The sequence below is a fragment of the Serratia sp. CY47280 genome (assembly GCF_052168655.1).
GTDB classification, from domain to species: Bacteria; Pseudomonadota; Gammaproteobacteria; order Enterobacterales; family Enterobacteriaceae; genus Serratia; species Serratia bockelmannii.
In genome coordinates this window covers 1,803,625-1,859,276 of record NZ_JBJNMG010000001.1, presented here as the reverse complement: position 1 = coordinate 1,859,276, position 55,652 = coordinate 1,803,625, and the positions used below count along the sequence as shown (strand labels likewise).

52 protein-coding genes, 6 tRNA genes and 1 other RNA gene (1 of these 59 running past the window's edge) are annotated in these 55,652 nt (G+C 58.0%); 32 read left to right on the top strand and 27 right to left on the bottom strand.

Annotation, left to right across the window (positions count from 1 at the left end; translation table 11 throughout):
* Positions 1-901 carry the 3' portion of an ethanolamine ammonia-lyase subunit EutB gene (locus ACJ8J4_RS09020; RefSeq protein WP_164068663.1) on the top strand. Its footprint begins 485 nt before the window's first position, so the window shows 901 of its 1,386 coding nt (coding positions 486-1,386); its start codon lies beyond the left edge, outside the window; it ends in the stop codon at positions 899-901.
* Positions 898-1,689: an ethanolamine ammonia-lyase subunit EutC gene (gene eutC, locus ACJ8J4_RS09015; protein WP_164068665.1), complete on the top strand. Its 792-nt coding sequence runs from the start codon at positions 898-900 to the stop codon at positions 1,687-1,689. The genes ACJ8J4_RS09020 and eutC overlap by 4 nt, the downstream gene beginning before the upstream one ends.
* On the opposite strand, the gene ACJ8J4_RS09010 is transcribed toward eutC, so the two are convergent.
* Positions 1,668-2,570, bottom strand: coding sequence for a LysR family transcriptional regulator (locus ACJ8J4_RS09010; RefSeq protein WP_197835683.1), 903 nt, complete (start codon positions 2,568-2,570; stop codon positions 1,668-1,670). The genes eutC and ACJ8J4_RS09010 overlap by 22 nt on opposite strands.
* Positions 2,571-3,020: 450 nt before the next feature.
* Here ACJ8J4_RS09010 and budA point away from each other — a divergent pair, with 450 nt between their 5' ends.
* The 3 genes from budA to ACJ8J4_RS08995 all read left to right on the top strand — a co-directional run bounded on the left by budA (position 3,021) and on the right by ACJ8J4_RS08995 (position 7,248).
* The gene (gene budA / locus ACJ8J4_RS09005) at positions 3,021-3,800 is read left to right on the top strand and encodes an acetolactate decarboxylase (RefSeq protein ID WP_049205414.1); all 780 of its coding nucleotides are present in this window, start codon (positions 3,021-3,023) and stop codon (positions 3,798-3,800) included.
* A gap of 32 nt (positions 3,801-3,832) precedes the next feature.
* Complete coding sequence (alsS, locus tag ACJ8J4_RS09000) at positions 3,833-5,518, top strand: acetolactate synthase AlsS (RefSeq protein WP_167324494.1); 1,686 nt, start codon at positions 3,833-3,835, stop codon at positions 5,516-5,518.
* 143 nt (positions 5,519-5,661) lie between these two features.
* Positions 5,662-7,248: an ABC transporter substrate-binding protein gene (locus ACJ8J4_RS08995; protein ID WP_048324631.1), complete on the top strand. Its 1,587-nt coding sequence runs from the start codon at positions 5,662-5,664 to the stop codon at positions 7,246-7,248.
* A gap of 28 nt (positions 7,249-7,276) precedes the next feature.
* On the opposite strand, the gene ACJ8J4_RS08990 is transcribed toward ACJ8J4_RS08995, so the two are convergent.
* The 9 genes from ACJ8J4_RS08990 to ACJ8J4_RS08950 all read right to left on the bottom strand — a co-directional run bounded on the left by ACJ8J4_RS08990 (position 7,277) and on the right by ACJ8J4_RS08950 (position 12,181).
* Positions 7,277-8,083 carry an ABC transporter ATP-binding protein gene (locus ACJ8J4_RS08990; protein WP_089181180.1) on the bottom strand — a complete coding sequence of 269 codons (807 nt, stop codon included), beginning with the start codon at positions 8,081-8,083 and terminating at the stop codon, positions 7,277-7,279.
* Positions 8,084-8,100: 17 nt separating this feature from the next.
* Positions 8,101-9,138, bottom strand: coding sequence for an iron-enterobactin ABC transporter permease (gene fepG / locus ACJ8J4_RS08985; RefSeq protein ID WP_049205407.1), 1,038 nt, complete (start codon positions 9,136-9,138; stop codon positions 8,101-8,103).
* A complete protein-coding gene (gene fepD / locus ACJ8J4_RS08980; RefSeq protein WP_025303766.1) occupies positions 9,138-10,193 on the bottom strand; it encodes a Fe(3+)-siderophore ABC transporter permease in 1,056 nt (351 codons plus the stop codon). Before fepD ends, fepG begins: the two co-directional genes overlap by 1 nt.
* A gap of 214 nt (positions 10,194-10,407) precedes the next feature.
* The gene (fepB, locus tag ACJ8J4_RS08975) at positions 10,408-11,415 is read right to left on the bottom strand and encodes a Fe2+-enterobactin ABC transporter substrate-binding protein (protein WP_049294910.1); all 1,008 of its coding nucleotides are present in this window, start codon (positions 11,413-11,415) and stop codon (positions 10,408-10,410) included.
* Between the two features lie 207 nt (positions 11,416-11,622).
* Positions 11,623-11,729, bottom strand: a non-coding RNA gene (locus ACJ8J4_RS08970) — RtT sRNA.
* A gap of 75 nt (positions 11,730-11,804) precedes the next feature.
* A tRNA-Lys gene (locus ACJ8J4_RS08965) sits at positions 11,805-11,880 on the bottom strand.
* Positions 11,881-11,887: 7 nt separating this feature from the next.
* A tRNA-Val gene (locus ACJ8J4_RS08960) sits at positions 11,888-11,963 on the bottom strand.
* A 38-nt stretch (positions 11,964-12,001) separates the two neighbouring features.
* Positions 12,002-12,077, bottom strand: a tRNA-Val gene (locus ACJ8J4_RS08955).
* Positions 12,078-12,105: 28 nt separating this feature from the next.
* Positions 12,106-12,181 (bottom strand) — tRNA-Val (locus tag ACJ8J4_RS08950).
* 294 nt (positions 12,182-12,475) lie between these two features.
* On the opposite strand from ACJ8J4_RS08950, the gene gltX reads away from it, so the two are divergent.
* Positions 12,476-13,891 (top strand): glutamate--tRNA ligase, encoded by a 1,416-nt coding sequence (gltX, locus tag ACJ8J4_RS08945; RefSeq protein ID WP_025303764.1) that lies wholly within the window; start codon positions 12,476-12,478, stop codon positions 13,889-13,891.
* 67 nt (positions 13,892-13,958) lie between these two features.
* Here the strand turns inward: gltX and ACJ8J4_RS08940 are convergent, their stop codons facing one another.
* Positions 13,959-14,744, bottom strand: coding sequence for a formate/nitrite transporter family protein (locus ACJ8J4_RS08940; RefSeq protein WP_043143749.1), 786 nt, complete (start codon positions 14,742-14,744; stop codon positions 13,959-13,961).
* A gap of 308 nt (positions 14,745-15,052) precedes the next feature.
* On the opposite strand from ACJ8J4_RS08940, the gene ACJ8J4_RS08935 reads away from it, so the two are divergent.
* Both ACJ8J4_RS08935 and ACJ8J4_RS08930 read left to right on the top strand, forming a co-directional pair.
* Positions 15,053-15,128, top strand: a tRNA-Ala gene (locus ACJ8J4_RS08935).
* Positions 15,129-15,188: 60 nt separating this feature from the next.
* Positions 15,189-15,264, top strand: a tRNA-Ala gene (locus ACJ8J4_RS08930).
* A gap of 119 nt (positions 15,265-15,383) precedes the next feature.
* Here the strand turns inward: ACJ8J4_RS08930 and ACJ8J4_RS08925 are convergent.
* A complete protein-coding gene (locus ACJ8J4_RS08925) occupies positions 15,384-16,571 on the bottom strand; it encodes a NupC/NupG family nucleoside CNT transporter (RefSeq protein WP_004936373.1) in 1,188 nt (395 codons plus the stop codon).
* Positions 16,572-16,948: 377 nt separating this feature from the next.
* Between ACJ8J4_RS08925 and ACJ8J4_RS08920 the strand changes: the two genes are divergently transcribed.
* On the top strand, positions 16,949-18,184 hold the full coding sequence (locus ACJ8J4_RS08920) for an Nramp family divalent metal transporter (RefSeq protein WP_149570106.1): 1,236 nt from the start codon (positions 16,949-16,951) through the stop codon (positions 18,182-18,184).
* Between the two features lie 41 nt (positions 18,185-18,225).
* On the opposite strand, the gene ACJ8J4_RS08915 is transcribed toward ACJ8J4_RS08920, so the two are convergent.
* Complete coding sequence (locus tag ACJ8J4_RS08915; protein WP_025303761.1) at positions 18,226-18,636, bottom strand: DUF2502 domain-containing protein; 411 nt, start codon at positions 18,634-18,636, stop codon at positions 18,226-18,228.
* Between the two features lie 223 nt (positions 18,637-18,859).
* Positions 18,860-19,849 carry an L-glyceraldehyde 3-phosphate reductase gene (mgrA, locus tag ACJ8J4_RS08910; protein ID WP_099816968.1) on the bottom strand — a complete coding sequence of 330 codons (990 nt, stop codon included), beginning with the start codon at positions 19,847-19,849 and terminating at the stop codon, positions 18,860-18,862.
* A gap of 188 nt (positions 19,850-20,037) precedes the next feature.
* Between mgrA and ACJ8J4_RS08905 the strand changes: the two genes are divergently transcribed.
* On the top strand, positions 20,038-21,699 hold the full coding sequence (locus ACJ8J4_RS08905) for an alpha-keto acid decarboxylase family protein (protein ID WP_197832400.1): 1,662 nt from the start codon (positions 20,038-20,040) through the stop codon (positions 21,697-21,699).
* On the opposite strand, the gene ACJ8J4_RS08900 is transcribed toward ACJ8J4_RS08905, so the two are convergent.
* On the bottom strand, positions 21,696-22,565 hold the full coding sequence (locus ACJ8J4_RS08900; protein ID WP_169541137.1) for a LysR family transcriptional regulator: 870 nt from the start codon (positions 22,563-22,565) through the stop codon (positions 21,696-21,698). The two genes, ACJ8J4_RS08905 and ACJ8J4_RS08900, sit on opposite strands and share 4 nt — an antisense overlap.
* A 96-nt stretch (positions 22,566-22,661) precedes the next feature.
* On the opposite strand from ACJ8J4_RS08900, the gene ACJ8J4_RS08895 reads away from it, so the two are divergent.
* Positions 22,662-23,114, top strand: a complete 453-nt coding sequence (locus ACJ8J4_RS08895; protein WP_025303757.1) for a multidrug/biocide efflux PACE transporter — start codon at positions 22,662-22,664, stop codon at positions 23,112-23,114.
* 66 nt (positions 23,115-23,180) lie between these two features.
* On the top strand, positions 23,181-23,873 hold the full coding sequence (locus ACJ8J4_RS08890; RefSeq protein ID WP_025303756.1) for an aspartate/glutamate racemase family protein: 693 nt from the start codon (positions 23,181-23,183) through the stop codon (positions 23,871-23,873).
* Here the strand turns inward: ACJ8J4_RS08890 and ACJ8J4_RS08885 are convergent.
* A complete protein-coding gene (locus ACJ8J4_RS08885) occupies positions 23,870-25,117 on the bottom strand; it encodes an ion channel protein (protein WP_025303755.1) in 1,248 nt (415 codons plus the stop codon). The genes ACJ8J4_RS08890 and ACJ8J4_RS08885 overlap by 4 nt on opposite strands.
* A gap of 310 nt (positions 25,118-25,427) precedes the next feature.
* On the opposite strand from ACJ8J4_RS08885, the gene glk reads away from it, so the two are divergent.
* Complete coding sequence (gene glk / locus ACJ8J4_RS08880) at positions 25,428-26,390, top strand: glucokinase (RefSeq protein ID WP_025303754.1); 963 nt, start codon at positions 25,428-25,430, stop codon at positions 26,388-26,390.
* Positions 26,391-26,460: 70 nt separating this feature from the next.
* Here glk and ACJ8J4_RS08875 read toward each other — a convergent pair whose 3' ends face one another.
* On the bottom strand, positions 26,461-27,690 hold the full coding sequence (locus ACJ8J4_RS08875; protein ID WP_025303753.1) for an L-lactate MFS transporter: 1,230 nt from the start codon (positions 27,688-27,690) through the stop codon (positions 26,461-26,463).
* 396 nt (positions 27,691-28,086) lie between these two features.
* On the opposite strand from ACJ8J4_RS08875, the gene ACJ8J4_RS08870 reads away from it, so the two are divergent.
* Positions 28,087-28,413, top strand: a complete 327-nt coding sequence (locus ACJ8J4_RS08870) for a DUF2502 domain-containing protein (protein ID WP_043140261.1) — start codon at positions 28,087-28,089, stop codon at positions 28,411-28,413.
* A 4-nt stretch (positions 28,414-28,417) separates the two neighbouring features.
* On the opposite strand, the gene ACJ8J4_RS08865 is transcribed toward ACJ8J4_RS08870, so the two are convergent.
* From ACJ8J4_RS08865 to ACJ8J4_RS08855, 3 genes are all read right to left on the bottom strand, one after another.
* Positions 28,418-29,152, bottom strand: a complete 735-nt coding sequence (locus ACJ8J4_RS08865; RefSeq protein ID WP_025303751.1) for a LytR/AlgR family response regulator transcription factor — start codon at positions 29,150-29,152, stop codon at positions 28,418-28,420.
* On the bottom strand, positions 29,149-30,840 hold the full coding sequence (locus tag ACJ8J4_RS08860; RefSeq protein ID WP_043140258.1) for a sensor histidine kinase: 1,692 nt from the start codon (positions 30,838-30,840) through the stop codon (positions 29,149-29,151). The genes ACJ8J4_RS08865 and ACJ8J4_RS08860 overlap by 4 nt, the downstream gene beginning before the upstream one ends.
* 99 nt (positions 30,841-30,939) lie before the next feature.
* Positions 30,940-32,184, bottom strand: a complete 1,245-nt coding sequence (locus ACJ8J4_RS08855; protein ID WP_049203742.1) for a DUF1479 domain-containing protein — start codon at positions 32,182-32,184, stop codon at positions 30,940-30,942.
* A gap of 168 nt (positions 32,185-32,352) precedes the next feature.
* Between ACJ8J4_RS08855 and ACJ8J4_RS08850 the strand changes: the two genes are divergently transcribed.
* The 3 genes from ACJ8J4_RS08850 (at position 32,353) to ACJ8J4_RS08840 (ending at position 34,876) form a co-directional block, all read left to right on the top strand.
* Positions 32,353-32,892, top strand: a complete 540-nt coding sequence (locus tag ACJ8J4_RS08850; protein ID WP_049207371.1) for a GNAT family N-acetyltransferase — start codon at positions 32,353-32,355, stop codon at positions 32,890-32,892.
* 119 nt (positions 32,893-33,011) lie between these two features.
* A complete protein-coding gene (gene alaC / locus ACJ8J4_RS08845; protein ID WP_016926818.1) occupies positions 33,012-34,241 on the top strand; it encodes an alanine transaminase in 1,230 nt (409 codons plus the stop codon).
* A gap of 110 nt (positions 34,242-34,351) precedes the next feature.
* Entirely contained in the window at positions 34,352-34,876 is a 525-nt protein-coding gene (locus ACJ8J4_RS08840; RefSeq protein ID WP_262237767.1) for a cytochrome b, read from the top strand.
* Between the two features lie 66 nt (positions 34,877-34,942).
* Here the strand turns inward: ACJ8J4_RS08840 and ypdK are convergent, their stop codons facing one another.
* From ypdK to ACJ8J4_RS08825, 3 genes are all read right to left on the bottom strand, one after another.
* Entirely contained in the window at positions 34,943-35,017 is a 75-nt protein-coding gene (ypdK, locus tag ACJ8J4_RS08835) for a membrane protein YpdK (protein ID WP_099782600.1), read from the bottom strand.
* Between the two features lie 558 nt (positions 35,018-35,575).
* Positions 35,576-36,013, bottom strand: coding sequence for an antitoxin HicB (locus ACJ8J4_RS08830; RefSeq protein WP_025303746.1), 438 nt, complete (start codon positions 36,011-36,013; stop codon positions 35,576-35,578).
* A gap of 83 nt (positions 36,014-36,096) precedes the next feature.
* On the bottom strand, positions 36,097-36,549 hold the full coding sequence (locus ACJ8J4_RS08825) for a DUF805 domain-containing protein (RefSeq protein ID WP_043140239.1): 453 nt from the start codon (positions 36,547-36,549) through the stop codon (positions 36,097-36,099).
* Between the two features lie 283 nt (positions 36,550-36,832).
* Here ACJ8J4_RS08825 and mltB point away from each other — a divergent pair, with 283 nt between their 5' ends.
* The gene (gene mltB, locus ACJ8J4_RS08820; RefSeq protein ID WP_060447968.1) at positions 36,833-37,921 is read left to right on the top strand and encodes a lytic murein transglycosylase B; all 1,089 of its coding nucleotides are present in this window, start codon (positions 36,833-36,835) and stop codon (positions 37,919-37,921) included.
* Positions 37,922-37,979: 58 nt separating this feature from the next.
* On the opposite strand, the gene ACJ8J4_RS08815 is transcribed toward mltB, so the two are convergent.
* Positions 37,980-39,131 carry a porin gene (locus tag ACJ8J4_RS08815; protein ID WP_025303743.1) on the bottom strand — a complete coding sequence of 384 codons (1,152 nt, stop codon included), beginning with the start codon at positions 39,129-39,131 and terminating at the stop codon, positions 37,980-37,982.
* 396 nt (positions 39,132-39,527) lie between these two features.
* Here ACJ8J4_RS08815 and ACJ8J4_RS08810 point away from each other — a divergent pair, with 396 nt between their 5' ends.
* From ACJ8J4_RS08810 to ACJ8J4_RS08800, 3 genes are read left to right on the top strand one after another with little or no spacing between them, the layout of a single operon-like run.
* A complete protein-coding gene (locus ACJ8J4_RS08810) occupies positions 39,528-39,818 on the top strand; it encodes a hypothetical protein (protein WP_264383673.1) in 291 nt (96 codons plus the stop codon).
* A 46-nt stretch (positions 39,819-39,864) separates the two neighbouring features.
* Positions 39,865-40,788 (top strand): DMT family transporter, encoded by a 924-nt coding sequence (locus ACJ8J4_RS08805; protein WP_049203765.1) that lies wholly within the window; start codon positions 39,865-39,867, stop codon positions 40,786-40,788.
* 3 nt (positions 40,789-40,791) lie between these two features.
* Positions 40,792-41,094, top strand: coding sequence for a hypothetical protein (locus tag ACJ8J4_RS08800; RefSeq protein WP_049294901.1), 303 nt, complete (start codon positions 40,792-40,794; stop codon positions 41,092-41,094).
* A gap of 11 nt (positions 41,095-41,105) precedes the next feature.
* On the opposite strand, the gene dsdC is transcribed toward ACJ8J4_RS08800, so the two are convergent.
* The 3 genes from dsdC to ACJ8J4_RS08785 all read right to left on the bottom strand — a co-directional run bounded on the left by dsdC (position 41,106) and on the right by ACJ8J4_RS08785 (position 44,359).
* Positions 41,106-42,035 carry a DNA-binding transcriptional regulator DsdC gene (gene dsdC / locus ACJ8J4_RS08795; protein WP_264383672.1) on the bottom strand — a complete coding sequence of 310 codons (930 nt, stop codon included), beginning with the start codon at positions 42,033-42,035 and terminating at the stop codon, positions 41,106-41,108.
* A gap of 441 nt (positions 42,036-42,476) precedes the next feature.
* Entirely contained in the window at positions 42,477-42,728 is a 252-nt protein-coding gene (locus ACJ8J4_RS08790; RefSeq protein WP_025303738.1) for a CsbD family protein, read from the bottom strand.
* Positions 42,729-42,862: 134 nt separating this feature from the next.
* Positions 42,863-44,359, bottom strand: a complete 1,497-nt coding sequence (locus tag ACJ8J4_RS08785) for a helix-turn-helix transcriptional regulator (RefSeq protein WP_264383671.1) — start codon at positions 44,357-44,359, stop codon at positions 42,863-42,865.
* A 228-nt stretch (positions 44,360-44,587) separates the two neighbouring features.
* On the opposite strand from ACJ8J4_RS08785, the gene ACJ8J4_RS08780 reads away from it, so the two are divergent.
* The 11 genes from ACJ8J4_RS08780 (at position 44,588) to ACJ8J4_RS08730 (ending at position 55,370) form a co-directional block, all read left to right on the top strand.
* Complete coding sequence (locus ACJ8J4_RS08780) at positions 44,588-45,559, top strand: TIGR04086 family membrane protein (protein ID WP_043140216.1); 972 nt, start codon at positions 44,588-44,590, stop codon at positions 45,557-45,559.
* A gap of 1 nt (position 45,560) precedes the next feature.
* Positions 45,561-45,782, top strand: a complete 222-nt coding sequence (locus ACJ8J4_RS08775) for a hypothetical protein (RefSeq protein ID WP_025303735.1) — start codon at positions 45,561-45,563, stop codon at positions 45,780-45,782.
* Between the two features lie 682 nt (positions 45,783-46,464).
* Positions 46,465-47,265, top strand: coding sequence for a helix-turn-helix domain-containing protein (locus ACJ8J4_RS08770; RefSeq protein WP_025303734.1), 801 nt, complete (start codon positions 46,465-46,467; stop codon positions 47,263-47,265).
* 20 nt (positions 47,266-47,285) lie between these two features.
* Complete coding sequence (locus ACJ8J4_RS08765) at positions 47,286-48,560, top strand: lactonase family protein (protein WP_264383670.1); 1,275 nt, start codon at positions 47,286-47,288, stop codon at positions 48,558-48,560.
* A gap of 647 nt (positions 48,561-49,207) precedes the next feature.
* Positions 49,208-49,414, top strand: coding sequence for an AlpA family transcriptional regulator (locus tag ACJ8J4_RS08760; RefSeq protein ID WP_148941052.1), 207 nt, complete (start codon positions 49,208-49,210; stop codon positions 49,412-49,414).
* Complete coding sequence (locus tag ACJ8J4_RS08755) at positions 49,411-50,262, top strand: hypothetical protein (RefSeq protein WP_442516061.1); 852 nt, start codon at positions 49,411-49,413, stop codon at positions 50,260-50,262. The genes ACJ8J4_RS08760 and ACJ8J4_RS08755 overlap by 4 nt, the downstream gene beginning before the upstream one ends.
* Before the next feature lie 31 nt (positions 50,263-50,293).
* Complete coding sequence (locus ACJ8J4_RS08750; RefSeq protein ID WP_442516060.1) at positions 50,294-51,295, top strand: P2 family phage major capsid protein; 1,002 nt, start codon at positions 50,294-50,296, stop codon at positions 51,293-51,295.
* A 103-nt stretch (positions 51,296-51,398) separates the two neighbouring features.
* Positions 51,399-52,028, top strand: coding sequence for a host cell division inhibitor Icd-like protein (locus ACJ8J4_RS08745; protein WP_442516059.1), 630 nt, complete (start codon positions 51,399-51,401; stop codon positions 52,026-52,028).
* Positions 52,029-52,037: 9 nt separating this feature from the next.
* Entirely contained in the window at positions 52,038-52,292 is a 255-nt protein-coding gene (locus ACJ8J4_RS08740) for a hypothetical protein (protein ID WP_089197282.1), read from the top strand.
* A complete protein-coding gene (locus ACJ8J4_RS08735) occupies positions 52,279-52,686 on the top strand; it encodes a hypothetical protein (RefSeq protein ID WP_442516058.1) in 408 nt (135 codons plus the stop codon). The genes ACJ8J4_RS08740 and ACJ8J4_RS08735 overlap by 14 nt, the downstream gene beginning before the upstream one ends.
* Positions 52,686-55,370: a DUF927 domain-containing protein gene (locus ACJ8J4_RS08730; RefSeq protein WP_308333562.1), complete on the top strand. Its 2,685-nt coding sequence runs from the start codon at positions 52,686-52,688 to the stop codon at positions 55,368-55,370. Before ACJ8J4_RS08735 ends, ACJ8J4_RS08730 begins: the two co-directional genes overlap by 1 nt.
* Positions 55,371-55,652 lie beyond the last annotated feature (282 nt).

The following is a 55,652-nucleotide window of genomic DNA, read 5'->3' as shown; positions in this document are numbered from 1 at the left end:
CAATCACCCGACCGACAGCCTGCAGGGCATCGCCGCCAGCATGCTGGACGGCCTGCTGTACGGCAGCGGCGACGCGGTGGTTGGCATCAATCCGGCCAGCGACAGCCTGCCACTGCTGGAAAAGCTCAACTACATGCTGGACGACGTGATCCAGCGCTTCGCCATTCCCGCCCAATCCTGTGTGCTGACCCACGTGACCAACACGCTGCGGCTGATGGAGCGCGGCGCACCGGTGGATCTGGTGTTTCAGTCGATCGCCGGTACCGAAGCGGCCAATCGCGGTTTCGGCATCAGTCTGGCGCTGCTGGCGGAGGCGCAGCAGGCGGCGCTGAGCCTCAAGCGCGGCACGTTGGGCGATAACGTGATGTACTTCGAAACCGGGCAGGGCAGTTGCCTGTCGGCTAACGCGCATCACGGCGTCGATCAGCAGACCTGTGAGGCGCGTGCCTATGCGGTGGCGCGCCATTTCTCACCGCTGCTGATCAACACCGTGGTGGGGTTTATCGGCCCCGAATACCTGTATGACGGCAAACAAATTATCCGCGCTGGGCTGGAGGACCACTTCTGCGGCAAGCTGCTCGGCCTGCCGCTGGGTTGCGACGTCTGCTACACCAACCATGCCGAAGCCGATCAGGACGACATGGACACGCTGCTGACGCTATTGGCCGCCGCCGGGTTGACGTTCCTGATCGGCGTACCGGGCGCGGATGACATCATGCTCAACTACCAAAGCACCTCGTTCCACGACGCGCTCTATATCCGAGAGCTGCTGGGGCTGAAGCACGCGCCGGAGTTCGCCGCCTGGCTGGCGGCGATGAACATCACCGACGAACGCGGGCGGCTGCGCGACGCCGCCGCCAATCACCCGCTGTTGCTGGCGCTGCAGGGAGAACGGACATGAGCAAACCGGTTCACGTCAACAGTTGGGATGCGCTGCGCGCCTTTACCGACGCGCGCATCGCGCTGGGGCGCACCGGCGCCAGTCTGCCGACCGACGAGCTGCTGCGCTTCGGCCTGGCCCATGCCCAGGCGCGCGACGCGGTGCATCAGCCTTTCGACAGCGAGCGGCTGGCGGCGGATCTGCACGATGCCGGTTGGCCCACGCTGGCGGTGCACAGCCAGGCTGGCGACCGCGCCGCCTACCTGCGCCGTCCGGATCTGGGGCGGCGATTGGCGCCGGATAGCCGCAGCCTGCTGCTTGGTTTACCGCCGCGCCGCGTCGATCTGCTGCTGGCGGTGGCGGACGGCCTCTCCTCCAAGGCGGTGCACCGCCAGGCGCTGCCGTTGCTGCAAGCGCTGCGGCCCTATCTCGATACGCTGGGGCTGACCGTGGCACCGGTGGTGCTGGCGCATCAGGCGCGGGTGGCGCTGGGGGATGAGATCGGTGAATGCCTGCAGGCTCGGGCGGTGGCGATGCTGATCGGCGAACGGCCGGGGCTGTCGTCGCCGGACAGTCTGGGCATCTATTTGACCTGGGGACCGAGCGCGCGCAGAACGGACGCCGAGCGCAACTGTATTTCCAACGTACGGCCCGAGGGGCTGGATTACCCGCAGGCGGCGTTCCGCCTGGCCTGGCTGCTGGAGCAGGCGTTCAAGCGGCGGCTGAGCGGCATCGAGTTGAAGGACGAGAGCGACAATCCGGCGCTGCACGGCAGGGTGACGCCGCGTTACCCCCAGCTGGGCGGCTGACCGATGGTTTGCTGCAGCAGGGTGGTGAAGGCCGCCAGCCGGGCGGACACTTTCGCCATTGGCCGCAGCAGATAGATGCCTTGCTGCTCATGGCGCGGATCTTCCAGCATTTGCACCAGTTGCCCGTGCTGCACGTCCGGCCCCACTACCCAGTTGGGCAGAAAGGCGATGCCGAGGCCGAGCAGCGCGGCCTGACGCTGCGCGGTGAAGTCGTCGCAGCGCAGCGCCATGGTGCAGCGGTTCATCAACGCCGCGTCGAGGATCTGCGCCCAGCAGGCCGGCTGCTGCTTGTGGTAGCGGGCGATCAGCCGATGCTGCGGCAGCGCTTCCAGATCGGCCGGCAGGCCATAGCGGGCGACGTAGGCGGGGCTGGCGCACATGACCCAGCGTTGGGTGGCGATGCGGCTGGCGTACAGCGCGCTGTCCTTCTGCTCGCCGATGCGGATGGCGGCGTCCAGCCGCTCCTGGGTCGGATCGGTCTGGCGTTCGGTCAGATCGAGATCGACCCACAGCTGAGGGTAGCGTTCCGCCAGCGTCGGCAGCAGCGGCAGCACATAGGTTTTGCCGAAGGTCGGCAGGCAACTGATGCGCAGCGTGCCCTGCGGCGTTTCGTTCAGCGCGTTCAGCTCGGCGCGAAGGCCGGTAATGTCCGTCATCAGCGCGGCGGCGCGTGTCAGCAGCAGCTCGCCGGCGTCGGTCAGCAACAGGCCGCGGGTGGAGCGCACGAACAGCGTCGCGCCGAGCGCGCTTTCCAGCGCATCGATATGGCGCACCAGCGAAGAAGGCACCATACCCAGCTGGCGCGCGGCGGCGGAAAAGCTGCCCAGGTGGGCCACGTCGAGAAAAATTGGCAGATGTTCTACATAGCGGGCGTCATTCATTTTTGCATTATATGCAAAAGCGTTTCTTATGAATACCCGCTTCTCTGCCGGCGGCGCGGCGGCTACTCTGGCTGCGGGTTGACGACGGGCTTCAACGCCGCCTTATCCCGGCCGTATAGAGAGAAAACGCATAAACCTCGCGGCGCTTAGCACTAAATAACAGATGTTTTTCCCAGGCTGCGCGAGCCGCCTGCGGAGTTGATAGTCGCTCCAACACCAGATTAACCGTTCAATTTGATATCCGATCCAGCATTAATGATTAGTGAGCCTTTACTTTCACTCATCATGCTGTTGACTCTGGATATCGGCCGGCCAGCCGTGCCGGTTTTTTTGTCGCCTCAGGCTGAATCGTTCCAACTGATGAACGCACCTGAGAGGCATCTTGGCCCGCCGTCGGTGGGTCTTTTGAACGCGCGGAACCGCGATCCCGCGCTGGTGGAGGAGTTAGTCATGAACGAAAAACACGGGTGTTCCTGTGCGCGCCATTTGGCGCAGGGTTTTGCCAGGCAGTCGATCAACGCCGGGGAGGGCGAAATCTATCAAATCTCGCTGATGAGCGCGCTCATCGACGGGGTCTATGAGGGCGAAACCACCATTGCCGAGTTGCTCAAACACGGCAACTTCGGCCTCGGCACCTTCAATCATCTGGACGGTGAACTGATCGCTTTCGATCGGGAAATACACCAGCTGCGCGCCGACGGCAGCGCCCGGCCGGCCGGCCTGCAACAGAAAACCCCCTTCGCCGTCGTCACCTTTTTCCAGCCCAGCGTCAGCCAGCAATTCGACCGGCCGATCACCAAGGCACAGCTGCACCAGTGCATCGACGAACAGGTCGCCTCGCCAAACCTGTTCTGCGCGGTGCGGGTGGACGGTGAGTTCAGCCATGTCGAAACCCGCACTGTACCGCGTCAGGAACGGCCTTACCGCCCAATGCTGGAAGCGATAGAAGAGCAGCCGACCTTCTCGTTCCATCAGCGGCGCGGCACGCTGGTCGGCTTCCGCTCGCCGGATTACATGCAGGGCATCGGCGTGGCCGGCTATCACGAACACTTCGTTACCGACGACCGCAGCGGCGGCGGCCACGTACTGGACTACCAGCTCGATCATGGCCGTTTGCAGTTCGGCGTCATCACGCGTCTCAATCTTCAGTTACCGCATGATGCGGATTTCTTGCGCGCCAACCTCTGCCCAGAGGATTTGGATCGCGCGATTCGTTCCGCCGAGGGCTAACCCCGGCGATCGTTTTCTTAGGAGGTGGAACCATGGCACAGGAAAAAACAGGCAATGACTGGCAATGCGGCGCCGATTTGGTGGTGAAAAACCTGGAAGCGCAGGGCGTCAAACACGTTTTCGGTATTCCGGGCGCCAAGATCGACCGGGTGTTCGACTCGCTGGAGGACGCGCCGTCGATCGAAACGGTGGTGGTGCGGCATGAGGCCAACGCGGCCTTTATGGCGGCGGCGGTCGGCCGCCTGACCGGCAAGGCCGGGGTGGCGCTGGTCACCTCCGGGCCGGGCAGCTCCAACCTGATCACCGGGCTGGCGACCGCCACCTCGGAAGGGGACGCGGTAGTGGCCTTCGGCGGGGCGGTGAAGCGCGCCGACAGCCTGAAGCAGACGCACCAGAGCATGGATACCGTCAGCATGTTCCGGCCGGTGACCAAGTATTGCGCCGAAGTGCATGCCGGTTCGGCGATTTCCGAGGTGATCGCCAACGCCTTCCGCCGCGCCGAGTTCGGCCGGCCGGGGGCGTCGTTCGTCAGCCTGCCGATGGATATCGTCAATGAACCGGTCAGCGCGCCGGTGCTGGCGGGCTGCCGCTTGCCGCGCATGGGGGCCGCCGCGGCAGACGACATTCAGGCGGCGGTGAAACTGATCCGCCAGGCCAAATGCCCGGTGCTGCTGCTGGGCTTGCAGGCCAGCCGGCCGGAGAACAGCGAGGCGGTGCGCCATCTGCTGTACCGCACCCATATGCCGGTGGTCGGCACCTATCAGGCGGCGGGGGTGATCGACGTCAACCACTTTGCCCGTTTCGCCGGCCGCGTCGGCCTGTTCAACAACCAGCCGGCCGATCAGCTGCTGCAGAAGGCCGATCTGGTGGTGAGCGTCGGTTATGATCCGATCGAATACGATCCCTGCATGTGGAACAGCCACGGGCGGCTGAAGCTGGTGCATATCGACGTGCTGCCGGCGGATATCGATACCTGCTATCGGCCGGACGTCGAGCTGGTGGGCAACATCAGCGCTACGCTGAACATGATGACCGAAGCGTTCACTGAGGCGGTCTGCGTGCCGCCGGAAGTGGAGCTGATCCTCACCGATCTTGGCCGCCAGCGCACTGAACTGGCGGAGCGCGCCGCCCGCCGCGGCGGCATGCCGATCCACCCGCTGCGCATCGTCAAGGAGCTGCAGGACATCGTCAGTGACGACGTGACGCTGTGCGTGGACATGGGCAGTTTCCACATCTGGATCGCCCGCTATCTTTACAGCTTCCGCGCTCGCCAGCTGTTGATCTCCAACGGCCAGCAAACCATGGGGGTGGCGCTGCCGTGGGCCATCGGCGCGGCGCTGGTGCGCCCCGGCGACAAGGTGGTGTCAATCTCCGGCGACGGCGGCTTCATGCAGTCGAGCATGGAGCTGGAGACCGCGGTGCGGCTGAAAAACAACATCGTGCACGTGATCTGGGTCGATAACGCTTACAACATGGTGGAAATGCAGGAAGTGAACAAATACCAGCGCAAATCCGGCGTGGAGTTCGGGCCCATTGACTTCAAGGCCTATGCGGAATCCTGCGGCGCGGTCGGTTTCGCCGTGCAGTCGGTGGAAGATCTGCGGCCGATGCTGCGCAAGGCGATGGCGATCCAGGGACCGGTGGTGGTGGCCATTCCGGTCGACTACGCCGATAACTATAAGCTGATGGCGCAGATGAACTTTAGCCAGATGATTTAATTTCATCATCCTCGCGCCGTTTCACCGGGGCAGGCCGCTTGCGCGCCTGCCCGTTTTTATGCGCGGAATTTATCCTTTACATCGCTAACTGCATGATTTATTGCTATCCGTTGGGCTGTTTTTTCACCACTGGGGATAGCGCAATGAAAAGAAAAGCAATAACGATCGGGCTGCTGGCGTTGGCGATTGCCGGCGGCGCGCGGGCCAATACGCTGGTCTACTGTTCCGAAGGCTCGCCGGAAGGCTTCAACCCGCAGCTGTTCACCTCCGGCACCACGGTAGACGCCAGTTCGGCGGCGATCTACAACCGGCTGGTGGATTTCAAACCCGGCACCGTCGAGCTGCAACCCAGCCTGGCGGAAAGCTGGGAGGTGAGCGAAGACGGCAAGCGCTATACCTTCCATCTGCGCAAGGGCGTGGCATTCCAGAGCAATAAATATTTCACGCCCACCCGCGATTTCAACGCCGATGACGTCATCTTCTCGTTTATGCGCCAGAAGGACGCCAACAACCCGTATCACAAGGTCTCCAACGGCGCCTACACCAACTTCGAGTCGATGGAGTTCGGCACGCTGATTGACCGGATCGTCAAGGTGGATGACCACACCGTGCGCTTTGAACTCTCCCGCGCCGAGGCGCCGTTCGTCGCCGATCTGGGCATGTATTTCGCCACCATTTTATCGGCGGAATATGCCGACGCGATGCTGAAGGCCGGCACGCCGCAGCGGGTGGACAACGATCCGATCGGCACCGGGCCGTTCCAGCTGGTGCAGTACCAGAAGGACGCGAAAATCCTCTACAAGGCGTTCGATCGTTACTGGGAAGGCAAGCCGAAAATCGATCGGCTGGTGTTTTCGATCACGCCGGATGCGACGGTGCGTTACGCCAAGCTGCAAAAGAACGAGTGCCAGGTGATGCCGTTCCCCAACCCGGCGGATCTGGCGCGCATGCGGCAGGACGGCAACCTTCAGGTAATGGAAAAATCCGGCTTGAATATCGGCTTCCTGGCGTTCAACACCCAGAAGAAACCGTTGGATAACGTCAAGGTGCGCCAGGCGTTGGCGCTGGCGGTCAACAAGCCGGCGATCATCGACGCGGTGTTCCACGGCGCCGGCCAGCCGGCCAAGAACCTGCTGCCGCCGACTCAATGGGGCAGCAACGCGCAGCTTGAAGACTACCCGTATTCGCCGGAGCGTGCGAAGCAGCTGTTGCAGGAGGCCGGGTTGGGGCAGGGCTTCGATATCGATCTATGGGCGATGCCGGTGCAGCGGCCCTATAACCCCAACGCCAAGCGCATGGCGGAGATGATCCAGGCCGACTGGGCTAAAATCGGCGTGCGCGCCAAAATCGTTACCTTCGAGTGGGGCGAGTATTTACAGCGGATTAAAAACGGCGAACACCAGACCGCGCTGATGGGCTGGACCACCGCCAACGGCGACCCGGACAACTTCTTCGGCCCGCTGTTCACCTGCGCTTCGCTCGGCGGCTCCAACTCGGCGAAATGGTGCTACAAACCGTTCGACCAGCTGATCCTGCAGGCGCGCGAAGAGAACGATCATGCCAAGCGGGTGGCGATGTACCAGCAGGCGCAGGTGATGATGCACGATCAGATGCCGGCGCTGATGATCGCGCACTCGACCATCTTCGAACCGGTGCGCAAGGAAGTGAAAGGCTACGAAATAGACCCGTTCGGCAAACACATCTTCAAGCAGGTGTCGCTGGAGAAGTAACGAAAAGGCCGGGGTAACCCGGCCTTTTTCATGCGTGCGGCGCGTCGCAGTGGTAGCGGCCGCGCGGGATCACCAGCGGCGTGTGGGACAGCGGATCGTCGATGATCATGCACGGCATGCCGAACACCCGTTCCACCAGCTCGGCGGTAATGATCTCCGCCGGGTTTCCCTCCGCCACGATCTTGCCGTCGCGCATGGCGATGATGTGATCGGCATAGCGGCAGGCGTGGTTGAGATCGTGCAGCACCGCGATGAGGGTTTGGCCGCGCTCGCGGTTGAGCTGGCGGAACAGATCCAGCAGCTCTATTTGGTGCGCGATGTCGAGGTAGGTGGTTGGTTCATCCAGCAGCAGCAGCGGCGTTTGCTGCGCCAACGCCATCGCCACCCAGACGCGCTGGCGCTGTCCGCCGGACAGTTCGTCGACGCTGCGGTCCGCCAGCTGGCTGACGTTGGTGGCCGCCATGGCGGCTTCCACCGCCTGTTTGTCGGCCTGCGTCCACTGTTTCAACAGGCTCTGGTGCGGATAGCGGCCGCGCGACACCAGGTCCGCCACGGTAATGCTGTCCGGTGCGATCGAGGTTTGCGGCAGCAGCCCAAGCTCGCGCGCCAGCGCCTTGGTGGCGAAGCTGCTGATGTTTTTGCCGTCCAGCATCACCTCGCCGGCGCTGGGTTTCAGCAGGCGGCACAGGGCGCGCAGCAGCGTCGATTTGCCGCAGGCGTTCGGCCCGACGATCACCGTGAAGGCGCCATCGGGGATCGCCACGCTCAGATCGTCAGCGATGATTTTATTGTCGTAGCCCAGCTTCAGGTGCGAGGCGTGCAGGCGGTGGCTCATGGCATTATCACTCTTCATTATCTGCGGGCCTCACGGATGAGCAGCCAAATCAGGTACAGGCCGCCGATGCAGACGGTCACGACCCCGACCGGCAGTTGGATCGGCGCGAAAAGATGTTGGGACACCACGTCGGCGCTGAGCAGCAGCGCTGCGCCCATCAGCGCCGATGACGTCAGGGTGACCGAGGATTGTCCGGCCAGGCGGCGGGCGATCTGCGGCGCCGCCAGCGCGATAAAGGAAATCGGCCCGGCGGTGGCGGTGACGGCGGCGGTGAGGGTAACGCCGAACAACATCAGCCACAGCCGGCTGCCTTCGGCGTTCACGCCCAGCGCGCGCGCCGTGTCGTCGCCCATTTCCAATAGCTGCAGCCGTTTGCCCATCAGCAGTGCGGCCGCGGCCGCCAGCACGATGAACGCCGTGGCGGGCTGGGCTTTCTGCCAGGTCATGCCGTTGAGCGAACCGGCCTGCCACATGGCGGCGTCCATGGCGCGCTCCAGCGAAGCGGTGATGATCAGCCAGGTATTGGTGGAGACCAAGACCGCGCTGATGGCGATGCCGACGATGATCAGCCGGAAGCCGGCGATGCCTTGCCGCCAGGCCAGCAGGTAGATGGCCAGCGCGGCGAGAATGCCGCCGGCCAGCGCGCCGCCGGCGATGTAGTAATAGCCGCCGTTGAACAGGGTGATGGCGATCAGCGCGCCGGTGTAAGCCCCCATGTTAAAGCCAATCACGTCCGGGCTGCCGAGCGGGTTGCGGATAATCGACTGGAAGATGGCACCGCTCATGCCGAGCGCGCCGCCTAACAACAGTGCCATGGCGATACGCGGCAAACGCCATTGGGTGACCACGGTGACCAGATTTTTCGGCGCCTCGCCGCTGAGCGCGGCAAAGACCTGTTCCAGCGAAAGTTGCAGTGTGCCGTAGCACAGCGCGGCAACGGCCATCGCCAGGCACAACGCCAGCAGCGAAAGATTGACCAGCAGCAGGCGCAGCGGCATGCGCCAGTTGATGACGCCGTCCGGGCGGCCGATATGCAACGTGTGGGGCAGACTCATCACAGACCCCCCAGCGTTTTCTTGCGGCGCACCAGCCAGATCAGCACCGGCGCGCCGATGAAGGCCGCCACGATGGAAACCCGCAGTTCACCGGCCGCCAGCAAGCGGCCGACCACGTCGGCGCACAGCAGTAAAATCGGCGCCAGCAGCATGGAGTAGGGCAGGATCCAGCGCTGGTCGGGGCCGACCCACCAGCGGGCGATATGCGGCACCATCAGGCCGATGAAACTGATTGGGCCGACGGTGGCGGTCGCCGCGCCGCACAGCAGCGTGATGGCGATCACCGCGACAATCTGAGTCAGCACTACGCGCGCGCCGAGCGCGATAGCCAAATCTTCCCCCATACCGATGGTATTCAGCGGCCGGGCGATGAGCAGCGTCAGCAGGCAGCCGAGCAAAATGGCGGGGGCGGTGACCGGCAGCGTGGACAGCGTGCGGATATCCAGCGTGCCGGCCTGCCAGAAGCGCAGTTGGTCAAAGGTTTGCGGATCGATCAGCGACAGCCCGGTGGTGATGCCGAGCAAAACCGCGCCGATCGCCACGCCGGCCAGCGTCAGCCGCACCGGGTTGATGCGCCCGCCCGCCAGCGTGCCGATCAGGTAGACTAGCAGGGTGGTGAGGGCAGCGCCGACGAAGGCATAGGCCATATAGCTTTCAGTGGTGGCGGCGCCGAAAAACATGATGCCGATGACCACGGCGAAGCTGGCGCCGGCGTTGATGCCGAGCACGCCGGGATCGGCCAGCGGATTGCGCGTCAACGCCTGAATCAGCGCGCCGGCGGCGCCGAGCGCCATGCCGGCTAAAATGCCCGCCAGCGTACGGGGCACCCGGGCGTTGAGAATGATGGTGCTGTCGGAACCGCTCGCGGCGCCCTGCAGGCTGAGCCAGACGGTATGGAAGGGGATGGCCTTGGAACCCAGCATCAGGCTGGCAATGATGCACAGCAGCAACAGCACCAAACCGATACCGAACCCGGCGATGCGTTTGAAGCCACTGGCGTAAGCTGCGTGCGGTGCGGACGAAAGCGTCCGCTCAGTCGGAGTGGGTACGTTCACACCGGTAACTCCTGTATGATTTTTATTCTCATTGTTATTTGCGTTCATGCGGGCGCTAATAGTAGCACGAGTTTACGCCCGCATGCACCCGCCGGTTGGTGGCAAAGGTGCGTTGACGATGTTAATAACTATTGATATTTCAATTGATTGAATGTGAACGGTCGCCCCGCTTGTTGAAAGCGTCGGCAGGAGCCTGACCTGCCGACGGCGTGGCTCAGGGCTTTTTGAACAGCCGTTCGATTTGGTTCAGCATGTTGGTGGCACTGTAATAATCGAGGCGGAAGGTGTCGTTGCCGACGGCATAGACGTGCCGCTGTTCCACCGGCTCCAGATGTTTAAGGAACGGGTTGGTCAGCACCTCTTGCACTTTGCGCTCATTGGTGGCGAACAGGATCAGGGTTTTGCCGTTCAGGCCTTCGGCCATTTTTTCGCCGGAGATCTGGATGATGTCATGGCGTTTACCCATGCTGGCGTTGCCTTTGGCGCTTTCCGGCGGGGTGGCCAATTGGAAGCCAAGCTGGGTCAGCAGCTTGCCCTGGGCGGAGCCCGGTGTCCACAGCATGGCCTCGCGGCCGTTGTCGGCATACACCAGCGGCGTGGTCGGCTGTGGCGGCAGGATGATCGCCTGCTTCACTTGCTCCACACGCTGTTCGAAACGATCTTCCGCCTGTTTGGCGCCGGCTTCGTGACCGGTGATCTCACCGAGCTCGCTGGCCAGCTGTTGCCAGCTTTTGTCGCCATAATCGAGTACTAACGTCGGCGCAATGGCGGACAGCTGATCGTACAGCTTCAGCGCTGAATCCCCGCCGGTGGCGGCGACGACGATCAAATCCGGCGCGGCAGCGGCGACGGCTTCGGCATTGGGTTCCACCTGATACAGCCGTTCGACGTGGCGCTGTTTGGCCACCTCGCTCCACTGGGTAAAGAAGCCTTGTTGGTCGGCTACCAGGGGATTTGGGCTGGTGGCGGCGCTGGCGACCACCGGGGCGTCGATCGCCAGCAGCGTACCGGTGATGGTGACGCTGGTGGACACGATGCGCTGCGGCGGTTTTTCCAGCGTGAATTTCCCTTTGGCGCTGTCGATGGTGCGCGGCCAACTGCTGTCGGCAGCGGGGGCGGAAGGTTTCTGCTCGTCGTTCTTGTCGTCCGGGCCACAGCCGCTGAGCAACAGGCTGGAAGTGGCGATGAATGCAATGAACAGCTGGCGTAAGGATAGGGTCATGAGCGGGCTCTTTCTTTCCTTGAACTAAGGCGTATCAATCCGGCGGCGGATTGGCTGAGTGGTGGATGCCCGCTAATTTACCATTCAAGCCGCCAAAATGATAACCATTCGTATCTCAGCGCGTAGTGAATACAGAAAGAATAAGGAGATAGGGGGAGTGAGTGAGGCAGAAACGAAAAAAGCGCCCAAAGGCGCTTTTTTCTGAATGGGTGGGTCGTGCAGGATTGATTCGACCTGTGGCCTCACCCTGCGGGCAACGCTGCGCGATGCTCGAACCTGAACGCAGGATCTCACCCGCACGACTCAGTGGGCCATGTCAGTAAGAAGATAAAGGCAGAGTCAGGTGGCGCAGAAACGAAAAAAGCGCCAAAAGGCGCTTTTTTCTGAATTGGTGGGTCGTGCAGGATTCGAACCTGCGACCAATTGATTAAAAGTCAACTGCTCTACCAACTGAGCTAACGACCCGCAGAAGTGGTGGGTGATGACGGGCTCGAACCGCCGACCCCCTCCGTGTAAAGGAGATGCTCTACCAACTGAGCTAATCACCCACTTCAGGACTTCCAGGTACTGCTAAACGAGAGAATGATGGTGGGTGATGACGGGCTCGAACCGCCGACCCCCTCCGTGTAAAGGAGATGCTCTACCAACTGAGCTAATCACCCTCATTCGTTCTCATTTTTCTCAACAAGATGGTGGGCGATGACGGGCTCGAACCGCCGACCCCCTCCGTGTAAAGGAGATGCTCTACCAACTGAGCTAATCGCCCCGTCTTGTTGGAGTCGCATTATAGGGATAGTTCAAAGTGAGTCAACGCTTTTTAAAATGATTTCAATCGTTCGCCGCAAATTTAGGCAGGGCGCGATAATTATCGCCAGCAGCGCCGATTCTTTGTGCAACGCTATGCGAAACTCGCCGCAAAATGCGCGAAATCGACCGGCGCAATATCGTGTCGGCGTTGAGGAATTAGCGCGTGGTGATACAATGTCGTCCACTCTTTTTTCAATTCCGAGCAATCGTCGGCCATCGCCGACACGCGTTGCGTAATAAGGCAGTGAACCCAATGAAAATCAAAACCCGTTTTGCACCGAGCCCGACTGGCTATCTTCACGTCGGCGGCGCGCGTACCGCACTTTACTCCTGGTTGTTCAGCCGCCATGCGGGCGGTGAGTTCGTTCTGCGTATCGAAGATACCGATCTGGAACGTTCGACTCAGGATGCGATCGACGCAATTATGGATGGCATGAACTGGTTGAACCTGGATTGGGATGAAGGCCCGTATTTCCAGACCAAGCGTTTCGATCGTTACAACGCGGTCATCGACGAGATGCTGGAGCAGGGCACGGCCTATAAATGCTATTGCTCCAAGGAACGTCTGGAAGCGCTGCGCGAGAAGCAGATGGAAAACGGCGAGAAGCCGCGTTACGACGGCCACTGCCGCGACAGCCAGTGCAGCCACACCGATGACGAGCCGCACGTGGTGCGCTTCCGCAATCCGCAGGAAGGATCGGTGATCTTCGACGATAAAATTCGCGGCCCGATCGAATTTAGCAATCAGGAGCTGGACGATCTGATCATCCGCCGCACCGATGGTTCGCCAACCTATAACTTCTGCGTCGTCGTCGATGACTGGGACATGGAAATCACCCATGTGATCCGCGGTGAAGACCACATCAACAACACCCCACGCCAGATCAACATTCTCAAAGCGCTGGGTGCGCCGGTGCCGGAATATGCGCACGTGTCGATGATCCTCGGCGACGACGGTAAAAAGCTGTCCAAACGCCACGGCGCCGTGGGTGTTATGCAATACCGCGACGACGGCTATCTGCCGCAGGCGCTGCTGAACTACCTGGTGCGCCTGGGTTGGTCCCATGGCGATCAGGAGATCTTCTCCATCGATGAGATGAAAGAGTTCTTCACGCTGGAAGCGATCAACAAATCCGCCAGCGCCTTCAACACCGAGAAGCTGCAGTGGCTGAACCACCACTACATCAACCATATGCCGGCGGAAGAAGTGGCGGTGCATCTGGCATGGCACGTTGAGCAACTGGGCATTGAAACCCGCAACGGTCCGGAACTGAAAGACCTTGTCAAGCTGCTGGGCGAGCGTTGCAAGACGCTGAAAGAGATGGCGGAGTCTTGCCGTTACTTCTACGAAGACTTCAGCGAGTTCGACGCCGACGCCGCCAAGAAGCACCTGCGCCCGGTCGCGCGTCAGCCGCTGGAAGCGGTGCGCGCCAAGCTGGCCGCCATCACCGTCTGGACGCCGGAAAACGTGCACGACGCCATTCAGGGCACGGCGGATGAGCTGGGTGTCGGCATGGGCAAAGTCGGCATGCCACTGCGCGTCGCGGTGACCGGCGCCGGCCAGTCGCCGGGCATGGACGTGACCGTGCATGCGATCGGCCAGAAGCGCTCGCTGCAGCGTATCGATATGGCGCTGGCTTACATCGCCGAGCGTGAAGCCCAGGCCTGATTAGGCTGATACGCCGTAAATGAAAAAGCCCCGTGGAGCGATCCCGGGGCTTTTTTATTGCTTGCTGTCAGGCTTGTTCGCCGGCCGGCAAACCCGGACGGTAGGCGATGAAATACATCAGCCCGACAAAGCCGGCGCCGCCCAGCGCATTGCCGAGAAATACCGCGACGAAATTAGGCAGATACTGTTCCCAACCCATGCCGCCGGCAAAGATGGCCGCCGGGATGATGAACATATTCGCCACCACGTGCTGGAAGCCGATGGCGACAAAAGCCATGACAGGGAACCACATGCCGATCACTTTGCCCGGCACATCTTTGCTGGCGAAGGCTAACCACACCGCCAGGCACACCAGCCAGTTGCAGCCGACGCCGGAAATGAAGGCGTGCAGGAAGTCCGCATCCACTTTGGCCTGCGCGATCGCCAGCGTCTTATGCAAGAACGCGCCTTCGGTCAGGCCCAGCAAATGGCCGAAGAAGTACGCGACGGCCACGCTGCCGGCCAGGTTGGCCAGAGTGACCCAAAACCAGTTGCGCAGCACGGCGATGGCGGGGATTTCGCGGGCAAACCAGGCCATCGGCAAGGTCATCATGTTGCCGGTCAGCAGTTCGCCGCCGGCCAGAATGGTCAGGATCAAACCGATAGGGAAGACCGCGGCGCCCAATAGGGCGCCGAAAGAGCCCCATTCAGCCGGCAGGGTGCCGATGACGTGAATATCCAGCAGGAAGCCGGTGGCGATAAAGGCGCCGGCGAGAAAGCCCAGAATCAACAGATTAGCGAGAGGGGCGCGGCTTTTGTTTACCCCGGCCTGAACGGCGAGGGCGGCGATTTCTTTTGGTGAATGCAAAGACATGACGGACTCGGTTTATAGTAATAAAGTTTATGGCGCGGGCAGTCTATGCCGCTCGGGAGCCCGACTCAAGCGCATTTCGCTAACATTCCGTTAATTAAAAATCAACGTGATATGCAGGGTCTTTTGCTATTTTGAGATGTAGCGCGCAAAATGGATGAACTCTGCACAAACTGATGATTTTTTGGCGCCAAACATGCTGATTTGGCGGCTTTTTCAACGCTTGATTCAGTAATTCAATTTAGCCGTTGACAGCTTTGAATGGGTTTCATATTATGCGCCCCGTTCACAGCACAAAGTGATTGTGGAACGGGGCTATAGCTCAGCTGGGAGAGCGCTTGCATGGCATGCAAGAGGTCGACGGTTCGATCCCGTCTAGCTCCACCAACCTTCTTCTCAGAGAGGTTGGGGAATGCCGTAACGCCGGTCAACGCGTACCACTTTTGTGGGGCTATAGCTCAGCTGGGAGAGCGCTTGCATGGCATGCAAGAGGTCGACGGTTCGATCCCGTCTAGCTCCACCACCATTTAAAAAAGCCGACCCTAGGGTCGGCTTTTTGCTTTTCGTCATTTATCCTTCGCCGAATGCCAAGCAATAAAAAAGGCGCCCGCAGGCGCCTTGTTATCGTCGTCGGTTCGAGGCTTAGCCCAGCACCAGACCCGCGATGGAAGCGGACAGGATGCTGACCAGCGTAGAGCCGTACACCAGCTTCAGACCAAAGCGCGACACCACGTTGCCCTGGTGTTCGTTCAGGCCCTTGATCGCACCGGCCACGATGCCGATGGAAGAGAAGTTGGCGAAGGACACTAGGAACACCGACAGGATCCCCAGGCTGCGCGGCGACAGCTCGGCAGAGACTTTCTGCAGCTCCATCATGGCCACGAATTCGTTGGAAACCAGCTTGGTGGCCATGATGCTGCCGACCTGCAGGGCTTCGTGTTTAGGAATGCCCATGATCCAGGCGAACGGATAGAAGAAGTAACCGAGGATTTCCTGGAAGCTCAGGCCGAAGATAGCGCTGAATACGCCATTGAGCGCGGCGATCAGGGCGATGAAACCAATCAGCATCGCGGCGACGATAATCGCTACTTTGAAGCCGGCCAGGATGTATTCACCCAGCATTTCGAAGAAGCTCTGGCCTTCGTGCAGATTGCCCAGATGCAGCTCTTCTTCTTTATTGGTGTCGTACGGGTTGACCAGCGACAGCACGATAAAGGTGCTGAACATGTTCAATACCAGTGCCGCCACCACGAACTTGGCGTCCAGCATGGTCATGTAGGCGCCGACGATAGACATGGACACCGTAGACATCGCGGTTGCCGCCATGGTGTACATGCGCTTTTCCGACATCTTGCCCAGGATATCCTTGTAGGCGATGAAGTTTTCGGATTGGCCCAGGATCAGCGAGCTGACGGCGTTGAACGACTCCAGCTTGCCCATGCCGTTCACTTTCGACAGCACGGTACCGATAATGCGGATGATGAAAGGCAGCACTTTGATGTACTGCAGAATACCGATCAGCGCCGAAATGAAGACGATCGGGCACAGCACCTTCAGGAAGAAGAACGCCAGGCCTTTGTCGCCCATGCCGCCGAACACGAAATCAGTCCCTTGTCCCGCAAACCCGAGCAGTTTGTCAAACAGCGCGGCGAATCCTTTTACGAAGCCCAAACCCGCTTCCGAATGCAGGAAAAAGTAGGCCAGCAGTACTTCGATAACCAGTAATTGAATAACATAGCGAATGCGGATGCTTTTACGATCGCGGCACACCAACAGGGCCAGGATCGCCACCACTACTATCGCCAACGCAAAGTGCGCAATATGGGACATGTTTGCTCCAAATTTGAGGCAGGCTGAATTTCGGCTGTCATTTTATGTAACGCTACGTTTAAAAACGAGACTTCTATTGCAAATATGGAAAATCATAGCGGGAATTCTCCTAAAGTGTTGCGCAAAAGCATAAAAAATCAAGATGTTAACGCAGAGATAGGAAATTCGTATTCTTGTGCTAACCTGTCTTTCAGGGGTATTGCAGCTAAAATCCCATCCCAAAAGCACGGAAATCGGCATGCTTGGTGTCGGACCCTTCGATAAAACCATTAATGTTGGCTATTACAGAGATAAGTTTTACCGCTCTAAATGCGCTTGATAATTATTATCATTTATATAGAGTGGAGATAAACGTAATTTCAGTAAGGGTTCAACATATGCTGAACAGTCGCGTGGTTGAAACCACCCCCGGTCGCTCCGCCAGAAAAATCAAACTCTCGCTGATGGGGCCCGCCTTCATCGCCGCTATCGGCTATATCGATCCCGGTAACTTCGCCACCAACATCCAGGCCGGCGCCTCGTTCGGCTACAGCCTGCTGTGGGTCGTGGTCTGGGCCAACGTGATGGCGATGCTGATCCAACTGTTGTCTGCCAAGCTGGGCATCGCTACCGGAAAAAACCTGGCTGAGCACATTCGCGATCGCTTTCCGCGGCCGGCGGTGTGGGCCTATTGGGTGCAGGCGGAGATCATCGCCATGGCGACCGACCTGGCCGAGTTTATCGGCGCGGCGATCGGCTTCAAGCTGCTGCTCGGGATTTCCCTGTTGCAGGGCGCGGTGCTGACCGGCATCGCCACCTTTTTAATTTTGATGCTGCAAAAACGCGGGCAAAAGCCGCTGGAGCGGGTGATTGGCGGCCTGCTGCTATTCGTCGCCGCCGCTTACATCGTCGAGCTGGCATTCTCTCAGCCGCAGCTTTCGCCGCTGCTGAAGGGGATGGCGCTGCCCGATCTGCCCAACGGTGACGCGGTATTTCTGGCCGCCGGGGTATTGGGCGCCACCATCATGCCGCACGTGATCTACCTGCATTCGTCGCTTACCCAAGTCGGCGGTGAGCATGACAAGGCGGAGCGCTATGCCGCCACCAAAGTCGACGTCGCCGTCGCCATGACCATCGCCGGTTTCGTCAACCTGGCGATGATGGCCACTGCCGCCGCCGCGTTTCATTTCAGCGGCCACAGCGGCATCGCCGATCTCGACGTGGCTTACCTGACGCTGCAGCCGCTGCTCGGGCAAGCCGCCGCCACCGTGTTTGGCCTGAGCCTGGTGGCCGCCGGTCTCTCCTCTACCGTGGTGGGCACGCTGGCGGGGCAGGTGGTGATGCAGGGGTTTGTGCATTTCCATATCCCGCTGTGGCTGCGTCGCGCGGTGACCATGCTGCCGTCGTTTATCGTTATCATGCTGGGAATGGACGCCACGCGCATTCTGGTGCTGAGCCAGGTGCTGCTCAGCTTCGGCATTGCGCTGGCGCTGGTGCCGCTGCTGGCTTTCACCGGTAATCGGGCGCTGATGGGGGAAATGGTCAACGGCCCGCTGGTGCAAAACCTGGGCAAGCTGATCGTACTGGTGGTGGTGGGATTGAACGGCTACCTGCTGATCGGCAGCGTGCTGTAGGCAAAAAAAACGCGGGCCGGCATTACGCCGGCCCGTCGTCGTTAATCGCGGTCGTCATCGCCGTGGCGGCGCCAGCGATCGCGGTCATGATCGTGGTGGTGCTTTTTCTCTTTCTTCCAATGGTGCTTATCGTAATGCTTGTCGTATTTACGATAGCGTCCTTCATGATAGTAATAGTGTTTGCGCCAGTAGTCGCGGTCGCGCCAGCGATAGCCGTCCCAGTAGTAACCGCGACGGCTGCGGTCGCCGAGATAGCGCCCCTGATGGCCTTGCCACCAGTCGCGATCGCGCCAGTCGTAACCGTCCCAGTAACGGCCGCGATTGTCCTGATCGCCGATGCGCAGTGAAACGCCCGGCATCAGATCGATGCTGATCCCTTCGGCGTGTGCTTGCTGTGCGGCGGGCAGTACCGTCGCCGCCAAGATGGCGGCCAAGAGCAGAGGTTTAAACATGGCTTCTCCTTCCCGCTTGCGCGGCTTGGCCGTTTGTCACTTTATGAAGCGCGTTCATCAGTTTAAAAAAGCGGCCTTATCGTTATTTTGCTGCAATATCGGCATCATAGCGCCAGCGCATAGGGTTGAATCTGAGAGCCACTCTGAAAACGGTGCGGGAGGCCAAGATTTGAGATTTTTCTGGAGTCTCGCCGCTCGATTGAGCGGCGGAATTTGTAAACGATTACAATAAGATTTTCTCGATCTGCGCGAGCTCTTCTTCACTGAAGTGACGATTGGCCAGCATGCCCACCGCGTCTTCTATCTGCGCATTCTTACTGGCGCCGATCAGCACCGAGGTAACGCGATCGCCGCGCAGCACCCAGGCCAGCGCCATCTGCGACAGCTTCTGCCCGCGTTGCCGCGCCAGCGCATCGAGGCGGCGCACCTTGTCCAGCCGCTCGTCGGTCAACTGCTCCGGCTGCAGGAAGCGGCTGCCGCTGGCGGCGCGGGAATCTTGCGGGACGCCGTGCAGGTAGCGGTCGGTCAGCAGGCCGCCCGCCAGCGGCGAGAAGGCGATTGCGCCGACGCCATGCTCCGCCAGCGTATCCAGCAATTCCGCCTCCGGCGTGCGTTCCAACATCGAATACTTGGGCTGGTGGATCACGCACGGCGTACCGAGCCGCTGCAGAATGTCGAACGCCTGCCGCGCGCGCTCGGCCGGGTAGTTGGACAGGCCGACATACAGCGCTTTGCCCTGGCGCACCAACAAATCCAGCGCCGCCATGGTTTCTTCCAGCGGCGTGTCCGGATCCGGCCGGTGGTGGTAAAAGATATCCACATACTCCAATCCCATGCGCTTCAGGCTCTGATCGAGGCTGGCGACCAGGTACTTTTTCGAGCCCCAATCGCCGTAGGGGCCGGGCCACATGGTGTAACCGGCTTTGGATGAGACGATCAGCTCATCGCGCCAGGCCCGCAGATCGGCGTTGAGCATGCGGCCAAAGTTCTCCTCGGCGGCGCCGGGCGGCGGGCCGTAGTTATTGGCCAGATCGAAATGGGTAATGCCGCGATCGAAGGCGCAGCGGATCAGGCCGCGGGCGTTGTCATACAGCGTGGCGTCGCCGAAGTTGTGCCACAGCCCGAGCGAGACGGCGGGCAGCTTCAGCCCGCTGCGGCCACAGCGCCGGTATTCCATATCTTGATAACGCGTAGGGGAGGCTTGGTAGGACATAGTTATCCTTGTCGGCGAGAGGTGAAGTGCTTTGAGTGTATACGTTTCCACACCACGCTGCCGGGGGAGCGATCACAGCGCCGGCATGTAACGCCAGGTTGCCGTTCGATGCCGGAGCGTTTGTTCGAAATTTGAACGGCATCTTCGATAATTAAGATAATCGCTCCAGCTGCAGACAGGTGATGATCATGACTCAGACCTATACGGTGGCCGATTATCTTCTCGATCGTCTGGCCCAAATCGGCATCCGTCATTTCTTCGGCGTGCCGGGGGATTACAACCTGCAATTTCTTGATCATGTTCTCGCTCATCCGCAAATCACCTGGGTAGGCTGCGCCAACGAATTGAACGCCGCCTACGCCGCCGATGGCTACGCGCGCTGCAAACCGGCGGCCGCGCTGCTCACCACGTTTGGCGTCGGCGAGCTAAGCGCGTTGAACGGGGTGGCCGGCAGCTACGCCGAATACCTGCCGGTGATCCACGTGGTCGGCACCCCGGCGCAGCGCGCCCAGCGCGCCGGTGATTTGTTGCATCATTCGCTGGGGGATGGCGACTTCACCCACTTCGCCCGGATCGCCAAAGAGGTGACCGTCGCGCAGGCCAATCTGACCGCCGATAACGCCGCGATGGAGATAGACCGCCTGATCGGCGTCGCCTTGCTGGAACATCGCCCGGTTTATCTGATGTTGCCCAGCGACGTCGCGCAGGCGCCGCTGCCGAGTAAACCGGCGCCGCTGATGCTGCGCCAGGCCAAACTGTCGCAGAGCGCATTGCAGGCATTTATCGCCGCGGCGCGCGAAAAGCTGCTGTCGGCGCGGCGGGTGTCATTGTTGGCGGATTTCCTGGCCGATCGCTTCGGCGCCGAAGGGGTGCTGGACGAGTGGCTGCAGGAGGTCGACATTCCGCACGCTACGCTGCTGCTCGGCAAGGGCGTGCTGGATGAGAACCGCGCCGGTTTTGTCGGTACCTACTGCGGTGGCGCCAGCGATCCGGCGGTGAAACAGCTTATCGAAAACGCCGATGTGGTGATCAACGTCGGGGTGCGTTTGACCGACACCATTACCGCCGGTTTCACGCATCATCTGCCGGTGGAAAAATGCATCGATATTCAGCCGTTCGAAGCCTGGGTTGGGCGGCGGTGTTTTAGCCGCATCCCGATGCGCGAGGCGGTACAGGCGCTGCATCGCCTGAGTCTGTCGCTGGCGTCGCGTTGGCCGTTGCCGCCGATCGTCCGCCCGGCCCTGCCGGAAGGCAATGGGGAAGGGTTGGATCAGCACGCCTTCTGGCGGCAGATACAGGATTTCCTGCTGCCGGGGGATATCGTGCTGGCCGATCAGGGCACCGCCTGTTTCGGCGCGGCGGCGCTGACATTGCCGCGCGGCTGCCGGCTGATCGTGCAGTCGCTCTGGGGATCGATCGGCTATACCCTGCCGGCGACGTTCGGCGTGCAGACCGCCGAACCGCAGCGCCGGGCAGTATTGCTGATCGGCGACGGCGCCGCGCAGCTGACCGTGCAGGAACTGGGATCGATGCTGCGCGACGGGCTTAAACCGGTGATCTTCGTGCTGAACAATCAGGGGTATACCGTTGAACGCGCGATCCACGGGCCGGAGCAACGTTATAACGATATCGCGCGCTGGAACTGGACGCAGCTGCCGTCGGCGTTGGCCGGTGAGCGGCCGGTGAAGGCGTTGCGGGTCAGCGATCCGGACGGATTGCGTCAGGCGCTGCGCGAGGTAGCGGACGACGAACGGCTGGCCTTCATCGAAGTGATGCTGCCGAAGATGGACATTCCGGAACTTCTCGATACCGTCTCCCGCGCCATTCAGGCGCGCAACGCCGCCGCTTAGGGCAGGGTATCGCCCAGTAGGCGCTCCAGCATCCAGAACCCCGCCGGGCCCGGCGGGGTCAGTTTGGACCATACCGCATCCACCGAAATCAGTTTTGGCCAGCCGCGCGGCCGCAGCTGGGTGAGCCTGCCGTGGCCGTATTGCTGCACCAGCCAGTGCGGCAACACCGCCCAACCGAATCCTTGTTCCGCCATCTCCAGCAACAGCAGATAGCTGGGCGCCGACCAGACCAGGCCACCCTGTCTGGCCGCCTCGGCGCCGGTGTAGGTATTGAGGATCAGTTGGCGGGTGCTGGACAATTGCTCTGGCGTCGGCGCGACGACCTGCGCCAGCGGATGCTGATGGGCGACGAACAGCCCCATTTCGGTCTGCTCAGGCAGCCGGGAGAAGGCGATATCCGGCGGATAACGTTTTTGCACTTCTACCATGCCCAAATGCGCGCGGCCGCTTTGCAGCAGATCGATAACGTCGCCTTCCTCGGCGATCATCCATTCCAGCTCAATTTCCGGGTAGCGCTGTTCGAACAGCTGCATTAACCGATCGTGATGCTTGGGCTGGTAGGTATCGGAAAACACCATGCTCAGGCGCGGTTCAACCTCGCCCGCCAGCTGAATGCTCAGGGCATCGAGCCGTTCGCTGGCCGCGAGGATCGCCTGTACGTGCCCCAGCACTTTGCGGCCGGCGGCGGTGAGCACCGGCTGGCGCGCGCTGCGATCGAACAGCGTCAATGCCAGGTCGGCCTCCAGATTGGCGATGGCGGTGCTGACGGTGGATTGGCTTTTACGCAGCTTGCGCGCGGCGGCGGAAAATGAGCCGAGGGCGGCGGCTTCCACGAACGCCTGTAACGCTTCCGGTGAATAGTGCATATATCTACTTTATCGATGGAATCTATTTTTAATCTACCCAAAAAAGCGATGATAATCACCTGGCTTTCGCAACAACTGTTGAAAAAAAGGTGATGTATGCAACTGCAAAACAAGTCTCTCATTGAACGTATCGTCCACGCCGTCGGTTTCGAGGCCATCGCCGTGATGGTTTGCGCCCCGCTGGGCGCGTGGCTGCTGAACCGCTCAATGGTGCAGGTCGGTGCGTTGGCGGTGATGCTCTCCACCGTCGCGATGCTGTGGAACATGGTTTACAACACGGTGTTCGACCGCCTGTGGCCGGCCAGCCGGGTGGTGCGTAACCTGAAGGTGCGCGCGCTGCACGCCGTCGGCTTTGAAGCCGGTTTTATCCTGATCGGCGTGCCGATCGCCGCCTGGATGCTGAGTATCTCCTGGGCGCAGGCGTTTATGCTGGAAATCGGTTTCTTCCTGTTCTTCCTGCCGTACACCATGGCCTATAACTGGCTGTACGACACGCTGCGCCAGCGCTGGTTCGAAGCGCGCCAGCCGATCAATTCCGGCGTCAAATAAGGCGTCGTCAGCCCGGCGATTCTCAGGTAAGGTCAGAGGATCGTCGGAAATGCTGAGGAACGAAGGATGAAAGTGTTGGGTCTGCTGGGCGGCATGAGTTGGGAATCCACCATTCCGTATTACCGCACCATCAACGAGCAGGTAAAGGCGCGCCTCGGCGGGCTGCATTCGGCCAAAATCGTGCTCTACAGCGTCGATTTTCAGGAAATTGAACGCTTGCAGCATCAGGGCGATTGGGATGGTGCCGGCCGGCTGCTGGCCGAGGCCGCCGTGGCTTTGCGCGCCGCCGGCGCCGAAGCCATCGTGATCTGCACCAACACCATGCACAAGGTGGCGGAGGCGGTCGAGCAGGCCAGCGGCCTGCCGCTGATTCACATCGCCGACGCCACGGCGCTGCAGGTGCGGGAAAAAAACATTCGCCGCGTCGGGCTGCTGGGCACGCGTTTTACCATGGAGCAGACCTTCTACCGCGGCCGCCTGCAGGAATTGCACGGCATTGATGTGGTGACGCCGGTCAGCGCCGATCGTGACATCGTGCACCGCATCATCTATGACGAGCTGTGCCTCGGTAACATTCGCGATGCCTCGCGCGATGAGTATCGCCGGATCATCAGCGACCTGGAGCAACAGGGCGCGCAGGGGATTATTTTCGGCTGCACCGAGATAGGGTTGCTGGTGAGCGAGCGGGATGCGTCGGTGCCGGTGTTCGACACCACCGCGATCCACGCCCGCGCCGCCGCGGCGTTCGCGCTGGACTAATCGTCGTGCGGCGGTTGCCGGCGGTTCACCAGCATCAGCGGTTTGCCTGCCAGCGTCAGCCAGGCGGGCAGCATCACGATGCATAAGACGGGCAGCAGGTGCAGATCCGGCACCACCGCCACCGCCATGAACAGGCTGAGCCAGCCGTCGCGCGTGACCACCAGCACCAGCCCCATGATGGCGCAGGAGACGGTGATCGCCGCCGGCACCGCCGGAACGTGCTGGTGCAGCATCAGCCCCAGCGCCACCCCGACGAACACCGCCGGGAAGATGCGCCCGCCGCGAAAGCCGCTGGCGGCGGCGATCACCAGCGCCGCCAGCTTGGTCAGGGTAACGGTCAACAGCGCCGGCACCGAATAGTTGCCGTCTGCCGCGAGGCGCTTCATTTCATCCAGCCCTTTGAACAGGGTAATCTCTCCGCCCACCAGCGCCAGCAGGCCCAGCACAAAGCCACCCAGTCCTAACATCAACACCGGATTCTTCATCGAATGGAACAGGCGGTGAACGTGTGGGAAGCACCACAGCGCCACCATGCCGAGCGCGATGGCGATCAGCGCTACGATGGCGCCGCTGAAGATGTCCGGCAGTCGCGTTACGTCGTAGGCGTCGAGCTGCAGGGCGAAATTGGGTACGAAGAACATCTGGGTGGTGACCGCGCCGGCGGCGGCGGCCACCAGCGGGGCGAACAGCCGATCCCACAGCGGCGTTTCGTTATTGCCCGCCAGGGTTTGCGAGAAGATCAGTGCGGCGGCGACCGGCGTGCCGAACATCGCGCCGATGGTGCCCGCGGCCGCCAGGATGATCCAGTCCATGCGCGGCACCTTCGGCAGCAGGCGCGCCCCCGCCGCCGCCACCAGCGCGATATTGATGGCGGTGATCGGGTTTTCCGGCCCCAGGCTGACGCCGCCGGCCAGGCCGACGATCAGCGCCAATCCCAGCCCCGGCAGGGCGGAGAGCGGCAGCGGCATGCCGATCAGCGATTCCGTCGCCGGATCCGGCCCGGCGTGGCCCGGCATGTAGCGCACGATCAGGCCGACCGCCACGCCGGTCAGCGTTAGCATGCCGAGCGGCCACCAGGGTGCCTGGGCGTCCAGGCTCAGCGCGTCGGGCAGCGTCACCCACAGCCATTGCTGCAGCGTAGCGGCGACTTTCATCATCAATAGCAGCACCAGACTGGAGGCGGAACCGATAATCAGCGCAGGCAAAGCAAAGGCCAACATGGCATTGGCGCGCGGATGCAGCATGGATAATCCCTTGTCGATGCCTCCATGCAGGGCAGGGAGAGCGGGTGGTTGGGCAGTGGCCACAGCTTGCCAGACTATCGGCGAGCAGGCACGCATTGATATTGCCCGGCGTCGATGACGGTTAACAGTCGCGGCGGCGCGTTTTTTGCCGCAATTTGTTTCAAATCGCGGCATCACAGGCAAGCTGAAACGTTTTTTGTGATCCGGATCGCTATTGGGGCGCAGATCCGAGGCGGGTGATTGTTGTTTTCGCAGCAGGATTTTACAGTGTGGGCAGCTTTTTATTTTTCATTTTGCGGAGACGAAATCAATGACCTATGCCCTCGTGGGTGATGTTGGCGGCACCAATGCCCGCCTGGCGTTGTGCACTGTTGCGACGGGTGAAATTACCCAGGCGAAAACCTATTCCGGCCTGGAGTTCGACAGCCTGGAGGCGGTGATCCGCCACTACCTGAAAGCGTGCGATATCGAGGTGCAGGATGCCTGTATCGCGATCGCCTGCCCGGTGACGGAAGACTGGGTGGCGATGACCAACCACAGCTGGGCGTTCTCTATCAAAGAAATGAAGGCCAACCTGGGGTTGAGTCATCTGGAAGTGATCAACGATTTCACCGCCGTCTCGATGGCGATCCCGATGCTCTCGCCGGACGACGTGCTGCAGTTTGGCGGCGGCGATGCGCAGCCGGGCAAACCGATCGCGGTGTACGGCGCCGGCACCGGGCTGGGTGTTGCCCACCTGGTGCAGGTCGATCGCCGCTGGGTCAGCCTGCCGGGCGAGGGCGGCCATGTCGATTTCGCACCGAACAGCGAAGAAGAAGACATTATTCTGGAGGTGCTGCGCGGTGAAGTGGGGCACGTTTCCGCCGAGCGCGTGCTGTCCGGGCCGGGCCTGGTCAACCTGTATCGCGCCATCGTCAAGGCGGACAACCGCCTGCCGGAGAAACTGGAGCCGAAGGACATTACCGAGCGGGCGCTGGCCGACAGCTGCATCGACTGCCGCCGTGCGCTGTCGCTGTTTTGCGTGATCATGGGGCGCTTCGGCGGCAACCTGGCGCTGAATCTGGGCACCTTTGGCGGCGTGTACATCGCCGGCGGCATCGTGCCGCGCTTTATGGAATTCTTCAAGGCCTCGGGCTTCCGCGCCGCTTTCGAAGACAAGGGGCGCTTCCGCGACTATGTGCGAGACATTCCGGTGTTCATGATAACCCATGGCCAACCGGGCCTGCTGGGGGCCGGCGCGCATCTGCGCCAGACGCTGGGCATGCAGCTGTAAGCAACGCGGCGGCACGATAAAAAAAGGGGCGCAATCCGCAGATTGCGCCCCTTGTCTTTTTCGTGGGGTATCAGGCTTTGGCCAGCTCCGCCGTTTGGGCGGTTTCTACCGTTTCCGCTGCCACCGCCTTCGGCGCTTTGATGAACAGCGTAATCAGCAGAGAAGCGGCGGACAGGACGCCAATCACCATAAAGGTGGCGTGGAAGCCGCCGAAGTATTTGGCGACGAACGAACCGGCCAGCGCGCCCAGGCCGAAGCCCTGGTAGATGATGCCGTAGTTCTTGCTGTGGTTTTTCAGGCCGAAGAAGTCGCCGACAATCGCCGGGAACACGGTGATGTTGCCGCCGAAGCAGAAGGCCACCGCGCCGACGCAGATGAAGAACAGCGTGTGGTTCAGAGTCATGAAGCTCAGGGCGACAATCGCCAGCACGGTAACCAGCATGGTGAAGCTGATGACGCGCATGCGGCCCACTTTATCGGACAGCGTACCCAGGATGATGCGGCCGGCGGTGTTGAAGATGGCGACGGCGGACACTGTGTTGGCGGCGGTGGCCAAGTCCATCCCGGCCAGTTGAACGCCCATGTCTTTCACGATGCCAATCAGATACAGACCGCTCATGCAGGCAGCGAAGAAGATGGTGAACAGCAGGTAGGCTTCTTTGGTGGCCAGCATCTGACGCACGCTGTAGTCGTTACCCAGACCGTTGGCGCCTGGCTGTGCGGCGTTGGTCGCCAGCACCGGCTCTTTCAGCAGCAGGGAGCCGACGACGATCAGGCCCATCACGATGGCACCCCAGTAGAAGAAGGCACCGGAAACGCCGACGTCGGCGATCAGGGCGGCGTTGACGTATTTGAACAGCAGGCTACCGCTGCCGAAGGCGCCGACGGAGATGCCGGAAATCAGGCCTTTGTTGGCGGGGAACCACTTAATCAGGTTGGACAGGGTGGAGATGTAGGCGATACCGACCGCAAAGCCCACCACCACGCCGGCCAGCAGGTAAATCATGTCAAGCGAGCTGACGTGGGCGCTGGCGATGAGACCCAGGCCGACCAGGATGCCGGAACACAGCGTCAGATTGCGGATGCCGAAGCGTTCTTGCAGCTTGCCGGCGAACAGCGTGGCGAAGGCCAGGAAGAAGCTGGTGATGGAGAAGGTGGTGGCGACGTCTGCCAGCCCCCAGTGGAACTTGTCGACCAGCGGCTGGTTGAACAGGCTCCAGGTGTAGATGGTGCCCAGACCCATCTGACAGATGATGGTGCCGAGAACGATTAAGCTGCGATTTGCCGGTTTGGTGTTCATGGCCGGTCTCCTTCCTGTGTGTGCGTTGCCGGGCGTGAGCCGTTGGCTGAAATTTGCGGGGTGAATCTGTGTTCCCGCGGTATGGGCTTATTATATGGCCGGCACCCCCGGCGGGCGGCGGATCGGGAATGAGTTGCACGACGGAAGGAATGAAATGCATTTTATGCGGCGTGAGTTGCCGTTTTTGCGCCTGAAAGCCCGTGAAATGCCGGGGGTGACACGTGATCTACATCAAAGATATCAACGATTTATTGTTAATCGCCGGTGAACGATTGTGGTGGAATTGTGAAGGATGCGTCTGAAAGGCGTAAATCGGCATTGCGCCTATAGAGCGGCGGTGAGCGCGGGGCTATGTTATCTGCGATCGGACAAGGTCCGCTCTGCAGGAGCCATGAAATGAAAAAAACGCTGTTGTTACTGGCTGCGCTGCTGGCGCTGCCGCTGGCGAGCCAGGCCGACGTCTCCATCGGCGTGAACGTGCCTGGCCTGTCGTTGCATATCGGCGATCGCGACAATCGCGGCCATTACTGGGACGGCTATCGCTGGCGCGATCCGCGCTGGTGGGCCGATCACCGCCGGTATGAACGCCCGCGCGGGTACTATTACGGCCCGCCGCCCCGGGTGATTTACTACGGGCCGCCGCGGCGCGACTGGCGCGACCGGCCGCATTACCGCATGCCGCCACCGCCGGGGTATTACTACCGTCCGGGCCCACGCTGGTAAGCGCTTACAGGCGCATCAGCTTGCGGAACTCTTTCACCTTGCTGCGGCTGACCGGCACTTCAAACTCGAGATCGCTCAGCCGCAGAATGTAGGTATTGTTGAACCAGGGCACGATCTCGCGGATCTTCGCCAGGTTAACGCAGTAAGAGCGGTGGCAGCGGAAGAAATGCTCTTCCGGCAGCCGGCCGTAAAACTCGGTGATGTTCATCGGCATCACGAACTCTTCCCGGCGGGTATAGACCCGCGTCACCTTTTCATCGGCGGCGGCGTAATAGATGTCGTTGATGTCGGTAACGATGATCCGCTCGTCTTTGATCAGGTTGATGCTGTGGCTGCCGCGGCTCGGCGCGCTGGCCGGCTCCGTCGCGCCGGCGGGGCGATGATGCAGCGCCTCCAGCTTTTGCAGCATGGTGACGATGCGCGCCTCGTGATAGGGCTTGAGGATATAGTCGAACGCTTCGATCTCGAACGCTTCCACCGCATGCTCTTTATAGGCGGTGATGAACACGATCGACGGGCGATGCGCGAATTTGCTGATGTTTTGCGCCAGCAACACGCCGTCCAGCGACGGGATGTTGATGTCGAGGAAAATGGCGTCGACCTGGTGAGTCTGCAGGTATTTGAGGACGTCGAGGCCATCCTCGAAGGTGGCGACGATATCGATATTGCTGTGTTTCTTGATCAGGTAGCTGAGTTCTTCCTGCGCGAGGAATTCGTCTTCCACGATAATGGCTTTCATAAGGCCTCCCCGACCGGCGGCGCGCTCGGCTCCTGATGCAGCTTGCCGCCGTTTTTGCTGATGTAGAACGCGATTTCAGTGCCCGGCTCCAGGCGGCGGATATGCAGCCCTTCACCGTACAGCAGCGACACGCGGTGGTGTACGTTGAGCAGGCCGATATTGTGGCCCGGCATCTCGTTGCGCGCCACCCGATCGATGGTTTCCTGATTGATGCCGTGGCCGGTATCCTTCACCGATATTTTCACCCGGTCGCCCTGATCTTTCACTGCGATCACCACTACCCCTTTGCCCTTGCAGGGCTGGATGCCGTGCACGATGGCGTTCTCCACCAGCGGCTGGATCAGCAGGCTCGGAATGCGCACCGAGACGTCGTCGTCGATGTCGTAAATCACCGTCAGCTTGGCGCCGAAACGCGCCTGTTCGATGGCGATGTAATCCTGGATCTGATGCAGCTCCTTGCGGATATCGATCAGTTCGTCGTTCAGCTCCAGGTTGTAGCGCAGGTAGCGCGACAGGTTGATGATCAGCTGGCGCGCGGTGTCCGGATTCAGGCGGATGGAGGAAGAGATGGCGTTCAGCGCGTTGAACAGGAAGTGCGGGTTAATCTTGCTCTGCAGCGCGCGCATTTCGGCTTTATCCGCCATCTGGCGCAGGTGCTCGATGCGCGAAACCTCCATCTGCGTGGAGATGATCTGCGACAGCCCGACCGCCATCACCTTCAGCGTGTTGGTGATCTGGTGAGCGTGGCAGTAGTAAATTTTCAGCGCGCCGGTCACTTCGCCTTTTTCCCACAGCGGCACCACCAGCTGCGAATGGATCTGCGGCGCGGCCGGGTTTTCCAGGTTGTTTTTGATGATGATTTTGCCGTGGCGAATGCTTTCGCGAGTGACGCGGCTCAGCCCTTCGCGGCCGATCGGGTAGGCTTCGCGCCCTACGCCGACGTAAGCCAGCACCTGATGGGTATCGGTGATCGCCACCGCGTCGGCGCGGATATCCTGGCGGATGATATCGCAGATGGTGGCCAGCGATTCGCTGTTGATGTTGCGGAAATAGGGCAGCGTCTTGTGGGCGATATCCAGCGCCAGCTTGGCCTGGCGCGCGGCGATCACTTCTTTCTCATCCTCGACGCTCTGCACCAGCAGCACGATCAGGCCGATGCACACCGTGCCGAGGATCATCGGCAGGGCGATCTGCGACACGATGTCCAGCCCGAGCTCGGTCGGCTTGGCCCACAGCACGATCAGCAGCATGGTGAGGGATTCGCACAGCATGCCGCCGACGATGCCGGCACGCCAGCGCTGCTCTTTTTTCACCTTGAGGTTGATGTAACCGGCGCTGATGCCGGCGATGATGCTGGTGATAAGACAAGGCACCGAGGTGATGCCGCCGATGTCGATCAGATAACGGTGCACGCCGGCGATGATGCCGGTGACGATCCCCACCCAGGGGCCGAACAGGATGCCGCCGGCCATGATGGCGATGACGCGCACGTTAACCAGCGATCCTTCGACGTTGATGCCGGAGTAGGTGCTGAACAGCGCGAACAGCGAGAAGATCGCCGTGACGATGCCGAGCTCGAGCGGCGTATGGTCTTCTTTTTGCAGCAGTTGGCGGAACAGCCGGGTGCGGGTCAGGAAAAACAGACAGATCAACATCAGCGCGGCGCGATCAAACACCGCCAACAGCATTTCAAAAAAAGGGTGCACGACGGGTTCTCGCTGCGGCTTACGGATGGCGGCAGTATACCACAGCGAAAGGGGCCCGTGGCGTGCGCCACGGGCGGGGGATCAGCCCATGCCGAGCTGCGCTTTGCCCAGTGGCGTCAGCAGGTCGACGGTGGCGCGGCCGTCGAAATCCACCTCGAAGTCGTCAGGGGCGAAGTCTGGCGGCGTTCTGCCGTCGATAAAGCTCGGCAGCTGGCGCTGCAGATAGGCGTCGTTTTTCTCGCAGCCCGGCGCGGCAGCGATGTACATCACGTTGCTGTCGAACTCGCCGTTATGCTCGTTCTCCACCGCGTGGATCACATCGCAGTGCCAAAAGACCGTGTCGCCCGGCTCCAGATCGGGAATGGGGGAAATCCCACTTAATAAAAGGGGATGCCACTTTTCCGAGATCGACAGCGCGCGGCCCGGTGCCGCATCGCACAGATCGTCGTCGGCGACGTCGTCCTGCAGCGCGCGCAGCAGCACATAGGCCATGGCGTTGGCGATCGGCACCAGGTTCAGCGTGCCGGCGTTGGTGCGCTGCGGCGTCAGCGCCGTCCAGCCCTGGAAGGTGCGGAACATCGAGCAGACCGCCGGGGAGGCTATTTCGCGCACCTCGGTGCGGCCGTCGGCGGCGAAAGGATCGTACTGCTGCCAGTCGCCGGAGAAAACGTGGCGATACACATAGCGGAAGTTTTCGTCCAGCCAGCGCTCAATGGTGCCGCTGTCGACGTGCGGCGACAGGCCCAGCGACGAGGAGTTCGGCGGGCGACGGCGGGTGCGATCGGCGTAGGTGGCGACGCGGGTCGGATCGAAATGCTGTTTGCCGTTGCTCTCGGTGGCCCACAGGCTGTTGAGGAACACCTGCACCGCATGCATGCGCGCATCCTGCCGCGCTTCAACCTGCGGTTTTGACCAATAGATGCCGTAAATCTGCGGCTTGCTGGCGGCCAACTTGCCGAAATAGTTGTCTTCGGCGGCGTTTTTCAACCGTTCGACGAAGTTGTTGCGCTCAAGGTAGTCGCCGATTTCCCGGTTCCAGCCTTCGGCCTTGGCGCGGGGGAACACGCCGCGAATGGCGCAGGCGCCGCGCTGTTTGATCAGCGCTATTTGCTGCTCGCTGACGCGCTGCTGCAGGATATCTTCTGCGTCGATCTGCGGCACCGGATTATGGCCGGCGGCCAGCTCGCGGCGGATCTGTTCGACCTGGCCGCGGATGTTCTCTTCCAGCGCTAGAAAGACGTCGCGGTAGTTCGGCAATGCCTGGCGCAGCTGGCGCTTGACGTTAACGATCGTCTGCGGAATATCGTCGATGACTAAAGAGGCCATGGTGTTCTCCTGGTGCCGCGTGGATAACGGCGGCGGGCAGTTGTAGGGAATCGGGCAAGACGTTAAGGTTTTGTGGTTTTAACGTGAATGATTATCGGCAACCAATCGGGGAAAATAAAGAGATATCTTTCATTCGTAAGTTCCTCTTTTTCGTTTTTCGGAGATTTTATGAAGCTGGTCACTGAACGTCTGCACTTACTGTCGATAACCGTCGAGGATTGGCCGCTGTTTCTGCGCCTGTACCAAGATCCCGAGGTGATCCGTTACATCTCCGATCCGCGCAGCGAAGCGGAGATCCGCGCTCGGTTCGAAGAGCGGCTGCCGGCCTGGGACAAACACGGCGAGCAGTGGTTGTGTCTGGTGATGCGTGAGAAGCACAGCGGAGAGGCGGTGGGCATTACCGGCTTTCGCCCGCACTGGGCGCCATATCGGCAGGCGGAAGTGGGATACGGGAGTTTGCCTTCCGGGCAGGGCAAGGGCTATGGCAAGGAGTCGCTGCGGGCAGTGCTGGATTTTGCGGTGAACGCCTGCGGTTTTCACAAGTTGACCGCCACCGTGACCGTGGGCAATCTTGCCTCGCGCGGCCTGCTGGAGTCGTGCGGTTTTCAGCTGGAGGGCACGCTGCGCGACAACTACCGTCTGGCGGATCAGTGGTGCGATGACTGGCTGTTCGGGCTGTTGGCGGCGGAGTTTCAGGGCGGCAAATAAAAATATCGCGCCAGGTATCGACAAGCTCGTCGGCGCTGCGCTATGTTCGATATTCGGTCAGTTCGCTGGCCAGCGTCGCTCGGACGGTCCGGGCGCTAACGTCTATCGAGGAATCCCCTATGGCTGATAACAGTCCACAGCGCCGTTTTACGCGCATTGAACGCCTTCCCCCTTACGTATTCAACATCACCGCCGAACTGAAGATGGCCGCACGCCGTCGCGGTGAGGATATTATCGATTTCAGCATGGGGAACCCCGACGGCCCGACGCCGCCGCACATCGTGGAAAAACTGTGCGCCGTCGCCCAGCGCGACGATACCCACGGTTACTCTACCTCGCGCGGCATTCCACGCCTGCGCCGCGCCATTTCGCGCTGGTATGCCGATCGTTATCAGGTGGATATCGATCCGGAAAGCGAAGCCATCGTCACTATCGGTTCGAAAGAGGGGCTGGCGCACCTGATGCTGGCGACCCTTGATCACGGCGATACGGTACTGGTGCCGAACCCCAGCTACCCGATCCACATTTACGGCGCGGTGATCGCCGGCGCCCAGGTGCGCTCGGTGCCGCTGGTGGACGGTGTGGATTTCTTCGGTGAGCTGGAGCGCGCCATTCGGGAAACCATTCCGCGCCCGAAAATGATGATCCTCGGCTTCCCGTCCAACCCGACCGCGCAGTGCGTGGAGCTGGATTTCTTCGAGCGGGTGGTGGCGCTGGCCAAACAGTACAACGTGCTGGTGATCCACGATCTGGCCTATGCCGATATCGTTTATGACGGCTGGAAAGCGCCGTCGATCATGCAGGTGCCGGGGGCGAAAGACATCGCGGTGGAGTTCTTCACCCTGTCGAAAAGCTATAACATGGCCGGCTGGCGCATCGGTTTCATGGTCGGCAATCCCGAACTGGTCAGCGCGCTGGCGCGCATCAAGAGCTATCACGACTACGGGACCTTTACGCCGCTGCAGGTGGCGGCCATCGCCGCGCTGGAAGGCGATCAGCAGTGCGTGCGCGATATCGCCGAGCAGTATCGGCAGCGCCGCAACGTGTTGGTGAAGGGGCTGCATGAGGCGGGCTGGATGGTGGAAAACCCGAAGGCGTCGATGTACGTGTGGGCGAAAATTCCCGAGCCTTATGCCCACCTCGGTTCGCTGGAATTTGCCAAACGCCTGCTGGCGGAAGCCAAGGTCTGCGTCTCGCCGGGCATCGGCTTCGGCGACTACGGCGATACCCACGTGCGTTTCGCGCTGATCGAGAACCAGGACCGTATCCGCCAGGCGGTGCGCGGTATCAAGGCGATGTTCCGCGCGGACGGGCTGCTGAAGCCGGGCAAAGCCGGCAGCGCCAAATAATCCTGTCAGGCCGGGCGTTCGCCCGGCCTTATTTTTTCCGTCCCAAGGTTTTCTTCATTATTTCCCCATTATGCTCAACTACGCTGAATTTTATTTTTTGGATAGAGTGTATGAGCAACCGCTACGCGCGATCGCAAATCGTTTTACATTGGCTGACTTTGCTGATGGTGATCCTCACCTATGCGGCGATGTTGCTGAAGGATTCAGTGCCGGAGGCGTGGGCGCCGCTGGTCAAAAATCTGCACTTTAATTTTGGGGTATCGGTTTTTGCCCTGATGCTGATTCGGTTGGCCATGCGCGCTTTCCACGCGACGCCGCCGACCACGCCGCCGCTGGAGGAATGGCAGGAAGTGGGCGCCAAGATCTTCCATTGGCTGCTGTACGTGGTCTTCCTGATGTTGCCGTTGCTGGGCATGTTAACCCTGGCCTACGGCGGGAAATCGTGGTCTTTGCTGGGCTGGCCGATGCCGCAGTGGGTGACGCCGGATCCGGTGATGCGCAGGCTGGTCAAAACGGTTCATGAGACGCTGGCGAATATCGGCTACTTTATCATTGGCGCACATGCGTTGGCGGCGCTGTTTCATCACTACCTGCGTAAGGACGACACCTTGCGCCGCATGATGCCGGGCAAATGATCGTTAACAGAAACGACAAAGGGACGCTTGCGCGTCCCTTTGGCTGTGTTCCTGGTCTGGCTACCGTCAGGCAACCATCAACATGAAGGTGCCAACCCAGGCAACCAGCATGAATGACACGCCCATCAAAAAATATTTCACTGAACAACTCCTGTCTGGAGTCCTCGCCAGCAATGATCCCGATTGTTGTGCTGAGTATTTTATGGGCAGCCTGCTTGTCGGGCGGATTCTTCCAAGCGAAAGAACAACGTCCTCGAGCGCGGGCTGTCCGGTTGTCGCGCCTCATGCTCCGTGAGGTAAAATCCGAACCGCGACAGGATCGGCGCTAATGTACTCTCAATACTGGTCTGATTTCAATACTGTGTTTTTGATCACAATTTTCGGCTATTTTTTGAACAGGGTGCGCTGTTTTATAACGCTTTTTATGGGCGGGCGACAGGAACTAGCCCGCCGTGGCGGGCTGTTAAATAGGGGATGAAACAATGCAGCGGCGGGCGCTCAGGCGACGGCGTTGATGCCGGTCGCCAAAATGACCCAAAAAACGAGACAAGACAGCAGAATAACGGCCCAAATATGACGGCGACTCCACTCCATTTTTAGCCTTCGTTGTTGCGACAGGTGATTAGGTAGCCATCATATCGGCGCAAAACGGGGAAAATTTAGTCCTGTTGACGAATATTTCGCTAACTTAGCGCTAACTCATTGGCAAACTTCGCTTATCGTCACGCGCACTTCGTAGCCCAGCAGATACAACGCCTGCTCCAGCGCTTCAACCTTCGAGGCGTAGCCGATATCCAGCAACCGCTCCATTTGCCCGCCGTTGAATCCCAGCTTGCGCGCCAGCGCCGCTTTGCCGGTGTTTTTGCGTAGCATGGCATTGTGCAGTTCGATCTTCAGCGCCACCAGCGCCGGCAGGTGTACTTTCAAGTCATCGGTTTGCGCAGGAGAAGGGGCGGGCAGAGGCAGACCTTCATCCATCGCGGCGGCGATGGCGGCCAGCAGGCTTTCCTGCGCTTCCAGCTCGATGTCTTCGCGTTTATAGCAGGCAGATTGCCACTCGGGGAAGTCGTGGAAACCGATCTGCCAGGCGTCGCTGTCGCTATCGAAGGTGTAATGGGCGGGGTAGTGGCTGTACATGGCAATCCCTGATTGAAACCTGAATGAGGCGCTATTGTGACGGCGCGGCCGGCGGATAGCCATAGCCTTGAGCGGAATGGCGCTCAATCGGCATGTTCACGCGGCTTGCGACGCAGCCCGTCGGGCGGCAACAGTAGGGCGCAGATCATGACGGCCAGACTGAACAGCGGCAGCCAGCGCGCCACCGGGCCGGGGGAGTAGTTGTTGAGCACCGAGCAAACGTAGCATGTGACGGCCAGCACCCAACCGGGCAGGCCGATATCATTAAGGCGAAACGCGGTTTTGGCCATAAACCACGCCACCAGGCCAAAACAGAACAGCGCCCACACCATGATGCACAACAGATACAGCAGCACCGAGACGAATTCCTCGGTGTCGCCGTGCGCATGGGCGCGAAAATGGTTTTTATCCAGATAGGTCGACAGAAACGACAGCAGCACGATGCCAACGGCGAAGATCGCCAGCGAGAAAACAAAGGGTTTGCGCGAGATGCGCCCGCGGTAAAGGTCTTTGGTGAGTTGTCCGAGAGATTCCATCACAGTCCGTTGTCGTCATCATTGGCCGCCCGGCGGAGGCCGGATGGCAAGCAGCCGGGCATTCTAGCGGGGTAAACGGGGGCGTCAAGGTGATAATTTTTCTCATTTAGTCGCGGTTGAGATTCCACGCGGCCGCACAGGGCGTCCTTTCACCGAGCAAAACGTCACAATTTGGCACGTTTGGCTACCTGACGCGGTCATTGGCGGCATAATCCTGTTTGTTCGCGTTGAACAATGCATTAACATAACTCCCACTTATCTCTTGCATGGCTATGGATATCCGATGCGTCACCTGGTTGCGCTTTTACCGCTGATTACCTTGCTTGCTGCCTGTAGCAGCACGCCGAAACCCAGTACCACTGCTACGCCGCAGAGCACCCCGGTAAAGGGCGGCTTTTTGCTGAGCCCGGCGCACAGCGGCGCGCCGCTGGGAGGGGATTTCGCCAATAACCCGAATACCGCGCGCTTTATCGATAAGATGGTGCAGGAACACGGGTTTGACCGGCAGCAGCTGCACGACGTGCTGGCGCAGGCTCGGCGATTGGACTCGGTGCTGCGGCTGATGGACAGACAGGCGCCGACGCCGTCTACTCAGGGGCCAACCGGGCCGAACGGTTCCTGGCTGCGCTACCGCAACAAGTTCATCACCCCGGATAACGTGCAAAACGGCGTGGTGTTCTGGAATCAATATCAGGATGCGCTGCAGCGCGCCTGGCAGGTGTACGGCGTGCCGCCGGAGATCATCGTGGGGATTATTGGCGTGGAGACCCGCTGGGGCCGCGTAATGGGTAAAACCCGCATTATCGACGCGCTGGCGACGCTGGCCTTCAACTACCCGCGCCGCGCCGATTACTTCGCCGGTGAGTTGGAAACCTTCCTGCTGATGTCGCGCACCGAAGGTGACGATCCGCTCGAGCTGCGCGGCTCCTTCGCCGGCGCGATGGGCTATGGGCAGTTCATGCCTTCTTCCTTCAAAAGCTACGCGGTTGACTTCAACGGCGATGGGCATATCAACCTGTGGGATCCGGTCGATGCCATCGGCAGCGTGGCCAATTACTTCAAGGCGCACGGCTGGTCCAAGGGCGAGCCGGTCGCCATTCAGGCCAACGGCCAGGCGCCGGGGTTGGAAAACGGCTTCAAGACCCGCTACTCGGTCGCCGCACTGGCTGAAGCCGGCCTGAGCCCGCAGGGTTCACTCGGGGATAACCAAGAGGCCAGCCTGCTGCGGCTGGACGTCGGCACCGGCTACCAGTATTGGTACGGTCTGCCGAACTTCTACGCTATCACCCGCTATAACCACAGCACCCATTACGCCATGGCGGTATGGCAACTGGGCGAAGCGGTAGGGCGCTCGGCGCGCGGCGGCTTCTGACCGCTGCTTCAAACAACGAAAAAGGCCGCTTGCGCGGCCTTTTTTACGTTCTGAGCAATCAGAAATCGTAGCGCAGACGGACCACGGTCATATCGCCGAGGTTGTCGGTGCTCGATGTCAGCACGTGCTCTACGTCAACGCGGAAACCGTAGTCAAACTGTACGGTAACCCCGAGGCCGTTGTCGATGCGCTGGTAGTTGCGGCCGCTGATGTATTCCAGGCGGTCGCCCATGAAGTACGGCATCACCGATTTCACCGCGTACTGGCCCACCGGCACGGTATAACCGGCCAGGTATTCGATACCCCACGCATCGCCGGCGAAGTAATTGTTGACGTCGGCTTTCTTGGTGGTCAGGAAGTCGTTGTAGTAACCGCCGCCGAAGGTGAGCGTCCAGTTATCCGGTTTCCAGCTGATGGCGGTACCGAAAATGTTCTGGTCATAACTCTTGCTGCCGCTGGTGGACGGGTTGCGCATTTCGGCGCGGGTGTAGTTCCAGGCGGTACCCCAGGTCAGATCCTGTGTAATGTGGTAATCCACACCCAGTGAGCCGCCGCCTTTGCGCTTATAACGCAGGCCGTTGCCCGGCAGGTAGTCGCTGTCGCTGAACAGGTACGAGGCGTAAACGTCCGCATCGCCGAAGCGGTTCTTGTACTTCAGCATTTTGCGTGAACGGTAAGAGCCGTCGTAGTCGCCGTTGATGCCGTTGCCCGGTGCCTGGGCCAGCATGTCGTAGTCCCAGATATCGGTCTTGGCGCCAACCACGTCATAGTAAACGCTGTTTTGCTGACCGAAGGTCATCTGGCCCCAGGTGTTGCTTTTCAGGCCGGTATACAGCATACGGCGGCTGGTGTTTCTCGCGCCGTCGGCATAGTGGTGATCCCAGTCAAACAGCGCCGGAATGTTCACACCCAGCTCGTAGTAGCTGATCCAGCTGATATCGTCGAACAGGTAGTAGTCCGCTGCGAAACGGAAACGGGTGCCGCCATCGAAGCCGTTACGCTTATACGAGCCCTTGTCACCGTCGCCCGTCATGTTGTTGAACTGCGGACGGATGCTGCCGCCAACGGTAAAGTTCAGGCGGCTGAGCGGATCGCCGGCCTGTGGATCTTGCTTCAGCAGAGTGATTTCTGCCTGAGCGGCGAACGACGCGCTGCCGATCGCCAGACCCAGCGCCACCGCTTGAGTCACTACGCGCAATTTCATTGCCATGTGTTATCCCTGTTTTATGTATGACCGCCCCATCAGCGCCGCCATGCCGATGTTTTGCGCAGAACGCTGCGTTTTCACGCATTTTGACGGTTTTTTTGGTGTTTTAGCGGCGGGCGGCATTTGTAACATAAACGGTGAGATAAATAATTACTTTTCTTGCTAATTATTGGCCGGTTTTTGACCATTTCGTGCGGTGAAAAGCGCCATTATTTATGTCTCTCGATTCGGATGAATTCATCTAACGCCAAGGTTTATATTTTTCATTTGTCAGTCATCGGCGTCAGCCTGTAATTTTAGTCGTGCAAGAGATAATTAATTTCAGCCTGTCACCGCCGTATTAACGTTTGCCTTCTTCTGCGTAATCGGTCGGCAGGAATAAGCGATTGGGAGGTCGCCATGAGAAATCTGTTAATGTTGTTGGTGGGGCTGTTTTCATTACCGGTGATGGCGGCGGAGTCGCACGTTTGCCATTCTCAAGCTTATGATTATGCAGAGGTTAGCAAACTCAGGTTATCTGACGATACCCTGTTTACCTGCCGCGGCGTGGGGCGCCTGACGATCCCGGAATTGGCGCGTAAAGGATGGCGGGTGATTCATTTGGCGCAGCAAACTGAATATACCGACTCCGTCGACAGCGATGGTGAGGTTATTAAACTTTATCAGGAAATCGTGGTGTATAAAGAATAATTCTACGGTGGCCTGTGATTATTTCAACGGTGGCGAGAATTCTATTATGAATGCAAGAGTCGGTATTGACGGCAGGGCCGCCGCCGCCATGGTGCTGCTTTGCGCCATCTGGGGGATGCAGCAGGTGGCGATCAAGGCCGCCGAGCAGGATGTGTCGGCGGTGCTGCAAATTGCCATTCGCTCGGGCCTCGCCGCGCTGGGGGTATACCTGTTGGCGCGTTGCCGCGGCGAGTGCTTCACCTGGGATCGCGCCACGCTGAGCGCCGGTTTGAGCGTAGGGGCATTGTTCGCGCTGGAGTTCTTTTTTGTCTCCGAAGGGCTGCGCTACACCAGCGCCTCGCATATGGCGGTGTTTTTGTACACCGCGCCGCTATTTTCCGCCCTCGGTCTGCATTTTCTCCTTCCTCAGGAGCGTCTGTCGCCGGTGCAGTGGCTAGGCATGCTCATCGCCTTTGGCGGCGTGGTGCTGGCCATATCGGGCATGGCTGAGGGAAGTGGCGGAGCCGATCGGCTGAAAGGCGATTTCTATGGCCTGCTGGCGGGGATCGCCTGGGGCGGTTCTACCCTGGTGATCCGTACCACGCGTCTGGCGGAGTGCCCGGCCAAACAGACGTTGTTATTCCAGTTGACGGGCGCCTGCGTGCTGCTGTCGCTGCTGGCGATAGCGACGGGCAATTTGCACGTCGTCCTGAGCCCGGTGGCCTGGTGCAGCCTGCTGTTCCAAACGCTGATCGTGTCGTTTTTCAGCTACCTGATCTGGTTTTCACTGCTGCGCCGTTATCAGGCTTCCTCGCTGGGCATTCTCACCTTTATGACGCCGGTATTCGGCATCCTGGCGGGGGTCGCCATTCTCGGCGAACCACTGCAAATTGAGTTTGTATTGGGTGCTGTGCTGATCGTGCTGGGGTTAATCGTGGTGAGTTGTTCATATCTTCTTTATTTTGACCGAAGGGTGGCACCAAAAATATAAATTATGGATGTTGATGTACAGAACTACCAAATAAGCTGCGAAAGCCAATTCATTATTCAGTTGCAAATATCCCGCTATGCTTGGGGCGTGCCGCTGATTACGCTCAGCGATAACGGTGATTTTACCGTGATAAGAAGCCGAGGCTGGTCGAGGTTGGCGAATGGGATGCGATTGGAGGTTTATTATTTTGCCAATAATTCCCTGCTGACCTGGGATAAAAGTCGAAAATATATTTCTTATTCAAAGGCCGGCCGGCTCTACGCCTGCGCGCTGCATTTTTCTTATTCCCCCAAAGTAGAGCGCTAACCCTCTGGCCATCAGACCAGAGGGGAGATTTTCATGATCCACTGCTTAAACGCGAGGATCTTGGGCCACTGCCGTTCGGAAATGGTCGAGGTAAAATAGCAGTGCTCACAGGGCACGGTCATGTTGGTGAACGGAATGATCAGTTCGCCGCTTTTTATCCAGTCCTGCACCAGATTAAGCCGCCCCATGGCGATGCCAAGGTGCCGTGTGGCGGCCAGTACCGCGAGATCGGAACGGTCGAACTCCATGCTTTTACTGTCGGTATCCAGCCCCAACGCAAAGTGTTGTGACCAGGTTTGCCACTCATCTTCGCCGGAGTTGTAGCGATCGTGCAGCAGCGTACAGTGAGCCAGGTTTTCCGGCGCATCGTACAGGTTATGTGCAGCGGCGTACTGCGGCGTGCAAATCGGCACCATCGATTCCTGCATAAAGGCCTCGTCCAGATGCCGCCCCGAGGGCAGTTTGCCGAAGTACATCGCCAGGTCCACGCCGCGGTTGGCCAGGTTGATGATTTCCTGCCCGGTCAAAATGTTGAGGTGAATGGTGGGGTGCTGGGCGATAAAGTCGCCGATGCGCGGCAGCAGCAGACATTGCACCAGAGACGGGTGTGAGTAGAGGGTCAATGTTCCCGTCAACTCGCGATTTTTGATGTCCAGGATTTCCTGATTCAAGGTGTTGAAGGAACTGTCCAGCGCCCATTGCATGCGCTCGCCCTCCGGCGTCAGGGTAATTCTGCGATGAAAGCGCTGAAACAGCAGAAAGCCCAATTCCTTTTCGAGCAAATTAATGCGGTGGCTTACGGCGCTGGGGGTGATCGACAATTCTTGAGCCGCCAGCGCAAAAGATAAATGGCGGGCGACGCATTCAAAAGTATGCAGCCGGGAAAATTGATAGCTGGTCAGCGGGGTCGCCCGCTGTGAATGTTTTTTACTGGGGAACATGCTATTTCTCCGTGCGCACAATCTGGCAATATTAACATTTAATGGCGCGGAGGATAAACCCAGCCTGATTGATCTATTCGGTTTTTATGCCGAGGGATTTCGATATGTTGAAGAGAATTGCATAACAACCGGAAATAACAGACGGTGGGGGCGATGATAATCAGCAATAGGACGAATATAATAAAAAGAGGTGCCGTTAAGCAGCGAGTAAAGGCGGTGTACCGCAGCCTGAACGATAAAAGCTCATATTCCCTGCGGGATATAACGGTTTCGCCATAATCATCCGTCGCATGGCGACGTTGAGTACGCGTTAAGCCCGGATGCCAACGAGATGGAGGTAGCAATCGATAACGCTGAGCCCCGCCTGGCCAGAGAACCGTGCCCAGTGGTTACCCACCGGGCACAACATTCAGGGAAAAGCAGGTTGATCGTCGGCGCTAATCAACGGCGACGCAGCAGCAGGCCGGCCAACAAACCTGCGCCGGCAACGAGTGCCAACGCGGCGAGGGGGTTTTTCTTCATCATACTGCCGGCGCAGCTCAGGGCGTCGCCGTATTTTTCTTGCAGCGCGCCCACTGCCTGGCGCGTGACGCCTTCGGCCTGCCAACGTTCGTTACCGCTGACGTCGCCTGCGATTTCCTGCGCTTTGCCCGCCACTTTGTCCATCATGCCATTGGCTTTTTCGCTGTTCATTATGATGTGCTCCTAAGGTTCGATCCGTTTGGCGTTCGCACAGAGCGAAAGCCTGCATTTGCACCGCCATGTTATGCACTTCACTCTGCGCTCATAAGGGGCGTTTGCATCGGTGCGGGTAGTGCATTTGCAGGCTACTTGCCATTCCTGGAGGCCGCTCCGCCGGTAAACAGCCCGCGCTCTCTGGCCCAGACGATGGCTTCGCTGCGGCTGTGCACGCCGAGTTTGGAATAGACCGTCGCGACATGATTGCGGATGGTGTTGAGCGCCAGATTGAGACGCGCCGCGATTTTCTTGTCCGGCAGCCCCTCGCAAATCAATTCCAGCACATCGCGCTCGCGCGGCGTGAGGTCGCTGGCGGTGAATCCAGCCTGGTCGGGCCGGTTGATGCTTTTTACGTTGGCCAGTTTTTCGATCAAAGTTTGGCTGAACCACGAGGCATCCTGCATCACTTCTTCGATGGCATTCACCAGCTCCAGCTCCGATCGTTTACGCTCGGTAATGTCCATGAGCACCAACAGGTAGCAGGGCGCATTATGGATACTGACGGCATCCGCCGAGGCCACGCAGTCGATTAGCTCGCTCCCTTTCTTTCGCACCTGGATATCCAACCCTTCGACGTTGCCGCTTTTTTCCAGTGCGGCAAACAAACGGCGGTTCGCCTCGGGATCGTCAATAAACTGGATCTCATCGACCGTTTTGCCGATCAACGCTTCGGCGTCGTACTCGGTGGTGCGGGTGAACGCTTCGTTGACGTCCAGCACGCGCCTCTCGTCTGCGGTACACACCAACGTCGGCACCGGGCTCAGGCGAAATGCCTTGGCGAACCGCTCTTCACTTTCTCGCAGCGCCGATTCCGCCAGGCGCCGGGGTTCGAGATCGGTAAACGTGAACAGCATGCAGTCGTCTTCATTGATATCCAGCGGTTGACCGGCAACCACCACCAGCTTGCTTCCTCCGCCGGGCAGTTTCAGCTCGGCCTCCATCTGCGGAATGGTGGCGCCTTCCCCCAGGCGCTGAACCGCCAGCTCTTTGTGCTCTGCCTGTTCCAAGACGTCGAGTTCATAAACCGAACGCCCCATGACCTGTTCACGCTGGTAACCGGTCATATCGAGGAACCCCTGGTTGACCTTGACGTAACGCAGGTCGCTTAGCCGACAAATGACCGCCGGCGCCGGATTGGCGTTGAAGGTTTTTTCAAAGCGCTGTTCGGCGCTGGCCCACTCCGTTGCGTCGCTCAGGATCAGCGCCAGCAGCTCCGGCTGCCCCTGCGCATCGGTGATGATCAGGCTCCGCAGGCGGTGCACCCAGAAGCTCTCCGGATCGTCGACCTGCCGAACCTCCACCACCACATCGGTGAAGGTTTCGCCATCGGCAACCCGGCTCAGCGGGTACTGTTCCAGCGCCAGCGGGTGGTTGTTGCGATAACGCAGTGCAAAACGCGCCGCGTACTCGCCGGCATTAGCCCCCAGGGCTTTCTGGTGGCTCACGCCGTGCATGGCCAACGCGGCTTCGTTAGCCCAGAGAAGCGTTTGATCGGTATCCGTCAGGATCACGCCGTCGGACAAGCCGGAGATGATTTGCTGCAGGTGGCCGCGGTGGGTTTCGCTGGCCAGGACGGATGGGTTCATGTGCTCTCCGCTAGACAGAAGGGGAGCGGCCTCTGATCGGGGCCGCGGGTTACGCTACTCGCTGAGCAGCTTAGTGCATAAGGTGCGTATTCGCAGGGTGTGAATGCACTAGGCATTCTGGCGCAAATGAACTGGGACGGCCGACGCCGCCGCGCGGCAGACTGAATTTGTCTGCGCGGTTATCCACCGTGCGTGCAATCACTTGTCCAGAAAATATAAGGAACAACGATGACCACTGTCTATGAATCAAATCGCTTTGCGTTTCAGGTGTCATGGGGCTCGATATTGGCCGGGAGTGCCGTGGCGCTGGTGACTTATCTTATCTTCAGCGTGCTGGGTACGGCTATCGGTGCCCAGGCCGTGGATATGATGCAAAAGGGCAATCCGCTGAGCGGTTTTGGCACCGGCACCGGGATCTGGCTGCTGGTTTCCACGCTGGCATCGCTGGCCGCCGGTGCGTTCGTCGCCGGACGCACTGCGCCGAACCGCGGCGGTTTGCATGGCCTGCTGAGCTGGGCGATCACCACCTTGCTGACCACCTGGCTGATGGTTTCATTAGCAAGCGGCGTGGTGGGGCTGGCGGGCAGCGCGGTGGGTAAAGGGCTCTCGCTGGCGGGCAGCGGCCTGGCGGCGGCAGCGCCAAACGTGGGTGAAGGCCTCAAGCAACAGCTGGATAAAAAGGGTATCAGCCTGGACTGGGGAAGCCTGGAGAATCAGTTGAACGCCACGCTCAAGCAGACCGGCAAGCCGGAATTGGATCCGGCTCGGTTGGAACAGAAGGCCGATAGGGCGACCGCCGACGGCAAGCAATCAGCCATGGACGCGGCTGCCGATCCGGCGCAGGCCGCTACCGAGCTTAAGCAGTGGTTCGAACGCGTCAAGCAGTCCGGTGAGCCGACGTTGAGTGCGGCCGACAAGGATGCGTTGGTGAATATCGTTGCGGCACGCACCGGCAAGAGCCGTGATGAAGCGAGCCAAATCGTCGATAACTACGCCCAGGCTTATCAGCAGGCGGTGCAGAAGGTGGAAAAACTCAAGGCCGAAGCCGAGCAGAAAGCGCGTGAAGCGGCTGATGAAGCGGCCAAACAACTGTCTCGCGCCGCATGGGGCTCACTGCTGATACTGCTGTTGGGCGCTGCGCTGAGCGCCGGCGTGGGGCGGATTGCCGAATCAACCCGCCGTACCGTCGCGGTAAGTTGAGATGAGGAAAAACCTGTCGTGCATCTCGCTGAACTATCGAAAAGTGGCGGGAGCGTCCGCGCCCGTGCTCGTCATCGATTTTTGCAACGAGAACAACGAGCGCTACACCTTGCGCTACAACCTGCCGCCGGATACCCCGGAACGCACCGAGCGGCGGGTATCTTTGCTGCTGAATCTGCTACGCAAGCACCGATCGGCAGAGATCGACAACCTGGCTGATTAATCAGTCCGTTAATGAAAAGCCCGGCCTGGCGAGCCGGGCTTTTTGCCGTGCTGTGGCAACAAAGCACGGGTATGCAGACACGGCACTGTTACGAGGGAAGAGCGAGGCATAAATGGCGCCCCAATTGGCGTGGAAGGTAAAGTAGGGCATCGAACAAGGTTTGTTGAAACATCGATTCTGCTTTGTTGGGAAAAGATAAAAAAGAAACGCGCTATGAAGCTCTGCGATTATCTGGCCCGAGGTTAAGGCCTTGCGTTTATCCACCGCATCCTTCCTCGACATTGTTCCTACTTCTTCATATTAGGTTCAATAATTTTATCAACCGACCAAACAATAAATCACGATTTAATTTGTGATGATGAAATTCCTATTCGGCCATGCCAGTGGAGTGTAAAAAAACACGTTAAGATAAAACAATTGGCAAAAAGTGTGATTCTCCCTGGAGATGTAAATGCATCTTTGACGGGAGCACTTTATGTGGGTTGTTTTTGTTTTGCCGTTTTTTTTGCGGGTGGATTTATATAACATGATCATTTTCAGTTATTTAAGTAATGACTTTTCCTATGCCGCAAAAATGGCGCTGCCAAGGTGATTTTTTTTAGGATTAATCTTAATGACTTGGTTTGGTTGGTTAACGATTTTAATGAAAAGGACACGATTTTTATAAAGGCAAGGAGCGCACATGGACTATCGGAAAGATATTCTTTTACAGGTGTTAGAGTATATGGAGAAGAATATTATAGAGGGGCTTTCCGTCGAGAAAGTGTCTATTATCTCAGGGTATTCTAAATGGCATTTGCAACGGCTGTTTAAACATTATTTTGGTATGACGCTCGGAACTTATATCAGGCACAGAAAGCTGAGCCGATCCGCAATTTTGCTTAAACAACATCAAGGGAACATACTGGATGTCGCCTTGGCATCGGGCTTTGCCTCTCAGCAATGTTACACGCGGGCATTCAAACGTTTCTTTGGCGAAACGCCCAACAGCTTTAGAAACAGCCGGGGATGGGATTTCTCCATCCAGATCCCACCGTATGGCAATGACAATAAGCCCTATTTTTATCACACGGTCATGCCGGATGATATTGAGTTGTTAAAGCAGTACAAAGCATTGATTTTCCATTCCATAAGGAAATACAGAGATGCCAGTGACATTACGCAGACTAATGAAAAATGGTTAAGCAAGAATGGAAAAGCTTATGGTGTGGAAAAAACCAGAGCGGGTAAATGGCATTCAAATAGTAAGGAACAAGAGGTTTTTCACTCTATTTTTAACTTCTACATACCCAGAGGGAAATATATTGTTATTCCCTTTATGGGAGCGTTGCCTGAGTACATTGATTTTTTTGAAAGCATCTATGACGCTTACCTGCCGGCCATTAATGTCAAAATGAGGGAAAGCTTTTTTATCGAGCTATATAGAAACGAGCATTTAAACAGCGAAGTTGTTAATGTCGATATACTGATTCCTGTGGTGTAGCGTTGAGAAAAGGAGACATCATGAGTGTAGAGAAATCCCCCGGTTCAATGAATAAACACCATTACGCTTTCGGTATGCTACCTTTAACGTTGTCTGTGTCTGGCTGGGTGAACGTTGCCGGTTTAGGCTGGCAGGTCATTCAATTAATGCTGGCATTAACCCTCTTCATGTTTTCAGGAAATGCGATGGCCAATAATCGGGAGCCTCAACAAATAGCGTTAGTCGGTACCTGGACCCATATTCCGGATGCGCCTGCGGTGCAGAAACCGGCGTTCCCCAGTGAAGGGCTCTATCGTCTGAGGGTAAATGTCGACGGCACGTTAACGCTGCTCAATGTCATCAAGATGAAAAGCCCGTCATGGATCGCAAAATCTCGCGATGGTCGTTTCGCCTATGTCACCAATGAAGAGGATGCGGGAACGGTGACCGCCTTGGCAATAGACGACGCTGGCAGCGTGCGGGTGCTGAATACGGTGAGCAGTGCGGGCCAGCAGCCGACGCATGCCACACTCAGCCCGGACGGCAAGTTTCTGTTTGTCGCCAACTACTCCGTCGCCAATGGCGGCGCGGGGGTGACGGTATTGCCGATTCGCAGCGACGGCACACTGGGTGAACGCGTGCAGCATTACCCGTTTATACCCGGCTCCGGCATCGTGCAGGGGCGCCAGGAAGGCGGGCATGCGCACTCCACCACCTTCAGCCGTGATGGCCAATACCTGTACGCGGCGGATCTCGGCGGCGATAAGTTGCACGCCTACCGCTATCGCCCGGATAACGCGCAGCCGCTGCAGGCGGATGCTTCGCGCGATGTCGGCTTTGCGCCCGGCGCCGGTCCACGGCACATGGTGTTCTCGCCAGAAGGCGAATATGCGTATGTCATCACTGAAATGGCGGGCGAGATCGAGGCGTTTGCCGTCAGCGATCATCGATTGACGCGGCAAGGGAAAGTGAAACTGAACGGCGGCCTCGATTCGGCGGAGGCGAAAAGCGGCGGGGCTATTATCCTGAGCCCGAGCGGCAGATATCTTATTGCCACCCATCGCGGTACCGATAACCACCTGCTGGTATTTAAAATAGGCAGGGACGGTCTGCCAAGCGTGCCGACGCGCTATGAGGCCGGCGGCATTGAACCGCGGGCGCTCGCTTTTGATGCCGACGGCAACCGCCTCTATGTCACGAATGTGTTCACCAATAGCGTTACGCTGTTCAATTTCGATGATGAGAAGGGTGAGTTGCAGGCCAGAGGTGAGGCGGCGACGATCTCAACGCCGACGGATATCAAGTTTTTCAACTAATGCCCATCATAACGCTTGGAGGAATCCGGGACTGAACAAGGGAAAAGGGGGATTGCGGGTACAGATGATGGGGGACGGTTTGATGAGAAAGAATGGTGTCCCCGACTGGAATCGAATTTAAATGATAATTATTTGATTATATTGTGAAATTTAAATGTTTGCTGATTTCTATATACATTATCTTACTCGCATAATGGATCTCCTCTTCTGAAGTTGTTGGCTGTGTGGTTGTTTTTTGTTCTTGCATGAGGTTTACAAAAACTTACATAATTTGAGGTGGGTTCAATATGTAAACATACCGATTACTCGTGACAACTAATAGTAACTCCTCACCCTTGCGATACTATCACTGCGCTTTTTTTGGCCTCCATGTTCAATTTTCACCCCTTTACACAAGAATAATTGGCGTTAATCTATGGGCATCCAATGAGATCCCAAGATATCAAATGGTATTTACAAAACCTTACAAAAAGGTAGCTTATCATTATTTATTAGTATTTAGTCATATATGTTCGTATGCGTTCGTATCCTTTCCCTATCAGCCATTCGTCTGAGGTTTTTTGGCGAGTAGGGGGGCTTTACACTTTTTATATCAAGTGTAATTCTATACTCGAATTTTATATTTAATTAATAACTAAGGGGGCGCAGTGCAGGTTAGAAATGAAACTTCTCGCTTAATAAGGTTGCCAGATGTACTAATGATTACCGGTCTAAAAAGATCTACCGTATATCAAAAGATGAAGAGTGATAAGTTTCCGAAGAGTGTGTCTATCGGTGAACGATCTGTTGCTTGGGTTGAAAGTGAAATCAATGGGTGGGTTTCCAATAATATATCAAGGAGGGATGTGAAGTGAATAAAATAAAATGCACTAAGAATGATGATAACCTAAAAGAAATTTGTAATTATCATGTTATTCCATTCAATGAATCATATGGTCAGGGAGGATATGCAATCCGTACTATTGAAATATATCGATTGCATAAAATGGAGCCTCTTTTGAAGCAGTTTGAAAATTTGACTGGATATATGCCTCCGCGTGCTAATTGTACAGCGAAAGAAATTCATGCTCTGATAGAGCAGGGTGAGAAAATTTGTTTTGATGCCGAGTCAAAAGTATCCGGTATCGAAAATGAAATAATGCTCTGTGAGCGCGAATTGGGCAATGCCAAGCGTGGTGTAAGTGACGCATCTCGTTGGAATGGCAGCATGAAAGAAGCTATTGTACAGGCAAGCGCCAAACTCGAACGGGCAAATGCGAAGTTGGTTGAAGCTAAGGCCGCTGTCGCTGCTCGTCGGGGACTACTAGGGTTACTGCGCGAGCCTGTAGATCAGATGTTAATGTGCGGGGAAAAAGGGTTTAAGGGTAAGGTGTTAACGCATATCCCGTTGGAGCCTCTTCCTGCCTACACCTACCGTAAAGGAGTGTATAGCGATGGGCTACGTTCTCATATCTATGCCTGGGGAGTAATGGATGCCCTGGAAAAAGCATTACGTGAAATAGTCCAAAGATGCACACCACCAACAGATAAATACGCGCTTAACAATGGCGGGTTAGAACGTGCGGCTTTGGCTGTAGAGTATTACAATGTATCCAGTGAAAAATGGCGGGATTTAATGACGGTAGATGAATATGCCGATCTTATGATGGGTGGGAAATTATCCTTAAAGTCTAAACAACAAGAAATGTTCTCATCCCTTTAATTTAAATATAAACATCTACAGGTTAAATATCATGGCAACAATTCCTGTTCCCGCCGTGGCGGAACGTTATCACCAAAATTTAATGAAGACTGTCAATTTTCCTTATGGGCACCATCGAGAATTTACGATTTCTGATGTGGCTGAAAATAATCTCCGTATTACCATGCTGGAATCTGGCTGGATGATGAATGGCATCACGTTAATGGATGTTGATGCGGAAAAAGGTCAGGCAATAGAAATTGGCGATGCTTCTTTGCATACCGGGAGAACGATTGAAGGACGTTTTAATAAACGACTGTCAGTTAATGGTACGGACTATGTTTTGGTAGAAACGGATTCCTGTGCATCCTTGCCCTACGGAAAAATGTCGTCAATTGCGAATGTCGGTGGCATGGAGCATTTTACGCAAGCTGTGTCTGAATTCTTTGGTATGGCAGTTTCGCTCGATATGTTACGTATTGGTCTCAACGGTGAACGGATTTCCTATCCCACCGATCCGGAAAATAATCCCAAAGGGCAGGACATTAATATTGGGTGGCACGCCATTGCAAAAGGCTTTAATAACGGCTCGCAGGTTATCACTGAGGCTGTCACGTTGGGTGACGGAGGTGATTTCCCTCACCTCGATGCGCTGGCAAATCATCTTATTACAACAAATATCCCGGAGGGTTTCCGTGAGGATCCACGCCTGGTGGTGATGGTCGGGGCAGAACTGGCGGCAGCAGAGCGTTTGCGCTTGTTCAATGCGGCTGATCGTCCGGCAGACACAGCGGCGGCGCAGATGCTTAGCAGTTCAGTGGCAGGACGTTTTGCTTTTGTGCCGCCTTTTATGCCAGGAAAACGCCTGGCCATCACCACGCTGGATAATTTGCATATTTACACCCAAAAAGGCAGTCGTCATTTCAGGGCGGAATTTGTCGATGATCGCGCCGTGTATGAACAAAGTTATTGGCGCAATGAAGGTTATGCATTGGGCAATGGTTTTCTTTATACCGCAGTGGATGAGCACGCGATAAGCATTGCTCGCAAATAATCCATCTTGAGTTAGAGAGTAATAGACATAAAAAAGCCCAGAACAATAGTGTACTGGGCTGATAAAAATTTTATGTCGAAATAAACGGTGTATAAATAATAATATGTATTCTATCTTTGCCTGGCGAAATATCGCATTTACCTTATTGAGTGTCAATCTTGAGCGTTCGGATAAAAACGGCTTGCACGTTGCTGGTCCAGCACGGTATAGTTTTCTCGTTGTCGCAAAATCGACAGCCGGGCGTGGAAACCCGTGTAATCTAACGGCGATACCAGACGTCCTATGCGTCTTTTTTTGTATCGTAGCTTTGACACACCTAAAGTTTTTGGTGTGGTGCTCACAGGTCTGTATGGGCGTCATTCTGGCCTGTGTGCATCATTACCACGGCGTTATGGTAGTCCAGGCGGGGCAGCTTTCGGGCTGGCCGGTATCCGTTAGAGCCGGTATTTCCACCCTCGTCTGGGCTGCCACCAATTATGAGCGTGGAAACTCTGGTGGTAGCTGTTTCAGCTATCTAACGGAGGTTGCCGCTATGGCCACTACCCCAATCTACACACATCTCAAATTTACCTATCTGTTTTTGGGCGTTCGTCGCGCCGATCTCAAGGCTATTCCTTGCCGCTTACAAATTACTGCTGATTCGCAACAGGCCGCACACCGTGCATTGGTCAAAGAGTATGTATTGGCGTTTGCTGGTCGCCTGCCGTCACGTCCTGCAACTGAATGGCGTTAAGGGGATAAAATGAACAACAATAAACTTTCCTCGAAGTATTCCTTGAGTGAGCAAGGCGGTGAGCAATTAATTCGCGCCACATTAGTGTGTGAACTGATGGCCGATTTGATGAATCACGAAGGTGGTAGTAAGCAAAAAATGGTTTCAGCACTGGGAGTTGCTGCCCTGTTTGAATGTCTGGCCGGACAACTGGATGGCGCGATTGATAACAGTATTTTATTGAGCGTAACCAAAATAAAAGGGGAAGATAATGCTATCAATTAATCACCCCGCATCACCCGAATTTAAAATTGCCTTGCTGCGTCATTATATTGCCTGCGCTTTTATTGACTCAATGACAAGTAAAAATGGTCAAGCGGTATTTATTTATGATGGGGAAGAAGTGATGCTAACGCTGGATAAGGTCGCGTTGAATATTATTTATCATATTGAGGCGCCTTTTATCGACCAGTTTGGCGTCATGGAGGGCGGGATGTTGGCCGCTGCGGATTTGATGGCCATGCTGGCACCTGGTTTTATGATTGCGCCAGTACAACTATCCCACTATGGCTATCATCGGCTGTGCGAAGTGTATCGAGACATTATCTTTGGTGCCCCTGATGGCGAGTTGCCCCCAGGGGCTACGTTATACGCCCGTAATGCCAGGAAGGTGCACTGATGAGCCAACAACCGGTTACAGCGGCCATTACCGCCGCCAAAGGGCGCTGGCCGCATATCCTCCCGGCGCTGGGTATCACAGTTCCAGCCAACGGCAAACATGGCCCTTGTCCTAAATGTGGTGGGACGGATCGCTTTCGTTTCGATGATCGTGACGGACGCGGGACGTGGATATGTTCGCATTGCCAGCATGGCGATGGCCTGGATTTGGTAAAACTGGTCGCCGGGATTGATGCAGCTAGTGCGGCGAAAGAGGTGGCTCAGGCGTTGGCCTTGCCTGCCGTGCAACAGTCACCCATTTTGCCCGCCAGGAAAGAAGCCTCCGATGCGCAGAAATTGGCAAAGATGCAGAAAAGCTACCAGGCATTGTTATCACGCAGTTCAACGGGCGAAAGCCCGTATCTGACAGAGAAAGGCTTGCAGGGGCAGACGGTCACGCTGATTGGGCAGACGGCTTCTTATGGTGGTGTTGAGTTTCCTGTAGGGGCACTTCTGCTGCCATTAACGGACGTGTCAGGGCAATTACGCGGGGCGCAGTTGATCCACCCCCTGGGAGAAAAGCGCCTGCTGCCTCATTCGCTGTTAGCCGGGGCATTCGTTGCCGTAAATGAACCAGGTCAAGAACCGCCGGAGCAGGTAATTATCACCGAGGGTTATGCCACTGCATTGACCGTAGCCAGGCTAACCGAGGGCGTTATCGTTGCCGCCGTTGCCGCCAGCAACTTGGTTAATGTGGCGCAGCAACTACGGAAAAAATGGCCAGAGGCGCGTTTGATTGTGGCGGGAGATAACGATTTTGACGACGGGAAAGAAAACACCGGCAAACTGTGGGCGGAAAAAGCAGCCAAGGCAGTAGATGGTTGGGTTACGTTGCCACCCACACGGCATAAGGCTGATTGGGACGATTTTCGCCAGGAGCAAGGGCTGGAACGTGCGAAAGAAGCTTTCCGGGAGGAAATGATCCTGTTTGGCAAAGGGAAAACCAAACTGCCGCAGGGATTCCGGCTGACCCAGGAATATCTGTGGTACGACAAACTGGTTAACAAGTCGGACGGCGACACCGAGATCCGCAATATCAAGATATGCAGCCCGCTGCGGGTTACCGCCATCACCTGCGATGAAGATGGCAGTAACTATGGCCGTTTGCTGGAGTGGGAAGATACCAATGGGATCAGTCGGAAATGGGCGATGCCGATGGAAATGTTATGCGGTGGCGGGGAAGAGCTGCGGCGCGTGTTGCTGGTCAATGGACTGTCGTACATCAATATCAACGGCCAGGCGCGTGCGCATCTGATGGAGTACATCTCGTTATGCAAGCCTGAACGTAAAGTGACGTGTGTCACCAAAACCGGTTGGCATGGCTCGGTTTACGTACTCCAGGATGAAGTGATCGGCATTGGTGCCGAATCGGTGATCCTGCAAACATCCAGTGTTCAGGGACGTGATTTTCGTCAATCCGGTACGCTGGAGGAATGGCGTGAACAGATTGGACGTTATTGCGTAGGAAATGGACGTGTAGCGTTCGCGGTTAGCCTGGCCTTTGCGGCGCCACTGCTAAAACTGGTGGGCGTTGGTGGTGGTGGCTATCACCTCAAAGGCGAATCGACGGATGGCAAAACCACGACCATGAAAGTGGCGGCATCGGTCTGCGGCGGTACTGATTTTTGGCATACCTGGCGAGCGACCGGTAACGCTCTTGAGGGGACTGCGAGCCGGCGTAACGATGCTACGTTGATGTTGGACGAGATCCGCGAAGTGGATGGCCGTGAGGCCGGCAATATAGCCTATATGTTGGCGAACGGTCAGGGCAAGGCACGAGCTAGAACAGACGGAAGCGTACGTGAAACCAATAGGTGGTGTTTGTTGTTCCTTTCCACCGGCGAGCTATCCCTGGTTGAACATGCGGCCAACGTGGGGGAGCGCACCTATGCCGGGGTAGAGGTCAGGATGATCCAAATTCCCAGCGACACCGGCAAGTATGGCGTTTTCGAAGAACTGCACGGCTTTGGCGGGGGAAAGGCGCTGGCAGAACACCTGGAGCAAGCGGTCACCACAAGCCACGGAGCGCCGTTCCGGGAGTGGTTACGTTGTTTGACAGCGGATCTGCCGGGCATGACGCATAAGGCCAAATCCTTACTGAAAGACTACACGCGACTTCTTACCCCCGAAAATGCGGGGAACCAGGTTGGCAGGGCGGTAACGCGCTTTGCCCTGGTGGCGATGGCCGGGGAGTTGGCTACGGAAGCCGGGATTACCGGTTGGGCGCAAGGGGAGGCATTAAAAGCCGCTAAAAGCTGCCTGGCTGCGTGGATGCATGACCGAGGGCACACCGCCAATCAGGAGGATGCTGCGGCGTTGGAGCAGGTCAGGGACTTTATGACGCGCAATCAATTTAGCCGTTTTGCAGATTGGTACGATGCACAAAGCCGACCCGGAAATATGGTGGGATTTCGCCAGGTAAAGAAAGGCGACAACCTGGAAGACGCTGTAACCACGTTTTATGTGTTGCCGTCTGGCTGGAAAGAAATCTGCAAGGGATTTGACGCCAAAAAGGTAGCGCGGCTATGTGCAGTGGCGGGCTATTTGGATGTGCCTGAGGATGCCTCTCGGACACAGAAAAACATACGCCTGCCAGAAATGGGGCTGAAACGGATTTATCAGTTTAACAGCAGCGTCTTGGGATAATTTTCTTACGTGAGTCTTATCTATGACTGGTAACACTGGTAACTGAGGTAACACCCAGGCATAGCAAGGGGTTGCGGTGTTACCAGTGAAATATTGCTACTGGTAACACTGGTAACGAAGCATGGGCCGTTACCAGTTGATACCAGTCGAAAATAGGCAGTGGTAACAGGTTTTATTCTTATATATCAAGGATGTTACCAGTGTTCCCACAGTTACCAGTCAAAAAGGATAAAGAGAAGGTGAAAACCGGCCTGCGGAGGCTTCTTTCCTGGCTGGCGGTGT

Bases quoted from the DNA above. Each gene is read 5' to 3' on its own strand.
- fepG (WP_049205407.1), bottom strand. From the start codon at position 9,138: ATGAGTCTGCCCCACACGTTGCATATCGGCCGCCCGGACGGCGTCATC.
- ACJ8J4_RS08800 (WP_049294901.1), top strand. From the start codon at position 40,792: ATGGATGTTGATGTACAGAACTACCAAATAAGCTGCGAAAGCCAATTC.
- ACJ8J4_RS08730 (WP_308333562.1), top strand. From the start codon at position 52,686: ATGAGCCAACAACCGGTTACAGCGGCCATTACCGCCGCCAAAGGGCGC.
- glk (WP_025303754.1), top strand. From the start codon at position 25,428: ATGACCTATGCCCTCGTGGGTGATGTTGGCGGCACCAATGCCCGCCTG.
- ACJ8J4_RS08890 (WP_025303756.1), top strand. From the start codon at position 23,181: ATGAAAGTGTTGGGTCTGCTGGGCGGCATGAGTTGGGAATCCACCATT.
- ACJ8J4_RS08775 (WP_025303735.1), top strand. From the start codon at position 45,561: ATGAGGAAAAACCTGTCGTGCATCTCGCTGAACTATCGAAAAGTGGCG.
- ACJ8J4_RS08870 (WP_043140261.1), top strand. From the start codon at position 28,087: ATGAAAAAAACGCTGTTGTTACTGGCTGCGCTGCTGGCGCTGCCGCTG.
- ACJ8J4_RS08920 (WP_149570106.1), top strand. From the start codon at position 16,949: ATGCTGAACAGTCGCGTGGTTGAAACCACCCCCGGTCGCTCCGCCAGA.
- ACJ8J4_RS08840 (WP_262237767.1), top strand. From the start codon at position 34,352: ATGAGCAACCGCTACGCGCGATCGCAAATCGTTTTACATTGGCTGACT.
- alsS (WP_167324494.1), top strand. From the start codon at position 3,833: ATGGCACAGGAAAAAACAGGCAATGACTGGCAATGCGGCGCCGATTTG.
- ACJ8J4_RS08815 (WP_025303743.1), bottom strand. From the start codon at position 39,131: ATGGCAATGAAATTGCGCGTAGTGACTCAAGCGGTGGCGCTGGGTCTG.
- ACJ8J4_RS08860 (WP_043140258.1), bottom strand. From the start codon at position 30,840: ATGCTGTTGGCGGTGTTTGATCGCGCCGCGCTGATGTTGATCTGTCTG.
- budA (WP_049205414.1), top strand. From the start codon at position 3,021: ATGAACGAAAAACACGGGTGTTCCTGTGCGCGCCATTTGGCGCAGGGT.
- ACJ8J4_RS08830 (WP_025303746.1), bottom strand. From the start codon at position 36,013: ATGTACAGCCACTACCCCGCCCATTACACCTTCGATAGCGACAGCGAC.
- ACJ8J4_RS08940 (WP_043143749.1), bottom strand. From the start codon at position 14,744: ATGTCTTTGCATTCACCAAAAGAAATCGCCGCCCTCGCCGTTCAGGCC.
- ACJ8J4_RS08995 (WP_048324631.1), top strand. From the start codon at position 5,662: ATGAAAAGAAAAGCAATAACGATCGGGCTGCTGGCGTTGGCGATTGCC.
- ACJ8J4_RS08740 (WP_089197282.1), top strand. From the start codon at position 52,038: ATGAACAACAATAAACTTTCCTCGAAGTATTCCTTGAGTGAGCAAGGC.
- ACJ8J4_RS08850 (WP_049207371.1), top strand. From the start codon at position 32,353: ATGAAGCTGGTCACTGAACGTCTGCACTTACTGTCGATAACCGTCGAG.
- mgrA (WP_099816968.1), bottom strand. From the start codon at position 19,849: ATGTCCTACCAAGCCTCCCCTACGCGTTATCAAGATATGGAATACCGG.
- ACJ8J4_RS08785 (WP_264383671.1), bottom strand. From the start codon at position 44,359: ATGAACCCATCCGTCCTGGCCAGCGAAACCCACCGCGGCCACCTGCAG.
- ACJ8J4_RS08905 (WP_197832400.1), top strand. From the start codon at position 20,038: ATGACTCAGACCTATACGGTGGCCGATTATCTTCTCGATCGTCTGGCC.
- ACJ8J4_RS09010 (WP_197835683.1), bottom strand. From the start codon at position 2,570: ATGAATGACGCCCGCTATGTAGAACATCTGCCAATTTTTCTCGACGTG.
- ACJ8J4_RS08990 (WP_089181180.1), bottom strand. From the start codon at position 8,083: ATGAGCCACCGCCTGCACGCCTCGCACCTGAAGCTGGGCTACGACAAT.
- mltB (WP_060447968.1), top strand. From the start codon at position 36,833: ATGCGTCACCTGGTTGCGCTTTTACCGCTGATTACCTTGCTTGCTGCC.
- ACJ8J4_RS08925 (WP_004936373.1), bottom strand. From the start codon at position 16,571: ATGTCCCATATTGCGCACTTTGCGTTGGCGATAGTAGTGGTGGCGATC.
- ACJ8J4_RS08780 (WP_043140216.1), top strand. From the start codon at position 44,588: ATGACCACTGTCTATGAATCAAATCGCTTTGCGTTTCAGGTGTCATGG.
- ACJ8J4_RS08745 (WP_442516059.1), top strand. From the start codon at position 51,399: ATGTATTCTATCTTTGCCTGGCGAAATATCGCATTTACCTTATTGAGT.
- alaC (WP_016926818.1), top strand. From the start codon at position 33,012: ATGGCTGATAACAGTCCACAGCGCCGTTTTACGCGCATTGAACGCCTT.
- ACJ8J4_RS08790 (WP_025303738.1), bottom strand. From the start codon at position 42,728: ATGAACAGCGAAAAAGCCAATGGCATGATGGACAAAGTGGCGGGCAAA.
- eutC (WP_164068665.1), top strand. From the start codon at position 898: ATGAGCAAACCGGTTCACGTCAACAGTTGGGATGCGCTGCGCGCCTTT.
- ACJ8J4_RS08770 (WP_025303734.1), top strand. From the start codon at position 46,465: ATGGACTATCGGAAAGATATTCTTTTACAGGTGTTAGAGTATATGGAG.
- ACJ8J4_RS08810 (WP_264383673.1), top strand. From the start codon at position 39,528: ATGAGAAATCTGTTAATGTTGTTGGTGGGGCTGTTTTCATTACCGGTG.
- ACJ8J4_RS08895 (WP_025303757.1), top strand. From the start codon at position 22,662: ATGCAACTGCAAAACAAGTCTCTCATTGAACGTATCGTCCACGCCGTC.
- ACJ8J4_RS08750 (WP_442516060.1), top strand. From the start codon at position 50,294: ATGGCAACAATTCCTGTTCCCGCCGTGGCGGAACGTTATCACCAAAAT.
- ACJ8J4_RS08855 (WP_049203742.1), bottom strand. From the start codon at position 32,184: ATGGCCTCTTTAGTCATCGACGATATTCCGCAGACGATCGTTAACGTC.
- ACJ8J4_RS08805 (WP_049203765.1), top strand. From the start codon at position 39,865: ATGAATGCAAGAGTCGGTATTGACGGCAGGGCCGCCGCCGCCATGGTG.
- fepB (WP_049294910.1), bottom strand. From the start codon at position 11,415: ATGACCCTATCCTTACGCCAGCTGTTCATTGCATTCATCGCCACTTCC.
- dsdC (WP_264383672.1), bottom strand. From the start codon at position 42,035: ATGTTCCCCAGTAAAAAACATTCACAGCGGGCGACCCCGCTGACCAGC.
- ACJ8J4_RS08825 (WP_043140239.1), bottom strand. From the start codon at position 36,549: ATGGAATCTCTCGGACAACTCACCAAAGACCTTTACCGCGGGCGCATC.
- ACJ8J4_RS08915 (WP_025303761.1), bottom strand. From the start codon at position 18,636: ATGTTTAAACCTCTGCTCTTGGCCGCCATCTTGGCGGCGACGGTACTG.
- ACJ8J4_RS08885 (WP_025303755.1), bottom strand. From the start codon at position 25,117: ATGCTGCATCCGCGCGCCAATGCCATGTTGGCCTTTGCTTTGCCTGCG.
- ACJ8J4_RS08865 (WP_025303751.1), bottom strand. From the start codon at position 29,152: ATGAAAGCCATTATCGTGGAAGACGAATTCCTCGCGCAGGAAGAACTC.
- ACJ8J4_RS08735 (WP_442516058.1), top strand. From the start codon at position 52,279: ATGCTATCAATTAATCACCCCGCATCACCCGAATTTAAAATTGCCTTG.
- gltX (WP_025303764.1), top strand. From the start codon at position 12,476: ATGAAAATCAAAACCCGTTTTGCACCGAGCCCGACTGGCTATCTTCAC.
- ACJ8J4_RS08900 (WP_169541137.1), bottom strand. From the start codon at position 22,565: ATGCACTATTCACCGGAAGCGTTACAGGCGTTCGTGGAAGCCGCCGCC.
- ACJ8J4_RS08765 (WP_264383670.1), top strand. From the start codon at position 47,286: ATGAGTGTAGAGAAATCCCCCGGTTCAATGAATAAACACCATTACGCT.
- ACJ8J4_RS08875 (WP_025303753.1), bottom strand. From the start codon at position 27,690: ATGAACACCAAACCGGCAAATCGCAGCTTAATCGTTCTCGGCACCATC.